Source organism: Ammoniphilus oxalaticus, assembly GCF_003609605.1.
GTDB lineage: Bacteria > Bacillota > Bacilli > Aneurinibacillales > RAOX-1 > Ammoniphilus > Ammoniphilus oxalaticus.
This window is the reverse complement of the sequence record NZ_MCHY01000008.1, coordinates 920942-962284: the sequence shown is the minus strand read 5'-3', so window position 1 is coordinate 962284 and position 41343 is coordinate 920942. Positions and strand designations below refer to the sequence as shown.

Here is a 41343-nt window from a genome sequence, read left to right as displayed (position 1 = left end):
AGATTTCGGAGAAAACGCGGCTTGAGACGTCTATGATGACCGCGTTCAACCTCTTTTCGCGATCCCCGCGTCTTCATAATGCCTATGATGACCGCTCTCAAACTCTTTTCGTGATCTGCGCGTCTTCATATCGCCTATGATGACCGCTCTCAAACTCTTTTCGTGATCCGCGCGTCTTCATATCGCCTATGATGACCACTCACAACCTCTTTTCGCGATCTGCGCGTCTTCATACCACTTATGATGACCGCTCTCAACCTCTTTTCGCGATCCGCGCGTCTTCACATCCCCTATGATGACCGCACTCAACTAGCAATCGCGCCCCGTGGGTCCGAAGTAAAAAGAGTCCGCGCGGAAAATTTAAAAAATGATTTCCGAACAGACTCTTTCTCCCCCATGCTCAAACGGTGAGCCGTTACTTTAATTGGTACCGCTTGCTTTCGCCATAGACGTCCATTGCTTTTACCGATACAAATGTCTTTTCTGGATAACGAAAACAAGTTAATTTCCCTCCGAATACGCAACCTGTATCGATATTGATCACATTTTCTTTCCATTCCGCTTCATGAACAGGTGTGTGTCCGTGAACAAGCAACGCTTTACCGCGATAATGTTTCGTGACGCAATCCCTTTCAGGCAACCCATGTTCATCAAGCTGTCCGGTCGGAAAGCCATACAAGCAAACTTCACGGAGCCGTCGATGATTTGTACCGATCATTTCGGAGCGAATCCCCGCATGGACGACGACCAGCTTCCCTTGATCAAACACAAGATAATATGGAAGGCTCCCCATATAATCGCTGATCCACTGTTTCACCGCTTCTGGATCTTCCTCCCGTTCAATTTCAGCGACCGTTGTTTCCAAGCCGTGTCGCACCTGCACGTTGCGTCCTAAGCTCCATCTCTTCAACTTATCGTCATGATTACCCGCGCAATGAAAGGCGAGTCCTTGCTCAACCATCCTTTTAACGAGAGTAATTACACCGAGACTATTTGGCCCGCGATCACACAGGTCGCCGACAAAGACGAGAGTTCGTCCCTCCGGGTGTCGGTATATGCCGCCTTGCTCTTGATAACCCAATTCTTTCAACAACTGCTGCAATTCATTCAAACAACCGTGCACATCGCCGATAATATCTACTTTTTGAAGATCATTTCGAAACATCAGCTCACCCCCTAACCATTTCGTTTTACAATGGAACCTGCCGGGTGAATAGCTTTAAAAAATCATAGCGCTCGTCATCATAATCAAACCTTAACATCACGCTGAACACAAACCGAATCGCCCGCGCGTAACGACCTAACTCCCATTGATTCAATTATATATAATTTCCCCAACAGAAGTAAAAAGTTACGTCGATTCCCGTTTTTTGTTTGCAAAGGCGCATCCCTTGATTATAATAGGAATACATTGAAATAGATTGGGCTTATCATCTCTAAAATAAAAAGGAAAAGCGATCGCTTTTCCTTTTTTAAAAAGTGGTTATTCGCTTGCAGCTCCTGAACCTTTTAATTTTTCTGTTCGTCTGCTTTTCCCAGCCTCACGCTGAATCTCTTGTAGTTTTCGTAAATATTCAGGAGAGCTAGTCAGATCGTGATTTTTAAGCTTAACTTTAATCATCTGTTATCGCTCCTTTTTTAGTTCCCGTTCGTAAAAAGGTTTATTAACACTTTCTTTATAGTATATATTATAATGAATCTCTCATTAAAATCAATATTAGATTAGAATTATTTTAATTTAGTATTGATTCCACTGTAGATAAGGCATTAAAAGCGTCTCTGACTAAGGAATGAGTTATAACTTACATACGCAGCGCTACTCGTCTAATTTTATTGAGGGAAGCGCTTCTTTCTGCGAAAAATATTTTTCTTAGTTATAGCTTTTGGGTATAGTTGTCGGTTGTTCATCTGGTGATTCTGATTGGACATGTTTAACAATTATGTAAGGATATCCTATTTAAAATTGCGATGGAGGAGAAATAAATGAAAAAAATAACCAGCTCTGTATTTGTCATATTAATTGTAACAGTTGTTTTATATTTCAATTTCAATTCAACCAATGAACATGCGGAAAATAACCTTAATTCCTCTGAGGATGAACAGATCAAATCGCTTCAAGTTGCTTCGGATAAAGTTTTTGAAATTCGATTCGATCCTGGCGTTAATGAATCTTTTTTAAATAGTGAAAATCTTTATGTAATAGACAGCAACAATAATGTTATAAAAACAACGATACAAAAAATTAACGATGAATTAGTACATGTTCTTCCTCCTAAGAACGGTTATGAGGAAGGGGATGTTTATCGTTTATATATAAATGGAGACCTTGATCTCGAAAAGGTACGTAATGAAAAAATGCCTGATGAATATGAAATTCCCTTTGAAATATATAATGAAGTATAGTCAGACGAAATAATCAATGTTTGTATTAAGTTAATAGAAAAAAATGCGGTGTTATTTCTAATCTTGAATAGGATTTGGATTTGATTGGCGGCCCCGATCCCGATCGTGTTTCAAATTAAGAGGTACAGTCTTGTACCTTCTTCGATTTTAGCAGGGTACAATACTGTATCCTGTTTTTATTTTAATCAGTCACAAAACTGCGCCCTTTTTGAAAAAATATAATATCACGATAAACCCAGGCGCCTACCCTGTGAAGTTCCACTATTAGAGTACTTCCCATTTCCATTTTCTTTTTAAAAAAACATTCCACATTTGCGTTTTGCAAAGTATAATTGTGGCTAAGGGAGAAAGGGACGCTTGGTGAGACGGTTCGACTGATCCTTTTTTGAAGCACTTGAGCATATTAGATTACAGGAAGGTGGATAACATTGAATGAAGCGAAACTAATTGAATTGATGCGAACGGTGATGAAAGAAGAATTGAAACCGATTGAAAAAAGACTCGGAGCAATCGAATTGCGCCAAGACGGAATGAGAGAAGAACAATCAGCTCTCATTCAAAACCAAGCGTCTTCAAACGCCATGCTAAAGGCGCTCGTTGATGACGTGAACTACATTAAAGGCGATGTGACCGCTCTAAAGGAAGGACAAGATCGCCAAAACAAAGTCCTCGAATCGCTGGCCCTCCGTTCATTAGAGCAAGAAACGGACATTCGAGATTTGAAAAGGATAAAGTAAACACCACACAGCCTTCATTGGCTTTTCTTTTCACCCTAAAAACGAACATACATTCGCGACAAACCATGATATACCTTCCAGATGCGTATAAAGGAACCGATTAAGGTCACGATGGATTTATAAGAAAGCTGTCGCTGACGAAACGTTTCTTTCGCAAAAGAGGATCAAAAGAAATATAATGGAGAATGTGGAAAGGTCAAAGTACAATCATAATAAGATAGAAACATGGGCGGTCCGTTCATCTAAGACGCGGGAACGTCACATTCGGCATCGAATGATGATGGGTTATCACTCCCCATCAAACCGCATGATACCAACGTCTATATCCTCTCACAGAAAGGTAGGTAATCCCTATGTCATGGTTTATAAGAAATGAAGATTGGCGAACGTATTTGCGGCGTTATCCAATCACTTCATTGTTGCTTGCGATCAATATTGTCGTGTTTCTCTGGATGACGATCATGGGCGGAACGACGAATTCAGAAGTGTTATTCCGTTATGGCGCTTATTTCAAGCCAGCGGTGTTAAGCGGAGAATGGTATCGGATGTTCACGCCCATTTTTATACATATTGGTTTTGAGCACTTGTTGTTCAACTGTTTTGCCATTTTAATTTTTGCTCCTGGACTGGAATTGATCTTAGGAAAAGGCCGTTACCTCTTCCTCTACTTAGGAACCGGGTTTGCTGGATTTGTGACCACTTTTATCTTTTCCGATCCGCAAGTGATTGCCGCGGGAGCATCGGGAGCGATTTTTGGCATTTATGGCATGTACGCTTACCTGTCACGTTATCGGCGCGATATTATGGACCGTCAGTCTAGACAGATCATTATCCCGATTCTCGTGTTCGGGGTGATCGCCACTTTTCTTTTTACGGGGGTCAGTATTAGCGGGCATATGGGTGGGTTAATTAGCGGGTATGCGCTCGGTCGCATTCTAACTGGGGGCGTGGGAAGATAATTTGTCTACGCTGATACGCCGCAAAACGACCTGAACGATTCAAAACGAAAAAGGCGATCTCAAAAGTTCGGGATGATGTTCATCGCCCTTTTGAGATCGCCTTTTTTGTCGGTCATGATCGAACTTATGCCGTTTCCGTTTCTTCCGATGTTTCAGCTTCTTCTGAACCGGCTGGACTCGGCAAAAGTATTTCAAATACATCGCCGTGTTGCAAGATCGTAGCATCGTGCTTTTTCACACGCAGCACTGCCACTTCTGGTTTTTGACGCATATTTTCAATATAGCCTTCATCGACTTTGCCCGCGTCGCTAACGGTGATCCCGTCGACTTCCGCTTCTTCGTCTTCCGCCAAATTCAATGCTAAAATCTGCTCATATACGTCCGAAAAAACACCAAAATCTTTCGTGTAAACACTAATACATCTCATCTTAAAAAACCTCCTCTAGGGATGAAAATCCGATCCCCTGTCGGGAGATCGGAATCCAGTTTATTGTATCACACTCTATTTCGCAATTATAGACTAATGGGCAAAATGATGTTGACCAATTTCCGCGATCACAGCGCGTGTTCGAATCCAGTTGCTGCGCGCCGTTTTTGGATTATAAAAAAAGATCGCTCCGGCCGTGGGATCGACCCCTTGCAAAGCCGCTTTCGCCGCCTGTACGGAATCGTCCGAAGGAATGACCGTATAGATCCGTCCATCGCCAACAGGGGAAAACTGATAGACGCCTTTCACCTTTTGAAAAACAACATCGGTAATAGAATTGGGATAATCACTGTGCAACACCCGATTGAGCACGACGCTGCCTACAGCGACTTTTCCTTGATAGGCTTCTCCCCCCGCTTCCGCCTCAATAATTTTTACCAACCATTCAAAGTCCTCATCGGACACACGCGCTCTTCTGCCTACACTTGGAACAGTCAGCTGATCCCCCGGATGAATGAGATCCCCCGTAACTTGATTGGCTACTTTTAATTGAGCGACACTGACATGATGTTGCTTCGCAATCGCCCACAATGTATCGCCTTGTTTCACCTGATAAACGAGGGACTCACCCGCATTAACGCTTGTAATAAGAATGCATGAAAGCATCAAACAAAGGGAGACCATTAACCATTTCTTATGCATAGATTCCTCCTACTCTATGATCCATTTTTCTTTAATGACGCAAAAAAACCATTCGTAACTAACATTTCCACATTTTAGTTGGAATATACATGGGGCGAGGAGGTTTGTCCGATGGATCCTAAAAAAAGCAGTTCGCCAGCGATTACGGCGCTGTTTCTCGTTCAACTTGTTTTTTCAATCATTTTCGCCTTCGCTAATCTGTTTATGAATATTTACCTATGGAGCCGCGGAAAGTCATTTTGGCAAATTGGCGTCTTTAATTTATTTTCCGTCCAAGCCATCTTCTTCAGTTCTTTATGCGGGGCGTATGCTTTAAAACGATGGGGTACGCGTTCGACTTTTCTGCTTTCGTCCCTATTAGCTTTGGGTTTGTTCGGTTATTTGTTTGTGTTTAATGTAGCAAAGCCATCGCTCATCCCCACGCTTGGTTTGCTCTACGGCGGGTACATCGGCCTGTTCTATATCGGGTTCAACCTGCAAATCTTGTGGCTATCCAATGATAAAAATCGTTCTTTGTTGGTTGGACTAGAATCCGCGTTTGCGACTTTGGCCCAGTTGTTAACGCCGCTCCTAGCCGGTTATTTCATCGCCGCGCGCGGATACCGAGACAGCTTCATGCTGATCATCGGCTTACTCATCTTACAATTGTTGATCAGCTCGCGCGTCCCGCGCATCCGGGCGACAGGCGGTTATCGCAAAAGATATTTCTTTCTCGCGGAAAATGAGACGATGGCCCGCCTTGGCTTTAGTTCAGCTGCCTATGGGTTTTTAGCCGCTTTTATTCAGATGTCATATGGCCTGTTTTTTTACTTTCTAGTCCAAAACGAGTGGCGGCTTGGGATTTGGAATTTCGTGTTTGGCGGCGTTAGCGCAACGATGTTTTGGCTCGTCGGCAAACAATTAAAACAAACCAATCGCGAGATATTACTTAGTATGGGGATGTTGATGGCGACGATCGTTACGTTGAGCTTGCTGCTTCCCGTCCCGCAACTTTTTATCCTGTTTAACCTGGTGATCTCCGTTTCCTTGCCGATGATTTGGGTGCCTGCAAAATCGAGTCATTACACGCAAATGATTGAAATCGCCAATCAGTCGAACAAGCAACAGACGAGTCGTTTGGGCAAAATGATGCAGTTGCTTGTTTTTCGCGAGTTTTCCATCAGTTTGGGGCGGATTGTATTTTTTATGCTGATCGTCATCGGCTTTGACTTTGGCTTAAGCGTCTCTTACTATGCGATGATTTTGCTCGCCTGTTTGATGCCATTTACGATCCGATTATTCGCGGCGGAAAAAATAAAGTGAGGAAAGCTTGTCATGAATAGGACAATCTTCCCGTATATATCAAAAAAGGGAGGGATGACGCATGATGCGAAGAAAGCCGCTGACGAGCGGGCTGATGAGCCTTAGTATACTGCTGATTCCAATTGTTGTTTGGGTTTCTGTCTATTTCATAGCGGCCATCATTATTCTTTTTATGTTGCGATCACAGATTCCTTACTGTGATTCAAAATGCCCTCGATGCAGAAAAAATAATCAACTGGAGCAATGGGTCACCGAATACAGGTGCGCCTCCTGTTCAGCCTCACTTAAGAAGGAAAAGAATGATTGGTCTCGCCTAGCATGAAAAAGGGAAGCCCGTTTTTCAATAACGGACTTCCCTTTTTGCTATGATGGGAGTTACTTCCCCTTAACTTTCAAGCAACTCCTCAAATTCATCGAGCAACCGCTCGAATACTTTTAAAGCGCTGTCAACAGGCGCCGGAGTTGTCATATCAACGCCTGCTAGTTTCAATAGTTCAAGCGGATAGTCGGAGCCGCCGCTTTTCAGGAACTGCATATAACGAGCAACGGCTGGCTCGCCTTCTTGCAAGATTTGTTGCGAGAGCGCTGTCGCGGCAGAAAAACCGGTCGCATATTTGTATACGTAGAACGCATTGTAGAAATGCGGGATACGCGCCCATTCCAAAGCGATGTCATCATCGCTAACCACTTCGTCTCCATAATAATCTTTGTTCAATTGGTGGTACATGGAGCTGAGCGATTCTGGCGTTAAAGCCCCGCCTTTTTCAATTTCTTCATGGGTTAACTTTTCAAATTCGGCAAACATCGTCTGACGGAACACCGTGCCTCGGAACTGCTCCAAGTAATGATTAAGTAAGTAAAGTTTTTCGCGCTTGTCGGTAGTGTTATTCAACATCCAGTCCATTAACAACGATTCATTGACCGTTGAGGCTACTTCAGCGACAAAAATCGTATACTGGGCGTTCACATAAGGTTGTTCTTTATCCGAATAGTAGCTATGCATCGCGTGACCCATTTCGTGGGCGATCGTAAACATGTTATCGACGTTGTCTTGATAGTTGAGCAGCACATACGGATGCGTTCCATAGGCCCCCCACGAATAAGCGCCGCTCGTCTTCCCTTCACTTTCAAATACGTCGATCCAACCCTCATCATGAGCTTTTTTCAATAGATTGCTATATTCTTCTCCAAGTGGAGCCAATCCTTTGATCATCGTCTGGTACGCTTCTTCGTAGCTCATTTTCATCTCTACATCTTGCACCATCGGCGCGTATATATCGTACATATGCAACTGATCTAAGCCCAATAATTTTTTGCGCAGTTTCATATAACGGTAAAAAGCGGGCAGATGAGATCGAACCGTTTTGATCAAGTTGTCATACACTTCAACCGGTACATTGTCACTATCCAATGAAGCCTGGCGGGCCGACTCATATTTCCGAACACGAGCATAGAATACATCCTTTTTAACGCTGCCGTTTAACGTCGCCGCAAACGTGTTTTGATTGTTGCGATACGTTTGGTACATCGCCTCAAATGCCGCCTTGCGCACATCGCGGTTGTTTGATTCCATAAATTGAATGTAACGACCATGCGTTAGCTCCACTTCATCGCCATCGTCATCTTTAATCTTTGGAAACTTTAGATCCGCGTTGTTCAACATGCGGAAAATGTTTTGCGGAGCGCTCGACAATTCACCGACCTGAGCTAACAATTGCTCTTGTTCCGCTGACAACACATGCGCCTTTTGACGCAGTAATTCTTGTAAGTAAAAATCGTAAAGACTCAACTCGGGTTCAGCTGCTCTAAACTGTTGCAGTTTCGCTTCGGGCATTCCTAAAATTTCAGGCACGATAAACGAACTGGCGCTGCTTACTTGCACAGCTAGACTGCTCGCGCGGTCCGTGAGCGCCTGATATGTCGGATTGGCGTTGTTCTCATCGCGACGCATGCGCGCATACACAAATAAACGCTCCAGTAACAACGACAGCTCCCCGCGCAATTTCAGACAGCCCGCCAATTGCTGGGGAGAATCCGCTAGTTTTCCTTTATAAGTTTCAAGTGCTGGCAACTTTTCGGCGAGTTGCTTAAATTCTTGTTCCCATTGTTCATCGTTTGCATATAAGTCTTCGAGCTTCCATTTATATTTCGCGTCAATCTCTTCCCTTTTCGGAAGTCGCTTCGCTTCTGCTTGCATTTGATCGTATCCCCCTCTAAAGTGTGGTCCTTGCTACCTTTCATTTTAACGTAATTAGCAAAATTAGGTAAGTTCCCTCCCCATAAATATATGCAAATGAGTAAATACTATCCAATAATAAAATCGTTAGGAGGCTTAATAGCCATGCCAACCATTATTAGTACGGGGATTGCTCCGCCCGAGCATCGGGTTGGACAAGCAGAAGTAAAACCATTCATTCGCGATATGTTCGCCGATATTTTCTCGGATATCGATCGATTGTTAACCATTTTTGAAAACACGCACATTGAAAGCCGCCACTTCTGTGTACCACTCGACTGGTTTCAAAAGAACCATACGTTTGCCGAAAAAAATGAACGCTACATCGAACAAGCGACCGAGCTGTCGATTCGCGCTTTCCAAACCGCGCTAGACGAGGCTGAGCTAAAACTGGACGATATTTCACACCTTTATTTTGTGTCTTCATCTGGCCTGGCAACTCCGAGTATGGATGCTCGTATTTTAAACGAAATGAAGGCGGAGCCTCATACAAAACGCACCCCGTTGTGGGGGCTCGGTTGCGGCGGCGGAGCGGCGGGGCTGGCGCGCGCGTTTGAATATGTACAAGCTTACCCGACCGAAATCGCAGTTGTGATTGCGGTCGAATTGTGTGGACTCACCTTTCAACGCAACGACTTAACGAAAAGTAATCTAGTGGCCACTTCCTTGTTCGGGGACGGCGCTGCCGCTGTGATTGTAGCAGGTTCAGAAGCGAAGGTTCGCTCTGGAATCAAATTGAAGGCATCGCATAGTGTTTTTTGGCCAGACACACTCGATGTGATGGGCTGGAATTTTTCTTCTTCTGGGTTCCACGTCGTGTTTTCTCGCGATATTCCGACGATGGTCCACAGCCATGTTGCGCCAGAGGTATCCCGTTTTATTAAAGGGCAAGGACTGAACAAAATCGACCACTACATTTTGCATCCCGGCGGAAAAAAAGTGTTAGACGCTTTCCGTGAATCGTTGGGGATCCGTGAGGAACAATTAGATATCCCTGAACTCATTTTAAAACAATATGGCAACATGTCCTCTTGCACTGTCCTTTATGTACTAGACGAGTTTTTGCGACAACAGCGGATTCAAGCGGGAGAAAGCGGATTGATCGCGGCGCTTGGACCCGGATTTAGTCTTGAAATGTTAACGGTAGAGGGGCGGGATAAATGAGTACCTTTTTTCTATTTTTGTATGCATTGTTAATTACACAACGGCTCCTTGAATTGCGGGTCGCGAAACGCAATAGCAATTGGATGGAGTCCCGTGGTGGAACAGAAGTCGGTCAGGGGCACTATAAGTACATTGTGCTGATTCATGTTGGCTTTCTCGCAAGTCTCTTTGGGGAGGTCGCGCTGGCGCCCACTGCGGGTTTGCCCGTTTGGTGGGCGCTCCCCTTTGGCTTGTTTCTCGCGGCGCAGGTGTTGCGTTATTGGTGCATTCAATCGTTAGGCCGATTTTGGAACACGCGAATTTATACAATTCCTAACGAACCGCTTGTCAAAAAAGGACCGTACCGCTGGCTAAAACACCCCAACTATCTGATTGTAATGACAGAAATGATCAGCTTTCCCCTTATATTCGGCGCGTACACGACAGCTCTTGTCTGGTCCGGGATCAACCTTTTATTTCTAAAATTCGTTCGGATTCCAATTGAGGAACAAGCATTACAAATTCGAGCGGAAAACCAAGATTAACATAACATAAAAGGACGGCAGTGGCTCTCTACGAACGCTTGCCATCCTTTTAAAAAAGATTAACATCCCATTGCTCGCTTAACTGTTGTAACAACTTCACGCCTGCCACACTGTTTCCATCATCGCCGATTGCAGGCCCGTACACGCCAATCCCGCACCCTTCACGAAATGGCATTTGTTTCGAACGCAGTCGCGGCGGCATCGCGCAAAGAATCCCCCCTGAGACACCGCTTTTTGCGGGTAAACCAACGAATGCCGCGAATTTACCGGAAGCATTGTACATCCCGCACGTGACCATGATCGCTTTTGTCAATCGGGCTAACCGTTTCGGGATCACTTGCGTTTGACGTAACGGATGATAGCCATCCAAGGCCAGAATCCAACCGATCAAGGCGAGATCGTCTAAACGGACTTCTAGCGAACATAATTTCAGATACACTTCCAAAACGTCTTCCACGTCACCTTGCAAATAGTCGGTTTCCTTTAAGTAGTAAGCGATGGCTCGATTCCGATTAGCGGTCTTCCATTCCGACTCAAATACCGTTTGATTGAGGGGCAATCGTCTACCAATCCACATTTCCAACCAACTTTGCAGTCGATTTAATTTTTCCGTTGGCGTACCCCCAGGCAATAACGAAGCAATCGTTAGCGCCCCCGCGTTAATCATCGGGTTAAACGGCTTGCCTGTGCGCGAGGCTTCCAATCGAATAATTGAATCGAACGCATCTCCGGTCGGCTCGACATCGACACGCTCCAAAACACAATCGATGCCGCATTCTAAACAAGCAACCATGAAGCTAATGATTTTCGAAATACTTTGTAGCGTAAAGGAGACATCACTATCGCCAGCGACCAATCTCCCCTCCTTACCTACAATACAAACGCCAAGCTGGCTCGGATCAACCTGGGCCAGGGCTGGAATGTAATCCGCGCTTTTACCTTCACGTGTGTACCGTCGCGCCTGCTCTGTCCAGGTTCGCAACTGCTTTGCATGTCTGTCATGCGTCATCAATCCCAACTCCCGTATCGACAATGACGATTCCACTCTTCATTTGCATACTCCCCAATCGTTTACATTACATCCACATGCTTTGCGCGCTAAACTAATAGATAATAAGGCATAAATTTTTAAAAAGGAGAATACTATGATACGAGGGATGTCTTACCCAAAAGGCGTCTTTTTTATGAATAAACACCATTTGGCCCATGCCACGATCTTAAAAGATAACGAAGTTGTTACGAAGATTTATAAACTCGACAATCAGGGCATGCGTTTTTTTATATATCGAACCTTGTTTTCTGTTCCATTTTACTTCTTACTTATATTGATCGCCGCTTTCGTATGGATCAGTCGTCAACCGACCTTTCCTTTCTATTGGCTCTTACTGCTCGCGTTCGGCTATCATTTTATGTTTCCACATTCCCTGAAACAATATCACGGCGCCGAGCATAAAGTATTTAGTTACCATGGTAAAAAAACGCTGGATGCGCTAGAACGGGTGCGGGCGAGCTCAATAGTCAATCGCAACTGTTCGACCAATCTGGCTGTTACCTTTTATATCGTGTTTCTGATCGGATGGTGGCCGCTTGGCGGTCACCTAGCAGCGCTCGTTGCTCTGATTGCCGGATGGGCGATCCCCCGATTTTTGAAACCGATGGACCAAAAAGTCCTTTTTCCCATCTCCGCTTTTTTGCAACGCCGCGTGACAACGACGGAACCTGAAACCCGACACCTGAAAGCCGCCCTACTTGCCTACATCAGCTTGATCCGAAATGAAGCGGTCACAGAACAGATGCTGCTAGAAGAAAAACGATTGGAACAAGAACGTGAACAAATCAAACAACGGGAAGAACGCATTTTGGAAACAGAATATAGAGAAATCTAATAGCAAACCCAAAACAAGAGGCTGACCTCGGATGAAGTCAGCCCTTCCCATCGTACCGACGACTGTTTAGAACAACCGCTCATCCGAGTGAACATTAATTTTTATAATCTTTCAGCCGTTTGGCAATTTCGTCAAACCATTCTCGGTCCTTTACATTCAGAGCCAAATCCGCCAGTTGAAACAAATGAGCTTTTTGCAATGCGCGCTGTTCTCGATAGGTGAGATATTTGGCCAAGTCATAATGATACATTTCGCTTTTATATCCATTGTTAAATTGTAGTAGATATTTGTTCGTGAAAACATCAAACAGGAGGATTTCAGCAACTTCGTTGAAGAAGTGATTGTTCGGATTAATGACTCTGACCATGTCTCCCTTTTTGAAACGAACTTTCGTCTTCATCATCCTCTCACCCTCTACATATTTTTGCTATTTTTACAGTTTGTTGTAAGCGTTTTTGTCTTATATACTATGCAGGGAACCCTCATTCAAATACGCCCTTTTTTAAAGTCGGCGAGCCCATTTGGACAAATAGAGCAACTTCGACAAAAATCTGATACTATAAAAGGGTATGCTAAAAATGAAGTGCTAAAGAAAGAGGAATGGACCATGCTTTACAATGAAGAGAAAAAAAAGCAACAAGAAAGTATGATTTCTCGCCGAGCGCAACTGTTGTTTACGATTGTTTTCATCTTCTTCGCCGCCTTGATCATCCGTTTAGCCGTCGTGCAAATTGTAAAAGGGGAAGAATACTTGCAAATCGCAAATGAAAACTCAATTCAAATGATTCCAATCCCCGCGCCGCGAGGTAATATTCTCGATAAAAATGGGCATGTGCTCGTTGATAATAAAATTTCGTATACGGCTGTTTTTAACGAGGAAGAATGGATGGGTAAGGACTATATTTTGAATTTGGCCAATCGAATCGCTCCCATTCTCAACCAACCCGTTGAAGACATTTTAAAAAAGATGGATACAGGGTATGATGCTAATGGAGAGCGTGTTGCCCGAAAAGATCCAAAGTTTTTAGAAAAAGATCTGAAGCTTTACCTCGAAATTGATGAGATGACAACCCTCGCCGAAAATCGTTCAGAATTTAAAGGGATCGATGTTGTTGTCAAACCCGTGCGACAATATAAAGAGCAAATCGCGGTGCAAGCGATCGGCTATGTGCGTCCCTACGCAACTGCAGAAAACACCAACAGTGTCAGCGACTATTATGTGGAACGAAAAGAGCACTATTTACCCAATCAGTATGTCGGGGTAGATGGCGTTGAATTTAGTTATGAGGACACGCTTGTTGGTGAAAATGGGGCCAAAAAACTGTTAGTCAATGCCCGTGGCACTTTGTTGGAAGAATTAGAAGTAACGAATCCAAAGCCAGGCAGCAACTTATATTTGACGATCGATCATCGCGCCCAAGCAGATGCGGAAGCTTTTGTCGCCAACTATTTAACCAAGCTCCGCTCTGGGGGCGGACATGGCGATCTACGCAACGCAAAAAATGCCTATGTCGTCGCGCTTGAGATAGAAACTGGCAACATTGCGATGATGGTCAGTCACCCGAAATACGATCCAAACGAATGGGTGCGTGGCGTAAGCACCGAACGCTATCAGGATATTCAATTTGCGGTGACGAACGGGGCCATTCGCAGCGCCTCGCATGACGTGCGTCCTCGGGCATTCGAAGAAGCTCAAGGCCACCCGTATTCGATCGTTCCGATCGGTTCGGTCATTAAACCTTTGACTGTGCTCATCGGTCTCAATGAAAAACTGATCGCGCCAGGTGATCGTTGGCAAGATCCAGGGGCCTACCGTTATGGAAGAGGGACGGACACGATTACGAATGCCGGGCGCCGCAATCTCGGATTGCTCACTCCGCAAATCGCGTTGCAACGATCATCCAATACGTATATGGCAAGAATTGCGGATAGCATGGTTAGAAATGTCAAAAATCCCGTCACCACTTTCCAGCAGTATCATCATCATTTCGGGCTTGGCGTGCGCACAGGCGTGATGCTTCCTTTTGAAAGCTCAGGAACAGAAGACTATATTGATACAAGCTCGCAGATCAGTAACCTAGCGGGATTAGTCCAAGCTTCTTTTGGTCAGCAGCAACGCTTTACAACAATGCAATTAGCCCAATTCGCAATGACTCTCGCTAATAAAGGCGAGCGATTGCGTCCGCAAATTGTTGATCGAATTGAAACGAACGGCGTCATTCAGAAAACGGAACCCGAAACGCTCGATAAGCTCGAATTGCCCGACACGTATTGGAATGTTGTGCGCGAAGGAATGATTATGGCCTCTTCTCAAGCAGGAGGGACCGCGTATCGCCCCTTCCAAGGCTTTCCACACGCGGTCGCGGCCAAAACAGGAACATCACAGCAAGATATTTATTTTAAGGGCAAAAGACGTTCTGTCGAAAACGCGACATTTATTGGTTACTCCCCCGCTCATAACCCGAAATTAGCGGTTGCGGTCATCGTTCCAGAAGCAGGTCGGGGCACAAACTCTGCAACCTATATTGCCAGAGGCATCTTTGATATATATGATAAATACATTGGGTTAGCGGGTCCGCCGCCAACCCAAGAAAATACAGAAAATACCCCTTAACAGAAAGGATTCGTCGACATGCCGAAGTATGAAATATTCAAACAAGACAATTGGAATATGATTCTCGCCGATGTAAAAGGAACCAAAATCGAAGTGCTCGAAATCTCCAGCGAATGGGGCGAAGACAAACACGTCTTCTACAGTCGCCCTGAAATGATGCACTGGGTCCACTCCCACTACAAGCCAGAGGAGTTTGTGGGACGCGATCAAGAATACGAACAAATCATCGAGAATTTTAAAAAGATTTAACTTGGAAAAGGGAAAAACGAAAGGCCCATCGAAACCGATTGGCCTTTTTTGTTGTTTTAGGGGCGATTTCGGCGAGGTTTCGTTATCCGCCAAAGTCGGGTCTGCATTGCTTTGATGACGACTCCTTGGAAGAGATTTCAATCAAAATTGGATCTTCATTGCCTCGATGATGACCCTTGGGACTTGATTTCTGTCAAAGTCAGGTCTTCATTGCCTTGATGATGACTCCTAGGAAGAGATTCCTGTCAAGGTCAGGTCTTCATTGCCTTGATGATGACTCCTTGGAAGAGATTCCAATCAAAGTTGGGTCTTCATTGCCTTGATGATGACTCCTTGGAAGAGATTCCAATCAAAGTCGGGTCTTCATTGCTTTGATGATGACTCCTTTGAAGAGATTCCAATCAAAGTTGGGTCTTCATTGCCTTGATGATGACTCCTTGGAATTCAACAGTAGACGAATTATTTCTTCATGAACAAGTTGACTCAAAGAAGAATAAAAAAGGTCCGAAAGAATAGATTTATGCTCTATTCTCTAGGACCCTTCTTTCTTTAAAAAGCTTAACTTTCCATTTCAGCTGTCTGTGGGACGATGCCCATTTTTCTCAATCGCTTCTTCCCTTCACGACACAAGTCTTGCAATGGGCACACCTCACAAGCCGGATTTTGCGCTTTGCAATGGTAGCGACCGAAAAAGATTAACCGATGATGCGTTTCCGTCCATTCAGGCTCGGGAATCTTTTTCATCAATGTTTTCTCGACTTCCAGCACGCTGTCCTTCCAGCGACAGATGCCAAGTCGTTTACTAACTCGCTCCACATGCGTATCAACCGCAATTTTTGGCACGCCAAACGCGTTAGAAACAACGACATTCGCTGTTTTACGGCCGACGCCCGCAAGTTTAACTAGCTCCTCATACGTCTCGGGAACTTGTCCGTCATGTTCGTCGATTAAGGTGCGGCAAAGCTTTTGGATGTTTTTAGCCTTACTTCGATATAAGCCAATATGTCTTATATCTTGCTCCAGTTCCTCAAGCGGAACAGCCAAATAATCCATGGGCGTTTTATATTTATCGAATAAGTTCTCTGTTACTTCATTCACCTTTTTATCGGTCGCTTGCGCGCTCAACAAAACAGCTATCGTCAATTCAAAAGGATTGGCGTGCGTAAGTTCGCAGTGAGCGTCTGGAAACATTTCTTTTAATGTATCGAGGATTCGTTGCATATTTCGTCTATTCATTTTTATCACCCGTACTATCATAGCAAATTCCTCGGATTTTAGTAATAGATGAAGTCCACTTAAATCAAAAAAAGAAGCAGCCGCGGCTACTTCTTTGAAATGTTTATATTTACGTATGCTTGCTCAAGCTTTTGGGCTAAGCGGCGGATCCAAGGGTAAAAATCGAGACGAATCGTCCTGACCTTGCTGAATAAATTGGATGAATGAATCCCATTGCGTAAACGTATCGTCTTCGTCGCCAAGCCGGTGTTTCTTTCGAATAACGACAGAAAATTCATCCTCCGCAAATCCTTCTTCTTGCGAGCCCATAATGCTAATGTAAAAGTGGTGGGTGCGTTCATCGCGAATTTGTTTTAGAAAATCATGAATTTGATTGATCGCAATGGAATCATCAAGCAAAAAATCAAAGGTCGATTCCACCGTGATCTCTTGGTCGTCTGTTTCAGTGAAATAGCCATTTACAGTCAACTCAATATCGCTCTCAGCGACGTAAATCGATTGGGTGACCCTTATCGCTTCTTTTTCCTCTGCCTCGTTCGCGCGACACTGTATTTTTGGCTGTTCATGAAGCAAAATGTACCCATGTTTTTTTGTATAATTCGTTACGTCTTGAACAAAGCGGAGGGCGGAACTCGTCATTTGATGTAGCGCCTTTATGTTTTCCATTCGTTCACTTCCTTCCTTCGAAAATGATCATACCATAATTTTCTATTTTTTGTCTGTCGAATCCTTTGACGAATATCCAAATTTTTCTTCTAGTTTTGTCATTAAACCTCGGTTCCCTCGGAAGCTCGATCCGACGCGATCAAATCAATCGGATCACGACCCATTTCCACCGTTATTTCGGCTGGCTGAACGCGACTTGATGATCTATCTCGTGACTAGCGCCATTCACGACGCATCAACCTCCATTTTTCGGCTAGACACGTCCTGATGGAGCGAGTCATGACGCGCGTTTTGAAAATCCTTGAACAAACGCGTCCTGATCAACTGCTTTACGACGTGATTTCCGCGAAGGGTCAGATAACCACGTGCTCCTGATCTCTCCGCCTCCCACAACAAAAAGACAAGGCCGCTATGAGACCTTGTCTTGTTCGTTTTAATGGAGGTACGGTTCTTCTTTTTTAGATACGTAAAGCTGTTCGCCCGATTCCAGCAGAGCCAAAAAAACATCGTTTGGATCGTGAACACCCTGCGCTTTCAATTGCTGCTTCAACCATGTTTCATCCAAATTACGCTTTTCTAAGTTAGACTTGATCACGTTACCATCCTCAATCAGCACACTCGGCATCATCACTTCGGGAGAGGTGTCTTTTTTCGACGAATTGTTGTTGCTCTGCGCTTGTTCTTTCGTAATAATACTGATGTCGCCGTTCGGTTCTAGCACAGCCAATTGCACATCAGACATCCGCGACACGTTGTTCATCCGCATCGCCATTAAGAGCATGTCCAACGTAATCTTGGTTTTCTTCATCATGGAACGCAAGATCTTCCCTCTTGAAACTAAAACCATCGGTTTTTCGTCGACAAACCGCCTGATTTTTGCCGATTTCATAGACACAAATGTAATGAAATAATGAATCAAGGTTAACGTAACAGCAACTGTAAAGGGACCTGTCAAACTGATGTCCCCGTTAATGAGCGGTTCACCAATCACATCCCCGATCACGATCGCAAATAAAAAATCAGTCGATTGCAAGTTACTCATCGTGCGTTGACCGATAAATTTAATGATCCCGAATAAGAAAACATAAGCGACCAGCGCTCGAACGATGAAGTTTGAAATCGTGAGGTGTCCATCCCCCTGCCAAAACTCGAACATTAAGAAGCGCCTCCTTCGTGACTATGTTGTTATCATTGCTTCATGGAGGTTAAATAAGTCCAGCCTTCCTCTTGGTATACTTTTCGTTCTTTAAGCAGCTTACCCATCGCCCGTTTAAAAGCGGCTTTACTGATCCCGAACCGCTCTCGAATCGTCTCCGGCGACGTTTTATCGGTAAAAGGCATTGCCCCGCCGCGGTCTTGCAATATTTGCAAAATCGATTCAGAATCATCATAGTATGCTTCTTTTTTGCTTGCTTGATGCGTCACATTAATCCGTCCGTCATCACGGATGCTCTTCACTCTAGCCGTAACGAACTCACCCAGTCGAATTGTCCCATTCATATCTTCGCGGTGGATAAAGGCGATGTAGTTTTCATCCGTAAATAAAAACGCGCCAGGTTCAATGACCCGATACACATTGCCAGACACTTCAGTGTTGATCAGATCTCGCGTTCCTTGTTTTTCATGCTCAGCCAACTCAACATCCAAGCCCAGCTTGGCCAACAGACGCCCGCGGCGATCATGCTTCAACCCAACAAACACACGGTCCCCTACCTGTGGCCACTGCGCCCAATTAAAAGGTAGATCGTCTTTAGACAAAAGCAACTCTTTTTGAATGCCCATGTCTAGAAAAACACCCATGCGCTTGTTCACATCGGTTACTTTTAGCCAGTCAAACTGACCCATCTGCAATAACGGTTGATGCATCGTCGCCGCTAATCGCTCCTGATTATCCATATAAAGAAACACTTCAATTTCTTGTCCTTCGCGCAATACGCCTTCTGTTTCGTTTTTATGTAAGAGCACATCCGTCTCTCCATCACTCAAAAAATAACCAAACGCAGCCTCTCGCGCCACTTCCAACGTACGTATTTGACCTGTTTCTAACATCGTATTCTCTCCTTTATCGACAATATTCATTCTTCCCTAACGCGCCCATTTTAACCTAATCGCATCAGTATAGACTGAAGTCTAATTTTTGGCAAACCAGGTACTCACCCAGTCCGCATGTTTCCTAACAGACATAAGCTGAGTATGAAGCCAGCGCTGAAAGGAGTGATTTCAACGTGGAAATCCAAAAAAAGTATGATGAGTATAAGAAGATGGTTGATTATCATGCCGGTAAATGCAGCCACTACAAAGGCCACTCGAAATCAAAGTATATGAAGCATTATCGCTACTATAAATACTTCTATGTAAAAATGACGTATTACGCAAAAAAGTGTGGGATCATGGTTGAAAAAGAGGTTAACCATCACCATGGACAGGAGCACTGCGAATCAACGCACACACACTATAAACACTATTATCACCACCATCATATCGATAAACACTACAACCACTGCCATAAAAAGCGGTAATTATACTCATGTAAAGGGAGGTCGAGCGAGTCGCTCGGCTCCTTTTTTTTTAAGTAGTCAACCCACCAAAAAAAAAGAATAAAAAACCCCAAAAAAATAGTGTGTATTTGCTCGTTTTGTTGTATAGTCTAATAAAGTAATGAAGGAGGCGATCGATCTGTTTAAACTCATCTTAAACCAATCTCAATTGTTATACGGGGAACAAGATAAAGTAAATATGAAGATGAAGGAGAAGCCTCGACTGTCTGTTTTGCGACACAATATCGATGACATTAAGTATGAAGTGATGAAATTACAAAGGGAACATCCTGGTATTGAAATTGTTTTCGTTGGGGTGTAAAACAAACAAAGGCTGTCCTCTCGGTGAATCGGGGGGCAGCCTTTTTCTATGACTTCGCTTACTCTTCTATACGTCGAACGAGATAAAACAGTCTGTTTTGGATATAATCTGTCGTCTGATCCAAGCTTTGCCCGATCATTTGATCAATAATGTATTGGGGAACCATCCACTCACATTCTTCTTGATGAAATCGGTAGATCGCGTCGCCCACTTCTTCCGTTTCGATCCCCTTTGCAGACAACGTCCGCATCCATTCTTTCGCCTGCATGCTTTTCGCACCTCCAGAATATTCTCACACGTTATCTCTCTGCGCTTTATTATACTAAAAGATGAAAGCATTTACGACATAATAAAGGTAAATATTTATTACTTGAGTTTAAATCTAAAGCATTGTGTCAATTATGTAGATGTAGTTCATTTGAAGCGTTCGTTGATACTCATAAACATATATCTTCATTAAAACTTAGGCATTGCGAACTTAATTACAGAATGTTAGAAGGTTTTAAATTGGTTAATAAAGGGTCTATAAGTGTTTTGCATGTTGTTTTCCTGTCGATGACAATGATTGGACTAAAAAATCACGTGACTATTATACCATCCCTATTGCAAGGCGCGGGCAGAGATGCTTGGATATCTATTTTGCTTGCCGCTATGGCTGTTTTACCATTGATTTTTTTATTGCTGTACATACATAAAAAATCTAATCAACAACCCCTCACAGATTGGTTGAATATAAAAATTGGTAAAGTAGCTTCTACCATTTTCTGTTATGTGACAGCCATCTTTTTACTCATCCTAGCTGCTTTTACAATGGCAGAGGCAATTCAATGGGTTGTGTCAACTTTTTTGCCAACAACCCCTATATTCCCTTTACTCCTTATATACACCGTTCTTTGCATCCTACTTGTCTCAACAAACATACAAACCATTGCGATGGTAAATGTACTCGTTCTCTTTTGGGTTACGGTCCTTGGCTTTTTTATAGCTTTTACAAATATGCAAATCAAAGATTACGCGTTGCTGCGTCCATTTTTTGAACATGGCGCGCAACCAGCGCTTAAAGCAGCACTTTTTCCGGCGTCCGGATTTATTGAGCTTACGCTCCTTCTATTTATTCAACATAATATCAAGGAACGATTTCGTTGGCATCATTTTGTAATCATGCTATTCATTTTAGTGGGATTGACGATAGGTCCTACTATTGGAGCCATAACAGAGTTCGGTCCAATTGAAGCTGCTAAGCAAAGATACCCGGCTTATGAAGAATGGGGACTGGGGTCAATCGGGGAGTTCATTGAGCATTTTGATTTCCTTTCGATTTACCAGTGGTTGACAGGCGCATTAATTAGAGTTGGGCTCATTTTATTCATTGCGGCGGATTTACTGAAGATAACGGGAAACAAAAAGCGTATTTGGAAAATGTTAGCCCCTATATTCTTCTTAATGACCCTTTCCTTGTTCCTGTTAAGTGACAATAGATTCCATAATATTAAAGGGCACCTATTATTGATAAGCAGCTTTTTCTTCCTATTCTTACTATCCATTTTTTTGCTTTTAATTTCTTTTTTACAAAGAAAAACATCTAAAAAGTTCTAAACTTAAAATCAATACGAAAATGGTGAAGAAAATGAGGGCCGATAAATTGAAGGTCGACACCCATTCTCTAAAGCAGTTATTTAAAAAATCAGCGGATGTTCAATTTCAATCGTATACGTTCAATCGACATCATGTCATGTTCATTACATGTGATGCGATGGTAGACCAGCGGCAATTGAACGAAGTCATTATTCCTCGTGTCCAACTTATGTTTGATGATTTAAAAAGTCGCTCAATTGAAAATGCAATCATGGCGCAATTACGCATTCCCGGTTTGAAAAAGGTAGAAGAAAAAGAGGATCTCCTTTCACTCGTCTATACTGGCCATTTGCTTCTATACTTTGAAAATAGTGGTCTTCTTTTTTCAAGTAATATCGCTAAAAAACCGAATCGGAATCCTGAGGAGACAAGTTTAGAAGTACCCGTAAAGGGACCAAGGGATAACTTTATTGAAGATGTGTCTGTCAATATCGCATTAATCCGAAAGCGATTGCCTACCAACTCATTATGCGTTGAAAAGTTTGAATTGGGAAAACGATCAAAAACGACGGTCGCTCTTCTTTATTTTGACGATATTGCCAGTACAGAAACTCTGGCCAGTATAAAAGAGAAGTTGGAAAGAGTAGATACAGATATTGTTTTTAGCGGTGAAATACTGATGGAAAGTATGAATATTAATAAAAAGCTTTTTCCAAGAATCAACTATACAGGACGCCCAGATCATGCTATTCAATCCCTCATAAACGGACGTTTTCTTTTTTTTGTAGATGGGGTAGCCCATGGTGTGATTACGCCAGTAAATTTCTTCCTCCTGCTCAAAACGAGTGAAGATAATGAGAATCCAATCATTTTTAGTTCATTGGTTCGGTTAATGCGTGTTTTCGGAATGTCCGTCGGTATAATGCTACCGGCGTTTTGGCTTGCCTTAACAACGTTTCACCAAAATCAATTGCCGCTTCAATTATTAGCGACAGTGGTAGTGGTGAATACCGGTCTACCCTTCCCATCGACAATTGAAATGCTGCTCATGCTGCTGATGTTCGAATTATTTCGTGAAGCTGGCTTGCGTCTCCCATCCTCGCTTGGGGGAACAATTGGTGTTGTTGGCGGGCTAATTGTTGGGGATGCAGCCATTCGAGCGGGAATTACAAGTCCAGCCATGGTTGTCGTGATCGCCACTTCCACAATCGCGACATTTACGTTAGTCAATCAGTCACTCGTAATGTCTGTAAGTATATTGCGGATCTGTTTCATTCTCTTAACCTCTTTTTTCGGATTGTTCGGATTCTTTTTGTCACTCTATTTCACGGTGCTTTATTTAGCAAATATCCGAATATTTGGGGTTCCCTACATAAATATTGCAGCGGATTTGAATTGGCAGACGATAAAAAAATCGTTACTGCGTTTATCTGCTAATCAATATAAGAAGCTTCCCAACATGTTAAATCCAAAGGATAAAACACGAAGTAAAAGGATGAAAAAATGAAAAAACGAATACTTGTTATGTTGATTTTTTTGACTTTCCTGTCCGGTTGTTGGGATGCGAATGAACCGGACAGGATGTTTTATATCAATGGTATAGGTGTGGATTTTAAGGATGGCAAATATGAAGTATATGCTCAATTTATTCATTTTTCCAATGTTGCAAAATCAGAACAACCCCTTACCCAAATCGCGCAAGCTGAAGTTGGCCATGCTCGTGGTCATACAATGGATGAAGCGATTTTCCAATTATACCACTCTGCAGATCAAAGAGTTTATTGGGGGCATTTTTCTTACCTAGTTGTATCTGAAGAAGCAATGAGAAAGGGGAAATTAAGTTCCGTTCTTGATAGTTTTATCCGCTACAAGGAAACGCGCTATCAGATTTGGGTTTACACGACAAAAGATCCTGTGCAAGATATTCTAGTCGTAAATCCGATCCTTAATAAGGCAATCACGTTGTCCAAGCTTGGTGATCCTGAAAACTCATATGAACAAGAATCATTTATTGAGCCCATAAATATTCGCAAGTTAATTATTGCCCTTGATGAACCCGGTCATGAAGCGATGATCCCATTAATTTCAGTGGAAGAAAACTTTAGATCCATCGAAAAACCCATTCAACAAACGGCTTTATCCGGGGTCGGGATTGTTACACCTAACAGCTTCAAAGGATTCATAGAGAGCGACAAAGCGCGGGGATTACAATGGATGAACAATAACACGAAAAGAGGGCAAGTAACCTTCAAATTGGACGGGGAAAATTACCTCACAATGGTCATTGACAAGGTAGGGGTAAATGTGGAGCCTATTGTTAGCAAAGGGAAAGTGGAGTTCGTCATTGATGTCGATTTAGATGCGACGGTCAGTACGATTGGAGAGAATGTAACAAATGCTAGAATCAAGTCAGAAATAGAAGCAAAGGTTGAAAAAGAAATCAAATCTACTTATAAAGAAGCATTAAAGCAGGATATTGATATTTACCGTCTGTCAGAGCAATTGTATCGAAAAGACGTGAATACTTGGAAGAAACATCAAAAAGATGGTAAATTGGCATTGAGCGAGGAGTCTATTCGTAACCTAAATATAAATGTTAAAAAGTTAAAATCAGATCGAAAGTCATATCAAAAGACGATTGAAAAATTGTAAACCAGATTACATTTTTATTCGTAAAATTTAAAATCGTTCGCTATAAAGGAGGCTGGATCAGCGTGGAACCTCTCTTTCAACTATCCAGATGGGCGCACATTGCCGCTGGTTTCATAGCCTTGTTTGTATTCTGGATCCCGCTCGTTGTCAAAAAAGGAGGGCCTGCTCACCGAGTGAGTGGCTGGATTTATGTCTGGGCAATGGTAGTCGTGTCGATTAGCTCTTTTTATATGGGCATTTACCGCATTGGGTTTGATCCCCAAAAAAGTGGGGAAAGCATCGCTTTTGCTTGGTTCCTGATCTTTATTGCGATATTAAGCGGAGCCACTGCCTGGTACGGGATTCGCGTTTTGAAATATAAATCACGCGTTGTCTCTCATCGGCACCCACTGGACCTACTGTTCCCTAGTTTGTTATTACTTGCAGGTATCGGCATCAGTATCTACGGTTTTATTATCGATTTCCCATTGCTCGCCTATTTTCCTTTACTCGGCTTGTTTTTAGGAGGAACCCACCTACTCTACTGGTTGCGAAAGCCGAAACTAAATCAGCATTGGCTGATGGAACATATCACGGGGATGATGTCCTGTTGCATTGCCACCATCACCGCATTTACAGTTTTCGGAGCGCCCCGCCTGCTACATATTGAATCAACGGGAATACTCCTCTGGATCTTACCCAGTATCATCATCGTCCCTCTGTTGATTGGATTTACAAATTACTATAGGAAAAAATGCAATCCGACGCCGGAAAAATAATTTTGGAAACTTGATGCGGGTCAAGGAAAGCTTTTCAATCCTCCCCTATGATAAAGATAGAAACAAACAAGGAGGAATATAAAATGAAAAACGTTCAATTCCAATTAGAAGCCCTTACTTGTCCATCTTGCATTAAAAAGATCGAAGGTACGTTACTGAAGCAAAAAGGAGTCGAGCAAGCGAGAGTGTTATTCCACTCAAGCAAAGTAAAAATTACCTTTGACCAACAAGTGACCAGCGCAGAGCGACTCGAGGATGCCTTGCGTAAACTCGGTTACCCACCATTAGCAACTAAAAACGCCTAAACATAATATACGAGGAGGGATGAAGATGACTGGAAAAATGAAAGCCCGACTGGCAGCGATCACTGGATTGCTGCTAGCGGTCTCCTTTATATTACATCTGTTCGGTTTTTCTGACTGGAAAAACTACCTCTTGATTCTTTCCGCCATCATTGCTGGTTATCCGATCGTCATTCAAGCGGTTCAAACCCTGCGTATGAGAGCGTTTAGCATTGAATTGCTTGTGTCCATCGCCATCATTGGAGCGCTTTTCATTGGCGAATACGTCGAGTCTGCCGTCGTATCTTTCCTATTTTTATTCGGCGCTTACTTGGAGGCGCGCACGTTAGAAAAAACGCGATCCTCGCTTAAGTCACTCATTGCGATGGCTCCAATGGAAGCAACCGTGTTTAGAGACGGGGAGAAAGTGACGCTTTCGATTGACGAAGTTGTCAAAGGGGATCGCGTCTTGATTCACTCTGGCGAAAAAGTAGCGATCGACGGACGGATCGTGTCTGGTACCGCTTCAATTAATGAAGCCACAATCACGGGTGAATCCGTTCCTGTTCACAAACAGACCGATGATCACGTGTTTAGCGGTACAATCATCGACAACGGCTATTTGGAAGTAATCGCGGAAAAAGTCGGAGACGACACGACCTTTGCGAAAATCATTGAGCTCGTTGAAGAAGCGCAAGAATCGAAAACTAAAACCGAGAAATTCCTTGAAAGATTTGCGAGCATTTACACCCCAGCAATTGTCGGGTTATCGATCCTTGTTTATCTATTTACGCGAAACATCGAATTTACTTTAACTTTCCTCGTCATCGCCTGCCCAGGAGCCCTCGTCATCTCCGCCCCCGTTTCAATCGTTGCTGGCATCGGGAATGGAGCAAAGCGCGGCGTCTTGATCAAAGGCGGTGAAAGTTTAGAAAAACTAGCCAAGATCGATACCGTCGTTTTTGACAAAACGGGTACGTTAACGAAAGGACAACCAGAGGTGACAGACATAAAATCTTTTGGATGCGATGAAAATGAATTATTGCAATGGGTCGCTCAAGCAGAAGTCATTTCCGAACACCATCTTGGACAAACGATTGTCAAAGAGGCAAAAAGCCGCAATTTGCAGCTGAACAAACAACTGGACCAAGCGGAAGTGATTAAAGGAAACGGAATCCAAGCCCGTATTGACAACCAGCTCATCACCGTTGGAACGCGAAAACTTATGGCGGAAAACGGGATTGAGATCGATGCCGCTGCCGAAGCGCATGCGGTCAACCGAGAAAAACAAGGAAACACGGTCGTGTTTGCGGCTGTTAACGATCGGTTGGAAGGAATCATATCCATCGCGGACCAAGTCCGTCCTGAAGCCGCGGAGACGATCCGCCGACTCAAAGCGTCAGGCGTCAAGCAAATTGTGATGCTAACCGGCGATAACCGCCATACCGCGGAATTAGTCGCCAACAAACTCGGGATCGACCAAGTGTACGCCCAGATGTTACCCGAAAATAAAGTGGAGCGCATTCAACAACTAAAACAAGGAGGCGCCCGTGTGGCGATGATCGGCGATGGCATCAACGACGCTCCCGCGATTGCGACAGCGGATATTGGACTCGCAATGGGCGGATCAGGAACGGACATTTCCCTGGAGACAGCGGAAATCGTGCTGATGGCGGACAAACTCGATCAGTTTGCTCACGCCTACTCACTAGCCAAAACAACCGTTCGTAACATGAAGCAAAACACATTTTTCGCAGTCGGAACGGTTATTCTGTTACTGATCGGAGTTCTTTTGCAAAAGGTGTTTCTCGCTTCGGGGATGTTAATACACGAATTAAGCGTTTTACTCGTCGTGCTGAATGCGGTTCGGTTGACGCGCTATAATAGTGACAAACAAGGTCGCGGCAACCGAAAGGTAAGCATCCCAGTAAGAAAAGGCAGGCGAGTAAAACATGAATCCTTGTAATCATCACTCGGTCTCGATCAAAGAGATGCAGAAACTATGCGTCTCTTTGGTGCCGATTTTTAATCATTTGCAACCGACAGAAATGGAAAAAATCGTTCATGCCACCCGATCCGCCTCCTATCAACGCGGTGAACAAATTTACGGAGCGGGCGATACTTCGGCGCAGTTGTTTATTGTGCATCGTGGCTTAGTTAAAATTTTTCGACTATCTGAATCTGGACGCGAACAATTGATCCGCCTACTCGAACCAGGCGATTTTATGGGCGAACTCGCCCTCTTTTCTGGATCGCCCTTTGACCACTTTGCTGTCGCCATGGAACAAACGGAATTGTGTGTAATGACCCGCGAGGACTTGAATGCTTTTATTGAACAACATCCGAAGATTTCATTACGGATTATGGAGGAGTTTAGCCGACGACTCGAAAGAGCTGAAAAGCTTATCAGCTGTCTGACATCGGAGGCGACAGAGCAACGGATCGCCGCCTATCTAGTCGAGTTGGCTGATGAGCATGCCGCCAACTCATTCACCCTACCCATGTCCAAAAAAGACATCGCTTCCTACCTCGGCACCACACCTGAAACCGTCAGCCGCAAATTAGCGGAATTTCAAGAAAACGGCTGGATCGAACAAAGCGGTCAACGCAACATAACCCTTTTGGATCGATACGCGTTGCAAAATCTTTAAACTAAAAACAGGAACAGCCGATGATTTGGCGGACCTGTTTTTTTATTTTGTATGTTAAGCTAGGAGGAAACGGTTTTGGAGGAGTAGAGAAGAATGGAACTTAAATATAAAAGCAGACCGTTCTGGAATTTGATGGGTGGAATGTGGGTGATCGTTGCCTTGATGAACGTGGGAGTGTTGATCCTGATGGTTAGTGGCCCAGGTCTTGCGGCTGTGAATGGACTTCTTATAGCGTTCATCATGATCATAAGCGCTTTTCTGGCTATCTCCTATTTTCGGATAACAAGAATTGATTATATCCGCGTTGATCAGAACGCGCTCTCTTTACATCGGGGCTTTCCTTTACCTCGAATCAACATACCCCTTCAGAACATTGATCGGGGACGCGTCACCGGGGACAAACTATTGTTAATATTGAAAAATGAAAAAGAGATGGAGATTCAATTACAAGCGCTAACCATTAAAAATACGGATAGATTAATGAAGGAATTAAAAAGACATTTTCAAGTCGATCATCTTTGAATTCACGGCGATCCAGGGCGAGCGATTCCAGGGAATCTCAGCCGACGGCTCGATCGGTCCACTGCAAGCAGGCGAATCATGACCACTTTGGAACGATTTTCAACGAGAAGCGGTCATGAACAGCCACGACGCGGCGCCTCACACCAACTTGTCCTCCCCCACTCCACTCCCCCCGATCAAGGCAATAAAATCGTTTGCCCCGCTTGGATTGTGGCGCCTTTGAATCCGTTGGTTTGTTGGATTTGGATAATTGCTTCTTCTGTCATCAAGTGTGGATAATGACGGTTAGCGATGGACCACAAGGTATCTCCGCTTTGGACTGTATAGAACATCTCGCCCGTTTTTTGCGTCATTCCGAACGTTCCATCAAAGCTAGCTTGTCCACTATGATTAGCAAAAATAAGATAGCTAAAGAAAAAGGTGGCAAGAATGCCGAGGACAATCAGCGCTAGATTCGGATTGATCGAGCGGATCTTATCTATTTTTGAAAAGAAGCTTGTCTCTTTTTTAACGGTGGTCGTTTCACTATCAATAGTCGTTCGATTGGATTGGACATTTGCAGAAGATGGCTTGTCCCATTGGTGATAAAAATGAATTTGCATCAATTTTGTCCCCCTCTGTTCTTTGTACTGCTACTCTATGAGCGGAACAGAAGGGTTATGCCTCCTTCAAAAAAAAGAACAGGATCTCAACTGATCCCGTCCTGTTGCATTCAATCCAGCGTATCCAATAATTTCTCTACTTTTTCCTTTGTCACTGTATATAAAATGAAAGCAACTTCAGTGGTCACGATCAAGGGGATGATCACCACGACCATCGTCACGATCATATTATTTGTCTCAGACAACCATCCGGTCACTTCCCATTTTTCGTACAGAAACAACATGCCGACTCCAATCAAAAGGGCAATCAACCCTTTTTTCACCTGTTGATGAGCATTCCAATTCAAAGCGCAGTATCCTCCCTCCAATGCATCTCTGCTTTAAAGACGATTGGCGAGGACAAAAAGTTACAAAATGGCGCCCTAATTAATAGTTTGTTAAAAGTTAGTTAATCTTTCCTTAATAATCGGGTGGGGTTCGTTTCAAATCCTAGTTAAAAAGGGTCAACAATGATTCCGCTTCCAATTTCCAACGCCCGGTTGGCGCGCCGCGCATGAAGTGAAGGGTTGTTTGAACAACCTGCTCCCGCTTGCCGATTAGTTTCAATTGTAGCTCGACGGACGAGGCGTATACGAACGGCGATCCTTGTGTTTCTGCCCGTTCATCTATTTGGAGCAAACGAACGGCTTCAATTTGCTTTCGCTGTTGAATAAAAGCATGAAACGCCTCGGAATCGGCTCGATTAATCAGTAACTTGATAATTTCCTCATCTTGTTCATTTATAGCGGTCGCAAACAGACGCATCAATTCCTCTGGCGTCCCTTGCGTCAATCTACTGATTAATTCCCCTGATGCTTTGCTAATCATTAGATCGTGGGCGGGGTCCGCATCTTTGCGGCGATGGGTCGAACTGTCTTTAAAATGAATACAAAAATGCCCCGGAAAGTCGTTGTTTTGGATGGCTCCCGCTCCGTGAGGCATGCCATGCATCGATGCGGCAAGTGTCTGACCGTTAACTCGGACGAGAACCGCCCGCCTTTTCCAACTCCATTTTCCTTGATAAATTTCTTTCATTGTTTTCGTGTCGGCGGCGGTGAGAGGTTGCGCATCGGCGTGTTGACTGCCCGCGCGACGCTGGACGTTAAACGTTTTTCCCGTCTCGATATCAACAACCTCGGCAAAGCCCATCCTTGGAAAAATATTCGACGCTTCCTTCCATGTGACTGCTTGTCCATAATGTTGCTCTTCTAAGGATTGGATTGTAGCCCGAAGTTGCTCTTTCGCCTCTTGGGGAAGTCTAACCTTCACGCCACGCTCGAGGTCGAATAAGTTCAAGGCATAACTAACGACATACGCAACATCCTGTTGTTCACCATGCAAGGTCACATACCCGTATGGAAGTTCAGGCTGCGCCTTTGTTTGTTGTTTTGGGGCTTTCTTAATTTCATTAACAAACCATTTATTCAATGTTTCTAGCTTCGTTTCAAACACCGCGTCAGGAGACGATTTCACACGGATCGTCAATCGACCTGTTTCTTTCGCTTCTCCCGCTTCTGGGATCCCACAAATGACCAGTAAGCAAACCGCGGCTAACGCAAACAAACGCGCCATATTCCTTAGCTTCATCAATCGTCCCCCCTTTTTTCAAAGAAAAAGCCCGAAAATCGGGCTTTTAAGATAGAAACGGCATAATCCGTTGAATCGCTTGTTCCGCTTTGGCAACTCGATGATCTTCGGCATGGATTTCCCCGTCTGTTTCGATCGGAGATTGAAACTGATTGAGTGTTCCCGCCGATCCGACTTCATCCGCGATCCCGGTATGGACGACATGCCTCACCAATAACGGTTGCAAAAATTTCAAGTTTGCTTTGGCGTCATCGAGTTGACCGCGTGTCACTTGGGCGGGTAACCGTAAATAAATCGTTTCACCGTCCCCATCCTTTTCTAAGGCGCAGTCAAAATAGCCACCATCATAGTCCCAGTTGCCGCCAAGCACAAATCCCTCAGTAGCAAACGGCTCGGCAATCGCGCCGTATTGGGCTTCTTTTCCTTCAATTTCCGACTGGAATGAAATCATTTGCTCACGCTCCTTTTCAACATCGTTTTGCTACTTTTTAGAATCTCCAACTTTTTGTTTTTCATGAGAGTTTCCATTTTTTTCGAGCGTAAGCCAAAGCAACCGCAAAAATCAAAACGCAGCCAACAGCAACGTACATAAGCCGCGATTTATGGTTTGAAAAATGTAACAAATCATGTCCGATAAAACATTGCGCAAACACCAACGGAATTTTGCCAAGCGCGGTCGCCAGTATGTACATTCTCGTTCGAACCGTCGATAAGCCCGCTGCCAAATTGACAACCACCGCGGGAATAATCGGAACAAGCCGTAATGCGAATACCGTTTTAAAGCCGTTTCTGTCCAGAATGTGATCAAGCTTTTGCCAATGCCGCGCCTCGCTTAGCTTTTGCTGAGCCCAATTTCGCCCGACCGTTCTGGCCACAATAAACATCAAGATCGCCCCGCAGACGGCGCCAATCCATGACAACAAAAATCCGCCCCATAACCCAAACACGAACACGTTCGCCCCGACCAACACTAAAAAGGGCACAATCGGCGCAAACGTTTGAACAACGATCAGCCCGCTGCCAAACAGGAACGCCCACGGTCCAAGTTCATGCAGGAAGAGAACGATGCCATCCAAGTTAATCAGTAACAACTGCGCTTTAAAAAACCAAAGTAACCAAACGACGAGCAAACAACCGAATAGGGCCCCAAATAGCCATCTTTTTTTAACCGCTATCAATGGGATTCCACCTCTTATCTCTGCAAATTTCCCTTCTCTAGGCATTCATCCATACCGATTTCCCAACTCGTACATAGAATAAAGTAATGTCAACACCTAGGAGAGGATATCTGTGATTAAACGTAGATATCAATACGTCATGAGTAAATGGGAGAAAGACAACTTGCTCCAAGAACATGAGATCATCCAATCCTACATGCCAGAAATGAAATGGTTAACGAAAGAGAACCTGATTGAGATGCTCACCGATCATCCTGTTTTATATATGAAGCCCGATACGGGGATGAAAGGAAGGGGGATTATTCAACTCTCCCACGCCCCTCTTGGGTTCGTTGTTCGCTCTAGCGACTCGACTGAACACATTCACACTTTTGACAGCCTAACCGTTTATCTTAAAAGTTTGGTCAAAAATTATAAATATATCATTCAAGAAGGGATCCCCCTGCTCACGCTTAACGAACAGCCGATCGACTTTCGCGTACTTGCGCAACGGCCGATGGAACAGTGGGTTTACAGTGGGATCGTCGGAAAACTAGGCGCCAAAAACGGGATTATCACCAACTTTGCATCTGGGGGAAAAGCAATTTCATTTCGTCAAGCGATGATGGAGACGATGCAACTCCCTTTTACAGAAATTAAAAGACGCAGGGATGAATTGCGCGATTTAAGTTTAGTGATTGCCGATCATTTAACAAACACATATCCCGGATTGCGGGAGCTTGGCATCGATTACGGGATTGATATTCATGGAAACGCATGGATCATTGAAGTGAATACGACGCCCGGACATCAATTATTTAAAGCGTTGCCGAATGAAAACATTTACAGACGGATTGTCCGCAATTTTCGGTTGCTAAATCGACATTAAACTGAACGGGATTGGAGACTGAAGCCTACACTTCGGTCTTTTTTTTTCGTAAATGAACCGACGGCCCACTCGCCTCATACAATAATGCAAAGTAGAAGAAAGAGAGTTGGCGAGCAGGTGGCAAAAAAACGAGAGCAGGAACACTTATTTTTAATGTATCCGAATGAACGACAATTGCTTCGCTGTTACGACAATTTACCGAAACGGGCGAAGCGCAGACTCCGACTTTACGCTCGATGGCATTGTTTATCCCTATTAAAGGAAGATTATGAAACATTAAAAAGTCGATTGCTGATCAGTAATGACCAAGATGAGGAACAGCGCATTACGGTTGAAAGCAATATCCAATTTACCTTACATGATGCAAATCGGGCTTCCAAACAGACGGTTCCATGGGGAATTTCGCGTTTGCAAGCTCCGCAAGTGTGGACAACGAGCGAAGGCGCAGGTGTAAAAGTGGGCGTTATTGACACCGGAATTAATGCCCATCACCCCGATTTAAACGGGAACGTGAAAGGCGGAGTCAACACGTTCAACTCAACAAGTCCATTTGTTGATGATAATGGACATGGCACCCATGTCGCGGGTACGATCGCCGCCTTAAACAATTCATTCGGTGTCGTTGGAATGGCGCCACGGGCGGAACTCTACGCTTTAAAATGTTTTGCGCCGGAAGGAACCGCTGATCTTGTCGATATCGCTCAGGCAATCGACTGGGCGATTCACCACCAGGTTCGTGTGTTAAATATGAGTTTTGGCTCCGCTGAATCGAGTCCTGTGCTGCATCGAGCAATAAAGGCCGCTCTGCAAGCGGGTATCATCATGGTCGCTTCTGCTGGCAACAGTTCAGCAACACTCGATTATCCCGCCCGCTACCCGGAAGCGCTTGCGATCGGAGCGCTCGATTCGCAAAATCGGGTCGCTTCGTTTAGTAACTACGGAAAAACATTGAACTATGTCGCTCCGGGCGTCGATATTTTATCCACATGGCCGGTTCCGCCGGGGTACAACACCCTATCGGGCACATCCATGTCCGCGCCGCACATCTCAGGCTTATGCGCCCTTTTACTTGCCCAGAACCCTGAACTAACACCGCTCCAAATCAAACGCCTAATGGACCAAGCCGCGCGGCGTATTCCTCGCGCGCCATTAAACAAACAAGGCCGTGGCGTCGTCACCGCTTCTCGCTTGTTAGCCGCTTTAAGCAAAATGAACAAGAGCTCATCTTCGTGTTAACGACGAGATGAGCTCTTGTTGTTGCTTGGTTGGCTAGACCCTACTTTATTATTTTTTTCTAACCGTTCGTTTCGGCAAAGAAACACGTCTTACAGACACTGGCTTCCCTTTTCCGCGTCTTTTCTTTGCCAGCAACGGGATCTTTTTCGCCTGAACGCGGACCCCTTTTGCGGATGGCAGGACATAACGAATATTGCCCGCTTTCGATCGGCGTTGACTGCTGCTCGAAATTAGATTGACGGTATAATCGCTGTAAAAAAACGGGACCGAAACCGGTCGCATCCCGACGGATCGGCACGACGCGCAACGCGTGTCCCAACACCAATGGAACGCTTGATTCGATACATCCGTGAAGTAAACGCCAGACCAGGTGCGTCCAACACCATCTTCCGCATAATAATAGAACGTATTTCCGCCGGCATATCCGCTCCATAGCAAGCGACGTTGCCCAGGCGCGATCGCGTACCAGCCAATTTTTGCGTAATTCACAGGTCCACACCCACGATTTGGATAACCGTAAGTGACATACACGGTTCGATTCGTACTATTTTGGAAATATAATCCCATCTTTACACTCCTTCCTCTCTTTACACTTTTATCGTATGAAAGAGGGAACGAAAGCGTATAGACAAACATGGATAGGCGCTAAAAATAAGGTCAGATGACTATCATTAATAAAATTCCATCCAATTAAGGCTAGCGCTGCATGTGGAAGTGCTTCCCGACGTACGCGCCGTTACCGTAATCGTTTCACCAACGGGCAGCGGGATATCTAATGAGCTTAGATCAATCACATTTGAATCCGTATTAGATAAATGGGATGAAAATTTTACACTTCCCGTTCCCTGGGTATATGTCCCCTCGGTATTGTAGGCAACACTGCTATTTTCAGTATGGATATTCGTAAATGTAGTATTCCCAGTGAGGACAGCGTTTCTTCTAAGCGAAAATTCTATATTTTTAGCTTCTCCGTCGACAGCGATTGAGAGCATGAAAACGCGTATCGAATTACGATTGGTTACAGAATTGAAAAGATCTTTGTTTTGAATCGTGAAGAGATTGACCTCACTACTTGATCCAATCCTTTTTGAATTAGAGAAAGCCTGCCTTGTAGCAATTGCCTTTGTCGCTACACCTTCTACTCCAGCAATGGCGGTAGAGGTTCGCAAAACGGGGTTAGCTGTCGTTGACCCATTATCTACAGCAGCCATTAACGGCAAGTGTAACGTAAATATTGCGGGAGCGGTCGAGACATTGCCAGTTGCTTGTTGATGGACAGGGATCCATACCCCGCTACTTGGGTGAGCGACAAAAAAAGTAATCACGCCATAATCCCCTTGGTACGTAATTCGATAAAGATTCCCTTTTGTTGGATCCAGCATAACACCACTCCCGCCACTCCCATCCAATCGATCCATATTCCAGGCCGATTGTTCCGTCCAATTGTCCACACCGTTGGATCTACGTAAGATACCAAAACGGGCGCCGTTGTAACCAAAAAATAACCCTTCTCCCTGATCGCCAAGTCCAATGATTTGCCTCGTCCCGGCAATACCCAAAGTAAAAAGAGCATTAAATATCGTTCGAATCCCCAGTCCCGTCGTATACCGAAGATATTTCCGAGTTCTCATATTGGCAGTTGAGCTTCCGGTCATTCCTGATTGTAAAACAGCGCTCCCATTAATGCCTTTCACCGAACCACTGCCCGTCGCAGTGACCGCTAACAATTCCGAATTGATGGAATAACGCGTCGTCCAACCGAGATCTGGGGTAAACGGAGAGGCGCTTAAATCGTGATAGGATGTTAGGGGAAGGCTAGTCTGGACCTGCTCGCCCCCTCCTGAATTCGCCATCCGTAAATTTCCGTCTGCGTCGACGTTTAAGGCAACCGCATTTTGTCCGTGGAGTCCATAAACAAGCGACTTTAAATCATAAGGGCTATTTGTAAATGATGGACTGCCAACAGCCGCTTCTCTCAGCCAATCTAGCTGTTCGAGCTCTTCCCCGCTACCCTGCGCCTGTGAAAGCAGCTCCATTTTCCCTCCCCCTTTTTGCTTTTCACGGACAATCTGTAATTCTAATTCCCTTGCTTTTAATTCCGACTCTTTTATCTTTAACTCCAATTCAAGCTTTTTGAGTTCAAATTTTCGTCGTTTACGTTCCTCATCCATCAAGAACGCCACCCCCAAAATCAATCTATAAGTAAACAGTGTATTCACCGGTTTCCTAGACGTTCACCCAAATGCCCTTCCCACAGTATCAATGCCGAAATTCGACTCATACACTAACCACAATTAGGTTGAAAGAGGGGTCTTTATGAGATTACACATGCGGCCATTGATTCGTTGCAACATTTGCTACCTTTTTCACTGTCATTGCAAAAAAACAAAAATTGTCCGTTCGAAAACTTATCGCCCCTTCACCGCAATGTATCCGCGCAAGGCGATCTGTCGACAATGCGGCAATACCTCTTGCAACTGTTACTACTCATCCCGTCCGCGTAAGAGAAGAACCCAACGAAGAGTATATACAATTGGAAAAGTGATTAGACCGCTTCGCATTAAGAACATCCAACAACCCGTTAAAATTAAACAACCGATTACGATTGATAAAGTGAAACAACCCATAAAACTTGCCAGCCCGTTAGATATCGAGGCCGACCGTTTAGATATTCGACCATTAAATCCAGTAACAGATGGCGTTCAAGTATACGGTTCAGCCCCAACGCCGCTACTGACTGATTCCGACGGACGCTTAATCATCACAACTAACCTCACCGATCCGTCACAAAACCGAAATTACAAAGAAATAACATTTACAGATGTAACCGCGGCGCAAGAATGGACTTATCTACCTGCCCAGGACACATCACAACTTATCACCTACACTTACGCGGTTGTTAATCAGGGGGATTCGGCGGTTCAAATCAAACTTGAATTAAGTCCAAATAACGTCATATTCCAATTCCATCGCTCTTGGGAAATTGCGCCGAGAGAGGTGGGCATTGTTGTTCCAGCCTATTTCCTGCATTACTCGCGAATTGCCGTTAAAAGCGCGGATCAAGATCGACACTCTGCAGTCGACATTTATTTTCAGGCCCAACAATAATACATTTATCCGAAGGGAGAACGATCGAGAGTGCCAAACTTTGCCGCATTTAACACGAATCCAGATGAATTACGAACGCTTATCTATGGTAGCGATGGAACGGGGACCGTGCCCGTCAGAACCGATGCGGAAGGGAACATCGGCGCCAGTATTGTCGGCGGAACATTAACGACTGTCGAAAATGTTGGAAATATCGCGGGTGGAACCTTGAATACAGTTGAAAACATCGGAAATATTGCTAATGTCGGGAATATTACCGGTGGAGCCTTATCAACCGTCGAAAATGTCGGTACTGTTGCAAACATTGCGGATGGAACGTTAACCAATGTTGAAACGATCGGGAACGTCGCGAACGTCGGCAATATCACCGGGGGAGCCCTATCTACCGTGGAAACTGTCGGAAGCGTAGGCAACATTGCGGATGGAACGCTATCTTCCGTGGGAACCATCGGAACAGTGAGCAATATCGGAAACATTACAGGGGGGGCGTTGTCTAGCGTCGATACCGTCGGAACCATCGACAATGTGGCGGGCGGGACGCTGAACACGGTCGAGAGCATCGGGAGCATTGCAGGAGGAACGTTGACCAATGTTGAAACGATCGGGAACGTCGCGAACATCGGCAATATCACCGGAGGGGCCCTATCCACTGTTGAGAATGTCGGAAGCGTAGGCAACATTGCGGATGGAACACTATCTTCCGTGGGAACCATCGGAAATGTAGCCAATATCGGAAACATTACAGGAGGAACATTGTCTAGTGTAACCTCTATTTCACAAAAAAGTTTTACAGAACAGGTGTTTCCGGACATAACAACGGGAGACACCTATGTTGGCACAGAACCGATTGAAACAGCGACACTCGGTAAATACTCATTCTTCATCTATAACAGTGGAGCAGATAATGCGGCTGATGTTCGTGTTGAAATTAGCGCGGATGGAACCAATTGGTATCCAGATGCGAGCACATCTACTGGAATTCCCGCAGGCGCTGTTGATGTGTTGGTTCCGATGCGTTTTCTAAAATATACGCGCCTCGCCTATCGCTCAAGTGTTGACGACAATCCGACGACGCTTGACATCTATTTTAACGCCCAAGGAACTTAAAGCCATCGCGAGAAAATCGCAGCTTTCATACTAGTCCGGCGACCTTCAACGACTTTTAATGTTTTTAAAACAACAAAGCTGTCCTTAAGCTTAAGGACAGCTTTGTTGGACAAAACGGAGGAATTAACTCCCTTTGCTTCCCTCCTCTCGATCTAAATCTTCCTCACGCAACAACTCCTGAATTCGCTGTTCCGCTGATTGCAACAAATTAATCTGCTTCAGCACCCCTTCATCATGCTCCGCCGCTTGTAAAAAATGTTGGATGGCGCCTTGATGATCACCTTCCATCATTTTACTCCAACCGAGCAATGTCTCATATTCAGCTTGCTGTTCAGGCGCGCTTAATTCATCTTTCGCTACAAGTTGGACAGCCTGATCAAACCTACCCAACTTTACATACAAACGATACAGTACATCACGCGATTCCCTCCCCGACATCTCTTGTAACATACGCGTGGCCATTTTCAAATCATCATTCAAGGCAAACAGTTCAACCTTAGCTAACGAACGCTCCCCTCTTTGCAAGCGGTCTACCAGCGCCTGATAAGCGCGCTGCTCTAATTCTTTATTCATGGACTCCCCAAAAGTAGCAACCGCCTCATCCAACTCCCCACGTTGCGCCTGAATCGCGGACCGAAATCGGTAGTGAGTTTGTCGCGCATTGGCGTGACCCGCCGCCTCGGCAAGCTGATAAGACTGCAACAAATACCGCTCAGCCTCTTCTGAATACTCCAAAAAATAATGATACACCGCAAGCAAAAACAATACTGTTTCTTGTTCACCCATCTTTTTAAGTAAATTTAAGTAATGTCGCCGACGTAACCGCCACTGTTTTTGAACTGATTCCGTTGGACTTTCGCCTTCGACTAGATCTCGAATCACCTCCACAAACACCACTTCATAATCTTTTAAAAAGAAAGTTTCTCGTTCATAAATTGCCATATCATAGGCAGCTTCATCTTCCCCATTTAAGAAAAACACACCATCTCTACGAAAAGTTTGTTCAAGATACGCCTGCTCTGATGTGGTCAAAATTAGCGTGGCCTGATGAGCCGCAAAATCATAACATTTTTTATAGAATAGATCATCTTGTTCACCTAGTCGAGCGGGCAATAATTGCAGCCATATTCTTGGTCCAAATTTTTTAACCATCGCGCCCCAAAGCGGATCACTGACGAAAACAAGCGTCTTAGATGGATCTAATTGTTCTAATTGCTCTAAGGACATCGGGGTAAACGACTCTGTTCCAGTCGTCTGCCTTCCGACTACATAACGCTTGCCGTTCACTGGCAATAACTCGATCCAACGGCGCTTAAGATCGCTCCATTGTTCTCCTCCGCTAAACAAGACGACGTCTAACGCAATCGGCGTTTGTTTCATCTCTGACGTTTGAATCGAAGCGGATAATGGAACATACGCAGGTGGCTGTTGTTTTTGATGTTGATCCACCTCAATGGTAAAACGCTCAGGCCCTTTCACCAAAACGAGCGCGTAACTATCATGGCATATCACAAATTTTCCTTGCGCGGCTTCGGCCCGTCCTAGCCAGTCGGAAATTCCCTGGCGCTTGTCTGCTATCTCCGAATTCACCCCGCCAATCACATCCAAAACGCTTCTACGCAAAACAACGCATGGCCAAGTTAAACGCGGCGTAAACTCCCAGGATCCGCATTGTTCGATCCCAAGTTGGTTTTGATAAGCGACCAGTTGCGCCATCGTCTCAAAATTAGGTGTTTGTGTCGTTAAATTCGTCAACGGCGCGCTTCCCATTACGGTGGAATTATCAAAAAAAGGCCATAACAGATTCGTCAGCCAATGAGGGCCAACGGTAACGGCATCTTCAAGAACAACGAAAAAAGAATCGGTTACTTCGCTTAACGCTTGATTCAATGAATCAACGCCTGGCAACGGCGCCATTAGTTTCATTGGAAAGGAATAAGTAAGCGGAGCTAGCAAGGTGTCAGCATCCAAGCGTGGGTTTGCCAACCATTGTTCCCCGACATATTGGTACAACTCCCCTTCTGGGACAAGGTAAACAATGGCTGGTTGTTCTGTATGCCGCTCGATGCAAGCTAACGCATGCTGTGTCCAAGCGAGTTTCGTCCCTCGCATAATAATCGTAATCCGCTCATCCGTCGGACGAGGCAATTTTCCTTTTTCCCATAAATAACGCGCCCGAGACGTCCACTTTGAAGTTTTTAAAGAAGGTTCATTCATCTTCTTTCACCCTATATTATTTTATGAACAGCAGGTCTGAATATGTGTAGCAAAAAAGCGCTTGACTGGGTAATCTATTTACATCCAATCAAGCGCAGACATTTTTGTTATAGAGATAAGACGGGCGTCAAACGAGCCAATCGTTTATATTAATGGGGAAGTCGACGGTAATTTTGCTTAAAAACACCTCTTTGTCCCTCTCGTTTAATTAAATAGGACAACGCTTCAAGATGATCTCCAATGATTCTATCCACCGCGGGTGGGTAACCTTCAGTAGCAAAATGTTGATCCGGTCGAATTCGATTGATCCGATCGACATCGACAAGATGGACGCATTCTATCTGCAAAGGAGGACTTAACATTGCTTTCATTTGAGCCAAAACGGGAGAAACGAGCGCAGTCCAATGGATATGATCTAACGCCGTTCGACTAAGCGCATGAGGGACAGCTACGAGCGACCCAACACCTAGCTCCTTCCGATTGGCCGCTAGATTAATCGCATATTTTAAAGCGGTGACAAAGTTCAATGGCAACCTAAGCGTTAAATAATAGTTTAAATCATTTAAGGCGACATGCTTTCCCCTTGCGATCGCCTGAGTAAATGGGAATAGTTGTTCTGGTTCTAAAACAAAATCGCCATCTAGAAACAAGAGGATATCCCCAGTTGCGAACTCGGCTCCAATCGCCCGACCAACGTCATTGCCAAGTGGTTCTTCAACAACGATCGTTGTTGCTCCACATTGTCTAGCGATCCTCTCCGTTTGATCCGTTGAACCATTGACTATGACCAGAACTTCTTTCGGTTCAATCTTCCTTACATTTTTAATCACATCACCGATCGTAAACTGTTCATTTTGAGCTGGAATAATAACGGATACTTGTTGGCCCCTATAGAGTGAGGAACGTTGCGTTCCCCAGCCAGGATAAACAGTTAACGTACGTTGCCCGTTTTGTATTTCGCGAACGATATCTCTCCTTCTCCCTCCGTCGGGAAATCC

44 protein-coding genes (1 of these 44 running past the window's edge) are annotated in these 41343 nt (G+C 44.5%); 22 read left to right on the top strand and 22 right to left on the bottom strand.

What is annotated here, in order from left to right:
- Positions 1 to 415: 415 nt before the first annotated feature.
- The 3 genes from prpE to BEP19_RS17685 form a co-directional block, all read right to left on the bottom strand.
- On the bottom strand, positions 416 to 1165 hold the full coding sequence (prpE, locus tag BEP19_RS11190; RefSeq protein ID WP_120189946.1) for a bis(5'-nucleosyl)-tetraphosphatase PrpE: 750 nt from the start codon (positions 1163 to 1165) through the stop codon (positions 416 to 418).
- A 25-nt stretch (positions 1166 to 1190) separates the two neighbouring features.
- Complete coding sequence (locus BEP19_RS18165) at positions 1191 to 1319, bottom strand: hypothetical protein (RefSeq protein ID WP_281269292.1); 129 nt, start codon at positions 1317 to 1319, stop codon at positions 1191 to 1193.
- A gap of 164 nt (positions 1320 to 1483) precedes the next feature.
- Positions 1484 to 1621 carry a hypothetical protein gene (locus BEP19_RS17685; protein WP_170145351.1) on the bottom strand — a complete coding sequence of 46 codons (138 nt, stop codon included), beginning with the start codon at positions 1619 to 1621 and terminating at the stop codon, positions 1484 to 1486.
- A 362-nt stretch (positions 1622 to 1983) separates the two neighbouring features.
- Between BEP19_RS17685 and BEP19_RS11185 the strand changes: the two genes are divergently transcribed.
- The 3 genes from BEP19_RS11185 to BEP19_RS11175 all read left to right on the top strand — a co-directional run bounded on the left by BEP19_RS11185 (position 1984) and on the right by BEP19_RS11175 (position 4099).
- On the top strand, positions 1984 to 2403 hold the full coding sequence (locus tag BEP19_RS11185) for a hypothetical protein (protein ID WP_120189945.1): 420 nt from the start codon (positions 1984 to 1986) through the stop codon (positions 2401 to 2403).
- Positions 2404 to 2831: 428 nt separating this feature from the next.
- Entirely contained in the window at positions 2832 to 3140 is a 309-nt protein-coding gene (locus BEP19_RS11180; protein ID WP_120189944.1) for a hypothetical protein, read from the top strand.
- Between the two features lie 353 nt (positions 3141 to 3493).
- Positions 3494 to 4099, top strand: a complete 606-nt coding sequence (locus tag BEP19_RS11175; RefSeq protein WP_120189943.1) for a rhomboid family intramembrane serine protease — start codon at positions 3494 to 3496, stop codon at positions 4097 to 4099.
- A gap of 124 nt (positions 4100 to 4223) precedes the next feature.
- Here the strand turns inward: BEP19_RS11175 and BEP19_RS11170 are convergent, their stop codons facing one another.
- Positions 4224 to 4526, bottom strand: a complete 303-nt coding sequence (locus BEP19_RS11170) for an NAD/NADP transhydrogenase alpha subunit (protein ID WP_120189942.1) — start codon at positions 4524 to 4526, stop codon at positions 4224 to 4226.
- 93 nt (positions 4527 to 4619) lie between these two features.
- Positions 4620 to 5228, bottom strand: a complete 609-nt coding sequence (locus BEP19_RS11165) for a cell wall hydrolase (RefSeq protein ID WP_120189941.1) — start codon at positions 5226 to 5228, stop codon at positions 4620 to 4622.
- Between the two features lie 111 nt (positions 5229 to 5339).
- On the opposite strand from BEP19_RS11165, the gene BEP19_RS11160 reads away from it, so the two are divergent.
- On the top strand, positions 5340 to 6530 hold the full coding sequence (locus BEP19_RS11160) for an MFS transporter (protein ID WP_120189940.1): 1191 nt from the start codon (positions 5340 to 5342) through the stop codon (positions 6528 to 6530).
- Between the two features lie 385 nt (positions 6531 to 6915).
- Here the strand turns inward: BEP19_RS11160 and pepF are convergent, their stop codons facing one another.
- Entirely contained in the window at positions 6916 to 8727 is a 1812-nt protein-coding gene (gene pepF / locus BEP19_RS11150) for an oligoendopeptidase F (protein ID WP_120189938.1), read from the bottom strand.
- Positions 8728 to 8871: 144 nt separating this feature from the next.
- On the opposite strand from pepF, the gene BEP19_RS11145 reads away from it, so the two are divergent.
- The gene (locus BEP19_RS11145) at positions 8872 to 9930 is read left to right on the top strand and encodes a type III polyketide synthase (RefSeq protein ID WP_120189937.1); all 1059 of its coding nucleotides are present in this window, start codon (positions 8872 to 8874) and stop codon (positions 9928 to 9930) included.
- Positions 9927 to 10454 carry an isoprenylcysteine carboxyl methyltransferase family protein gene (locus BEP19_RS11140; RefSeq protein WP_120189936.1) on the top strand — a complete coding sequence of 176 codons (528 nt, stop codon included), beginning with the start codon at positions 9927 to 9929 and terminating at the stop codon, positions 10452 to 10454. Before BEP19_RS11145 ends, BEP19_RS11140 begins: the two co-directional genes overlap by 4 nt.
- 49 nt (positions 10455 to 10503) lie before the next feature.
- On the opposite strand, the gene BEP19_RS11135 is transcribed toward BEP19_RS11140, so the two are convergent.
- Positions 10504 to 11463, bottom strand: a complete 960-nt coding sequence (locus BEP19_RS11135; RefSeq protein WP_120189935.1) for a glutaminase — start codon at positions 11461 to 11463, stop codon at positions 10504 to 10506.
- Between the two features lie 175 nt (positions 11464 to 11638).
- On the opposite strand from BEP19_RS11135, the gene BEP19_RS11130 reads away from it, so the two are divergent.
- Positions 11639 to 12340: a DUF1385 domain-containing protein gene (locus BEP19_RS11130; protein WP_170145350.1), complete on the top strand. Its 702-nt coding sequence runs from the start codon at positions 11639 to 11641 to the stop codon at positions 12338 to 12340.
- Between the two features lie 94 nt (positions 12341 to 12434).
- Here the strand turns inward: BEP19_RS11130 and BEP19_RS11125 are convergent, their stop codons facing one another.
- Positions 12435 to 12743: a hypothetical protein gene (locus BEP19_RS11125; RefSeq protein ID WP_120189933.1), complete on the bottom strand. Its 309-nt coding sequence runs from the start codon at positions 12741 to 12743 to the stop codon at positions 12435 to 12437.
- Between the two features lie 204 nt (positions 12744 to 12947).
- Between BEP19_RS11125 and BEP19_RS11120 the strand changes: the two genes are divergently transcribed.
- Both BEP19_RS11120 and BEP19_RS11115 read left to right on the top strand, forming a co-directional pair.
- The gene (locus BEP19_RS11120; protein ID WP_170145349.1) at positions 12948 to 14954 is read left to right on the top strand and encodes a peptidoglycan D,D-transpeptidase FtsI family protein; all 2007 of its coding nucleotides are present in this window, start codon (positions 12948 to 12950) and stop codon (positions 14952 to 14954) included.
- Between the two features lie 18 nt (positions 14955 to 14972).
- Positions 14973 to 15203 carry a hypothetical protein gene (locus BEP19_RS11115; protein ID WP_120189931.1) on the top strand — a complete coding sequence of 77 codons (231 nt, stop codon included), beginning with the start codon at positions 14973 to 14975 and terminating at the stop codon, positions 15201 to 15203.
- 558 nt (positions 15204 to 15761) lie between these two features.
- Here the strand turns inward: BEP19_RS11115 and nth are convergent.
- From nth to BEP19_RS11095, 4 genes are all read right to left on the bottom strand, one after another.
- Positions 15762 to 16439, bottom strand: a complete 678-nt coding sequence (gene nth / locus BEP19_RS11110; protein ID WP_120189930.1) for an endonuclease III — start codon at positions 16437 to 16439, stop codon at positions 15762 to 15764.
- A 123-nt stretch (positions 16440 to 16562) separates the two neighbouring features.
- The gene (locus tag BEP19_RS11105; protein ID WP_120189929.1) at positions 16563 to 17105 is read right to left on the bottom strand and encodes a hypothetical protein; all 543 of its coding nucleotides are present in this window, start codon (positions 17103 to 17105) and stop codon (positions 16563 to 16565) included.
- A 433-nt stretch (positions 17106 to 17538) separates the two neighbouring features.
- Positions 17539 to 18261 (bottom strand): YetF domain-containing protein, encoded by a 723-nt coding sequence (locus BEP19_RS11100; protein WP_120189928.1) that lies wholly within the window; start codon positions 18259 to 18261, stop codon positions 17539 to 17541.
- A 32-nt stretch (positions 18262 to 18293) separates the two neighbouring features.
- Positions 18294 to 19154 carry a CvfB family protein gene (locus BEP19_RS11095; RefSeq protein WP_120189927.1) on the bottom strand — a complete coding sequence of 287 codons (861 nt, stop codon included), beginning with the start codon at positions 19152 to 19154 and terminating at the stop codon, positions 18294 to 18296.
- A 609-nt stretch (positions 19155 to 19763) separates the two neighbouring features.
- On the opposite strand from BEP19_RS11095, the gene BEP19_RS11085 reads away from it, so the two are divergent.
- Positions 19764 to 19964 (top strand): hypothetical protein, encoded by a 201-nt coding sequence (locus BEP19_RS11085; protein ID WP_120189925.1) that lies wholly within the window; start codon positions 19764 to 19766, stop codon positions 19962 to 19964.
- A gap of 58 nt (positions 19965 to 20022) precedes the next feature.
- Here the strand turns inward: BEP19_RS11085 and BEP19_RS11080 are convergent, their stop codons facing one another.
- Positions 20023 to 20232 (bottom strand): hypothetical protein, encoded by a 210-nt coding sequence (locus BEP19_RS11080; RefSeq protein ID WP_120189924.1) that lies wholly within the window; start codon positions 20230 to 20232, stop codon positions 20023 to 20025.
- Positions 20233 to 20471: 239 nt separating this feature from the next.
- Here BEP19_RS11080 and BEP19_RS11075 point away from each other — a divergent pair, with 239 nt between their 5' ends.
- The 8 genes from BEP19_RS11075 (at position 20472) to BEP19_RS11040 (ending at position 28403) form a co-directional block, all read left to right on the top strand.
- Positions 20472 to 21560 carry a GerAB/ArcD/ProY family transporter gene (locus tag BEP19_RS11075; protein WP_120189923.1) on the top strand — a complete coding sequence of 363 codons (1089 nt, stop codon included), beginning with the start codon at positions 20472 to 20474 and terminating at the stop codon, positions 21558 to 21560.
- Positions 21561 to 21591: 31 nt separating this feature from the next.
- Complete coding sequence (locus tag BEP19_RS11070; protein ID WP_120189922.1) at positions 21592 to 23046, top strand: spore germination protein; 1455 nt, start codon at positions 21592 to 21594, stop codon at positions 23044 to 23046.
- Positions 23043 to 24191: a Ger(x)C family spore germination protein gene (locus BEP19_RS11065; RefSeq protein ID WP_120189921.1), complete on the top strand. Its 1149-nt coding sequence runs from the start codon at positions 23043 to 23045 to the stop codon at positions 24189 to 24191. Before BEP19_RS11070 ends, BEP19_RS11065 begins: the two co-directional genes overlap by 4 nt.
- A gap of 62 nt (positions 24192 to 24253) precedes the next feature.
- Positions 24254 to 24949, top strand: a complete 696-nt coding sequence (locus BEP19_RS11060; protein WP_120189920.1) for a DUF2306 domain-containing protein — start codon at positions 24254 to 24256, stop codon at positions 24947 to 24949.
- Positions 24950 to 25032: 83 nt separating this feature from the next.
- Positions 25033 to 25254 (top strand): heavy-metal-associated domain-containing protein, encoded by a 222-nt coding sequence (locus BEP19_RS11055; protein ID WP_120189919.1) that lies wholly within the window; start codon positions 25033 to 25035, stop codon positions 25252 to 25254.
- Positions 25255 to 25279: 25 nt separating this feature from the next.
- Positions 25280 to 27196, top strand: a complete 1917-nt coding sequence (locus BEP19_RS11050) for a heavy metal translocating P-type ATPase (protein WP_120189918.1) — start codon at positions 25280 to 25282, stop codon at positions 27194 to 27196.
- On the top strand, positions 27183 to 27881 hold the full coding sequence (locus BEP19_RS11045; RefSeq protein WP_120189917.1) for a Crp/Fnr family transcriptional regulator: 699 nt from the start codon (positions 27183 to 27185) through the stop codon (positions 27879 to 27881). The genes BEP19_RS11050 and BEP19_RS11045 overlap by 14 nt, the downstream gene beginning before the upstream one ends.
- A 93-nt stretch (positions 27882 to 27974) precedes the next feature.
- A complete protein-coding gene (locus tag BEP19_RS11040) occupies positions 27975 to 28403 on the top strand; it encodes a hypothetical protein (RefSeq protein ID WP_120189916.1) in 429 nt (142 codons plus the stop codon).
- Between the two features lie 176 nt (positions 28404 to 28579).
- Here BEP19_RS11040 and BEP19_RS11035 read toward each other — a convergent pair whose 3' ends face one another.
- The 5 genes from BEP19_RS11035 to BEP19_RS11015 all read right to left on the bottom strand — a co-directional run bounded on the left by BEP19_RS11035 (position 28580) and on the right by BEP19_RS11015 (position 31809).
- Complete coding sequence (locus BEP19_RS11035; RefSeq protein ID WP_120189915.1) at positions 28580 to 29005, bottom strand: LysM peptidoglycan-binding domain-containing protein; 426 nt, start codon at positions 29003 to 29005, stop codon at positions 28580 to 28582.
- Between the two features lie 110 nt (positions 29006 to 29115).
- Positions 29116 to 29352 (bottom strand): hypothetical protein, encoded by a 237-nt coding sequence (locus BEP19_RS11030; RefSeq protein ID WP_120189914.1) that lies wholly within the window; start codon positions 29350 to 29352, stop codon positions 29116 to 29118.
- 142 nt (positions 29353 to 29494) lie between these two features.
- Positions 29495 to 30631 (bottom strand): hypothetical protein, encoded by a 1137-nt coding sequence (locus tag BEP19_RS11025; protein ID WP_120189913.1) that lies wholly within the window; start codon positions 30629 to 30631, stop codon positions 29495 to 29497.
- A 46-nt stretch (positions 30632 to 30677) separates the two neighbouring features.
- Positions 30678 to 31082, bottom strand: a complete 405-nt coding sequence (locus tag BEP19_RS11020; protein WP_120189912.1) for a YugN family protein — start codon at positions 31080 to 31082, stop codon at positions 30678 to 30680.
- 61 nt (positions 31083 to 31143) lie between these two features.
- The gene (locus BEP19_RS11015; RefSeq protein ID WP_170145348.1) at positions 31144 to 31809 is read right to left on the bottom strand and encodes a TVP38/TMEM64 family protein; all 666 of its coding nucleotides are present in this window, start codon (positions 31807 to 31809) and stop codon (positions 31144 to 31146) included.
- A 112-nt stretch (positions 31810 to 31921) separates the two neighbouring features.
- Here BEP19_RS11015 and BEP19_RS11010 point away from each other — a divergent pair, with 112 nt between their 5' ends.
- Positions 31922 to 32677, top strand: a complete 756-nt coding sequence (locus BEP19_RS11010; RefSeq protein ID WP_120189910.1) for a YheC/YheD family protein — start codon at positions 31922 to 31924, stop codon at positions 32675 to 32677.
- Positions 32678 to 32794: 117 nt separating this feature from the next.
- Positions 32795 to 33913, top strand: coding sequence for a S8 family peptidase (locus tag BEP19_RS11005; protein ID WP_170145347.1), 1119 nt, complete (start codon positions 32795 to 32797; stop codon positions 33911 to 33913).
- Between the two features lie 48 nt (positions 33914 to 33961).
- Here BEP19_RS11005 and BEP19_RS11000 read toward each other — a convergent pair whose 3' ends face one another.
- Positions 33962 to 34480, bottom strand: coding sequence for a DUF1036 domain-containing protein (locus tag BEP19_RS11000; protein WP_120189908.1), 519 nt, complete (start codon positions 34478 to 34480; stop codon positions 33962 to 33964).
- 104 nt (positions 34481 to 34584) lie between these two features.
- Positions 34585 to 36084, bottom strand: coding sequence for a hypothetical protein (locus tag BEP19_RS10995; protein WP_120189907.1), 1500 nt, complete (start codon positions 36082 to 36084; stop codon positions 34585 to 34587).
- Between the two features lie 145 nt (positions 36085 to 36229).
- On the opposite strand from BEP19_RS10995, the gene BEP19_RS10990 reads away from it, so the two are divergent.
- Both BEP19_RS10990 and BEP19_RS10985 read left to right on the top strand, forming a co-directional pair.
- Positions 36230 to 37021: a DUF6385 domain-containing protein gene (locus BEP19_RS10990; RefSeq protein WP_147393792.1), complete on the top strand. Its 792-nt coding sequence runs from the start codon at positions 36230 to 36232 to the stop codon at positions 37019 to 37021.
- Between the two features lie 30 nt (positions 37022 to 37051).
- Positions 37052 to 38128, top strand: coding sequence for a DUF6385 domain-containing protein (locus tag BEP19_RS10985; RefSeq protein ID WP_120189905.1), 1077 nt, complete (start codon positions 37052 to 37054; stop codon positions 38126 to 38128).
- 123 nt (positions 38129 to 38251) lie between these two features.
- On the opposite strand, the gene BEP19_RS10980 is transcribed toward BEP19_RS10985, so the two are convergent.
- Both BEP19_RS10980 and BEP19_RS10975 read right to left on the bottom strand, forming a co-directional pair.
- Positions 38252 to 40345 (bottom strand): hypothetical protein, encoded by a 2094-nt coding sequence (locus BEP19_RS10980; protein WP_120189904.1) that lies wholly within the window; start codon positions 40343 to 40345, stop codon positions 38252 to 38254.
- Between the two features lie 149 nt (positions 40346 to 40494).
- Positions 40495 to 41343: the 3' portion of a glycosyltransferase family 2 protein gene (locus tag BEP19_RS10975; RefSeq protein WP_120189903.1), read on the bottom strand. The gene runs 708 nt beyond the window's last position; 849 of the gene's 1557 nt are visible here — the last part of the coding sequence; the start codon falls outside the window, past its right edge; its stop codon occupies positions 40495 to 40497.

Excerpts from the sequence above, each read along its gene's own strand:
- prpE (WP_120189946.1), bottom strand. The coding sequence starts at position 1,165 with ATGTTTCGAAATGATCTTCAAAAAGTAGATATTATCGGCGATGTGCAC.
- BEP19_RS17685 (WP_170145351.1), bottom strand. The coding sequence starts at position 1,621 with ATGATTAAAGTTAAGCTTAAAAATCACGATCTGACTAGCTCTCCTGAA.
- BEP19_RS11185 (WP_120189945.1), top strand. The coding sequence starts at position 1,984 with ATGAAAAAAATAACCAGCTCTGTATTTGTCATATTAATTGTAACAGTT.
- BEP19_RS11175 (WP_120189943.1), top strand. The coding sequence starts at position 3,494 with ATGTCATGGTTTATAAGAAATGAAGATTGGCGAACGTATTTGCGGCGT.
- BEP19_RS11170 (WP_120189942.1), bottom strand. The coding sequence starts at position 4,526 with ATGAGATGTATTAGTGTTTACACGAAAGATTTTGGTGTTTTTTCGGAC.
- BEP19_RS11165 (WP_120189941.1), bottom strand. The coding sequence starts at position 5,228 with ATGCATAAGAAATGGTTAATGGTCTCCCTTTGTTTGATGCTTTCATGC.
- BEP19_RS11160 (WP_120189940.1), top strand. The coding sequence starts at position 5,340 with ATGGATCCTAAAAAAAGCAGTTCGCCAGCGATTACGGCGCTGTTTCTC.
- pepF (WP_120189938.1), bottom strand. The coding sequence starts at position 8,727 with ATGCAAGCAGAAGCGAAGCGACTTCCGAAAAGGGAAGAGATTGACGCG.
- BEP19_RS11145 (WP_120189937.1), top strand. The coding sequence starts at position 8,872 with ATGCCAACCATTATTAGTACGGGGATTGCTCCGCCCGAGCATCGGGTT.
- BEP19_RS11140 (WP_120189936.1), top strand. The coding sequence starts at position 9,927 with ATGAGTACCTTTTTTCTATTTTTGTATGCATTGTTAATTACACAACGG.
- BEP19_RS11135 (WP_120189935.1), bottom strand. The coding sequence starts at position 11,463 with ATGACGCATGACAGACATGCAAAGCAGTTGCGAACCTGGACAGAGCAG.
- BEP19_RS11130 (WP_170145350.1), top strand. The coding sequence starts at position 11,639 with ATGAATAAACACCATTTGGCCCATGCCACGATCTTAAAAGATAACGAA.
- BEP19_RS11125 (WP_120189933.1), bottom strand. The coding sequence starts at position 12,743 with ATGATGAAGACGAAAGTTCGTTTCAAAAAGGGAGACATGGTCAGAGTC.
- BEP19_RS11120 (WP_170145349.1), top strand. The coding sequence starts at position 12,948 with ATGCTTTACAATGAAGAGAAAAAAAAGCAACAAGAAAGTATGATTTCT.
- BEP19_RS11115 (WP_120189931.1), top strand. The coding sequence starts at position 14,973 with ATGCCGAAGTATGAAATATTCAAACAAGACAATTGGAATATGATTCTC.
- nth (WP_120189930.1), bottom strand. The coding sequence starts at position 16,439 with ATGAATAGACGAAATATGCAACGAATCCTCGATACATTAAAAGAAATG.
- BEP19_RS11105 (WP_120189929.1), bottom strand. The coding sequence starts at position 17,105 with ATGGAAAACATAAAGGCGCTACATCAAATGACGAGTTCCGCCCTCCGC.
- BEP19_RS11100 (WP_120189928.1), bottom strand. The coding sequence starts at position 18,261 with ATGTTCGAGTTTTGGCAGGGGGATGGACACCTCACGATTTCAAACTTC.
- BEP19_RS11095 (WP_120189927.1), bottom strand. The coding sequence starts at position 19,154 with ATGTTAGAAACAGGTCAAATACGTACGTTGGAAGTGGCGCGAGAGGCT.
- BEP19_RS11085 (WP_120189925.1), top strand. The coding sequence starts at position 19,764 with ATGAAGGAGGCGATCGATCTGTTTAAACTCATCTTAAACCAATCTCAA.
- BEP19_RS11080 (WP_120189924.1), bottom strand. The coding sequence starts at position 20,232 with ATGCAGGCGAAAGAATGGATGCGGACGTTGTCTGCAAAGGGGATCGAA.
- BEP19_RS11070 (WP_120189922.1), top strand. The coding sequence starts at position 21,592 with ATGAGGGCCGATAAATTGAAGGTCGACACCCATTCTCTAAAGCAGTTA.
- BEP19_RS11065 (WP_120189921.1), top strand. The coding sequence starts at position 23,043 with ATGAAAAAACGAATACTTGTTATGTTGATTTTTTTGACTTTCCTGTCC.
- BEP19_RS11055 (WP_120189919.1), top strand. The coding sequence starts at position 25,033 with ATGAAAAACGTTCAATTCCAATTAGAAGCCCTTACTTGTCCATCTTGC.
- BEP19_RS11050 (WP_120189918.1), top strand. The coding sequence starts at position 25,280 with ATGACTGGAAAAATGAAAGCCCGACTGGCAGCGATCACTGGATTGCTG.
- BEP19_RS11045 (WP_120189917.1), top strand. The coding sequence starts at position 27,183 with ATGAATCCTTGTAATCATCACTCGGTCTCGATCAAAGAGATGCAGAAA.
- BEP19_RS11040 (WP_120189916.1), top strand. The coding sequence starts at position 27,975 with ATGGAACTTAAATATAAAAGCAGACCGTTCTGGAATTTGATGGGTGGA.
- BEP19_RS11035 (WP_120189915.1), bottom strand. The coding sequence starts at position 29,005 with ATGCAAATTCATTTTTATCACCAATGGGACAAGCCATCTTCTGCAAAT.
- BEP19_RS11025 (WP_120189913.1), bottom strand. The coding sequence starts at position 30,631 with ATGAAGCTAAGGAATATGGCGCGTTTGTTTGCGTTAGCCGCGGTTTGC.
- BEP19_RS11020 (WP_120189912.1), bottom strand. The coding sequence starts at position 31,082 with ATGATTTCATTCCAGTCGGAAATTGAAGGAAAAGAAGCCCAATACGGC.
- BEP19_RS11000 (WP_120189908.1), bottom strand. The coding sequence starts at position 34,480 with ATGGGATTATATTTCCAAAATAGTACGAATCGAACCGTGTATGTCACT.
- BEP19_RS10995 (WP_120189907.1), bottom strand. The coding sequence starts at position 36,084 with ATGGATGAGGAACGTAAACGACGAAAATTTGAACTCAAAAAGCTTGAA.
- BEP19_RS10990 (WP_147393792.1), top strand. The coding sequence starts at position 36,230 with ATGAGATTACACATGCGGCCATTGATTCGTTGCAACATTTGCTACCTT.
- BEP19_RS10980 (WP_120189904.1), bottom strand. The coding sequence starts at position 40,345 with ATGAATGAACCTTCTTTAAAAACTTCAAAGTGGACGTCTCGGGCGCGT.